This window comes from Paenibacillus auburnensis (assembly GCF_927798115.1).
GTDB lineage: Bacteria > Bacillota > Bacilli > Paenibacillales > Paenibacillaceae > Paenibacillus_AQ > Paenibacillus_AQ auburnensis.
On the sequence record NZ_CAKMMG010000008.1, the window covers coordinates 1 to 57,671 of the forward strand.

The following is a 57,671-nucleotide window of genomic DNA, read 5'->3' on the forward strand; positions in this document are numbered from 1 at the left end:
ATATTCCTTGCCGGGAAGGGCGGATGTATCTCGCCAGCGTACTTGACCTATGCACCCGGGAAATCGTAGGTTGGAGGCTGGGCGACCGTATGACCACCGATCTCGTTTTAGGTGCCCTGGACGACGCCTACAAGGCTAAATGCCCGAAGAAAGACCTCATACACCATTCGGACCGCGGATCACAGTATGCCTCTGCCGACTACCGTGAGCGCTTGGAAACATACCACATGCGGGCCAGTATGAGCCGTAAAGGCAACTGTTACGACAATGCCTGTATTGAATCTTTTCATAGCCTGTTGAAAAAAGAGTTTGTGTACTGTGCCCGATTTAAAACAAAGAAGCAAGCCTATGAAGAAATCTACCAGTACATTGAATTTTTCTATAACCGTAAACGAATCCACGGCGCCTTGGGCTACATATCTCCGGTCCAGTTCGCAGCAAGATTCAAGCGAAAAGCAGCTTAATTTTGTCTTTTGGTGTCCACTTTCTTGACGGAGGTCCATTTTTACCTCTGAATTCGGCGTTTAGCCCTTTTGGAGCGGGAATAGAGGTATTTTTACCTCTGAATCCGGCGTTTAGCCCTTTTGGAGCAGGAACAGAGGTATTTTTACCTCTGATTCCAGCGCTTAGCCCTTTTGGAGCAGGAACAGAGGTATTTTTACCTCTGAATCCGGCGTTTAGCCCTTGTGGAGCGGGAACAAAGGTATTTTTACCTCTGATTCCAGCCTCTGGGTCGTGAAGAATGGAATCAGAGAAGTTGCCTTACAGCGTATAGTGGACAATAGCCGAAGCGTTATATAGCTGGAAATCAGCTTGTTTTCCGTTTTGAAGGCAAGTGTCAGCGCAGGCCAATATCGTGGAAACGGTCGTAATTTCGGGTAGAGCAGCTTGCTGCGTGTGTTATCACAGATTGGACTTGTCCCGCACCCCCGTGTAGGAAGGGACCAGAGTACACGTCCGCGTTTTGTTTTCGGCATGTGTTGCGTTGCGGACCTCATTTCAGTTATTGTCGCCTATTAAAAGGAAATAGAAAAAGAAACCCAAGCGCAATATGGCCTGGGTTTCTTTTGGAATATGGAGAAATGTAATGCCGTGAGAGAAGAGGTTACTTACTCGACGCGGAATTTAGAGGCTGATTCTGCCAGATTTTTAGTAAGCTGGTCAATGGTTTCAACCATCTCGGCCAGTTGCTCAATGGTGGAGGATTGCTCCACCATGGTAGCTGTAACTTCCTCTACGGAAGCAGAAACCTCTTCACCGGTAGCCGAGAGGCTTTGCGCCGAATCGAGAACCTCGTCCTTGTCTTTTTGCATATGAGCAATTTCGTCGGCCATCGATTTAATTTGATCCGTGATGTCCGTGATTTTGTCCAGGATGGTTTGGAAGGCCTCCTGGGTTTGTCCAACGAGCTGATCCTGCCGGGCGGAGATGTTATTAATTACGATTACGCTATCATTATTTTCTGCGACAAAGTTAAGATTTTGTTGAATGATGTCATAGATTTCATTCGATTGCTTCGAGCTCTGCTCAGCGAGCTTCCGGATCTCGGAGGCTACTACAGCAAAACCTCTCCCGTGTTCCCCGGCTCTTGCAGCTTCGATCGATGCATTCAGCGCAAGCAGATTCGTTTGGGCAGCAATTTGATTGATCGCTCCTGTAATATTGCTGATGCTGTTGGAGCTTTCCTGAAGTTTGACTGTGATCGCCGAGATTTTCTGGACCTCTTGTTCATTCTTGTCACTGATCTGAATTAAACCGTCAACGACCTGATTGCTTGTATGGAAGACCTCAATAATTTCCTCAGCTCTTTGTCTGACGGATTGCGCATTATCGTTGATCGCAGCAAACTTCTCACTGAATCCATAGAACTTATCGACGATGTGCTCAGTATCATTGGACTGCAGTTCCATTGCCTGGGCAATACCTGTGGAGGTCACCGATGTTTCATTAATGGAGCGGGCAGTCTGTTTAGAAGTCTTCTCCAGTTCATTGGTGCTTGTGTTGAGCACGGAGATCGAATTATTCATATTGGTAATGAGCTCTTTATTTTGCCGGACCATGGTATTAAAGCTGTCAGCCAAATCCTTGAACTCACTTTTATAGCGGTCATCGGCACTTATGGTCAAGTCTCCGTTTGCCAGCGTTTTGAACAGCGAGGTCAGCTTGATAACAGGTTTGGTAATAGAGCGGGACAAAAGCATACCGAAACCAATGGCAACAAGCAGGGCGACAATCGTTACAATGAAGATTTTCATCAGCATATCCTGAATAGGACGTTTAATATCGGTGTAGGAATCGATTACGGAAATGGTAAGATCGGCCTTTGGAATTTTGTTGATTCTCAGATATTCGCTGGCTAATTCGACGGACTGCGTAACGAGCTCATCCGTTGCCCGGATCGCCAGGAAATCATTCATCCCCGGAGTGCCGGCAAGACTTTGTCCGATCCGGGTAGAGTCGGTGGAGTTATATAGGATAATTCCGCTCCGGCTCAAAATCTCTATTTTACCTTGCCCGTTAATTTTAATGTTGCCCAGTTTATCCAGGAAGAAGCTGCTGTCCACGGTCATGGCCAAGACGCCAATAACCTTGTCATCCAAATCTTTGATCGGCTGGGAGAAGGCAATTAATAATTTATCACTGCTTTTGGATTGGATGGCATCACTGATAAAGGATTGACCTTTGAAGGCTTCCGTGAAATATTCACGATCTGCCCGGGACTGCCCTATGTTGTCTGTGTTTGTTCCCGCAAGAATAGTTCCTTTAGGATCCAAAACAAGTAAGGAACCAATGCTGCTTGTGTTGTTCATGCTCTCCTGAAGAATCCCATTTGCTTTTTCATAGTAGGGATTTTGTGAAGAAAAAAACTCTTGCTCAGACAGCGTTCCTTGTGCCCTAAGATTCAATAGCTGTTTGAAGGTGTTGTGTACTGAAATTACATAAGAGGTCTGCTCCTGCAGCTGCATTGCAGTCCACAGTCCTTCACCTATACGGTCCCCGTTGGCGTTTATTTCATCTTTGCTCTTTCGCAGCAACAGATCTGAGGAGACAAAATATACTGTTACCGATGTCGCCAAGAGCACTACAGCAACTAGCAGGCTTAATAGAATAGGAAGCTTAACCCTCAACGAGATATTGCGTATTTTAATAGATATTTTATTTATTTCCCCCATAGTGTTTATTCTCCTTTAGCTTTATTTAAGAGTACCCTGCAGACAGGCACGCTACATTATCGGTTATGAATTGATAAAATTTTAATGAGAAATCTTTCCAATGTAACCTTCCGGTACTAAGCTGAGACGCTGTTTGTTCTTGCAATCTAGTTATAACAAGTATTTGTGTAAGCAATATGATATAAAAATAAATAAATCTGAAGTCTTTGAGCACTATGTAATATGTAATATAGAGATATTTTTTCCTATGCTATAATGGGCGAAAAATGATGCTGCGGAGGCTGAATGCTTTGAACAACCATAATGAAACAGGTCATGAGCAGTTGCTGGAATCTTTGAAAATATCACTGCCGCTAGTGCAGCGCTTATTTCCTATTGATGTCATGTTCGCCCTGGCGGATGTGGAGAAGTTTATCTACTATCTTCCGGGAGCAGAGCTGGATATCTGCATTCAGGAGGGGATGCCCATCCCGCCAAGCGGAGGAATCCGCAAGGCGCTGGAGACCGGCGAGACGGTTAGTGCCGATATTCCCAAAGAAATCTACGGCTGGCCTTTTAAGTCAACCTCTATGCCGATCCGGAACGGGGAGGGGGCGGTTAGCGGTGTGTTTACCATCGGCATCAGCCTTAGCAATCAGGAAACCTTAAGCGATGCCGCCAACTTACTGTCTGTCACCTCCGAAGAGATCAGCTCGACCTCAGAGGAAATTGCAGGCACGGCTTCTGATCTGGCGAACATTGTAAGTGATCTGAAAGGGCTCGGCCAGACTGTGGTTGAAGAGCTGCATAAGACCGATGAGATTCTGGATTTCATCAAAAAAGTAGCCGACAACTCCAACCTGCTTGGCCTTAACGCGGCCATTGAAGCTGCGCATGCCGCCGAGCACGGCCGGGGCTTTGGCATAGTGGCGCAGGAGATCCGAAAAATGTCCGTTTCCAGTGCCTCATCCGCCAAAGAGATTACCGGTATCCTGGATAGAATTAAGAAGAATATTCATCAGATGGATGCAACGCTGCTGGAGTGTCTGGCACAGAGTGAGCGTCAGGCTGCGGCAACAGAAGAAATTACGGCCTCGATGCAGGAGCTGGCTGCTTCCGCAGCAGAGATTGAGAAGATTGCCCGGCTGATCTAAGAAAAGCGTACCTGAAACCCAAGCCCGCGCCCATCGCGGGCTTTTTTGATCGTCCGGACGGCCGCCTGTGATTATCCTTCCTGCTTGTCATGCCCGTCTGCATAATGCAGGCAAGTCCCTCATAGACATGTACTAATCAATGCTTTTCAAAACAGGTTAAGGGGATGATGTCATGCGCCGGATAACATGGGTACTCGCGATCATTATGAGCGTGGCCCTGGTGCTCGCGGGATGCGGGAAGAAGGATGCCACGTCTGTGGTCAAGGATTTAAATGATGTGTCTGACAAGCTGGAGAGCAAACAGGGTGCCTATCAAGGTTCGGGCACGATGACCCTGTATACCGGTGAACAGCCGCAGGAGTATAAGGTGGAAGTGTGGTACAAGAATCCTTCATATTACCGGATCAGCCTCTCGAATGTGCAGAAGAACGTAACACAGATTGTGCTTCGTAATGATGAAGGGGTGTTCGTGCTCACGCCAAGCCTCGGCAAAAGCTTCCGCTTCCAGAGCGACTGGCCTGACAGTCAAGGCCAAGTTTATCTCTACCAAACGCTACTCCACGGCATCACCGCCGATAACAACCGCCAGCTGACCGAGGATGGAGACAATTATGTGTTCGAAGTAGCGGCGAATTATCAGAGCAGTGCACTGGTGCGTCAGAAGATCTGGCTGGCCAAAAAGACTTATGAGCCTAAGCAGGTGCAGGTCTCCGATTCGGAAGCCAAAGTTGTGGTGGATGTGAAATTCGACAGTTTCAAGTTCGATCCGGAGTTCACAAAGGATTCCTTTGATATGCAAAAGAATATGGCAACCGGTACGCCTTCCGAAAGCACGGTAGCCGAGGTTGACGAAAACGGCAATCCGGTAAACGCACCGGCTGAAGAGGAAGACGCGGGCCAGGTTACCGCTGAGCTTGGCGATTTCGGAGTGATTGAGCCGGATTACATACCGGCAGGCGTTAAGTACAAGGATTATCATAAAATCGAGGGCAGCAATGATCATGCGGTGCTCATCCGTTATGACGGGGATTATCAATATACCATTATGGAAGCCCGTCCGCTGGACCGTGCCGTATCGCTGGCTCCGGGAACCCTGATCGATCTGGGATTCACCGCAGGTGTACTTACGGGTGATGAACAGCAGACCCTGACCTGGATGAACGACGGTGTAGAATTCCGGATTACAAGCGCAAACCTTCCTGTGGACGAAATGATGCAAATTGCCGCTTCTATGGAGGCACAATCGGGTAAGTAATAATCAGTAGGCGGATACTGCGCATTGTGGGAGTCTTTCCTCTACAAGCCGTATCCGCTTTTTCCTTTATTTGGCGAACTCAGGCCCGCTGCGGAATCTGCAAGAAGATAATGCTGCTTACATTGACGCCGCCTTCGATTAGCATTACCATTGGCAGTAAGACCAAGTTCATTGCGGCTATCTGCAATGACGTTTTACTACAATGTAAGAAGGTGACCCTGAAGTGCAAGCAAGCTATCGACCTACAGTTGCCGAGATAAATCTGGATGATCTGCGTGCCAATTATGAGGCTTTCCGTGCGGCGCTGCCGGCGGAGACCAAATTTATGGGATGCGTCAAAGGAAATGCGTATGGCCATGGAGCAGTGGAAGTGACCCGGGAGCTTGAACGGCTGGGAGCGGATTATGTAAGTGTAGCTTTTTTGGATGAGGCATTGGAGCTGCGTCAGGCGGGAATACTACTTCCTATTCTGGTGCTGGGCTACACCTCTCCGGAAGGGATAGCCGTTGCCTGGAAGAACAATATAACCGTGACACTATTCACACCGGAGGTACTGGAGGCGGTAAGGCAGCTTCCTGTAGATCCGGAGCACCGGCTGAAGGTGCACATCAAGATTGACAGCGGGATGGGAAGGCTGGGTCTTTTGCCGGCTGACGCGCCCGGTTTCATCGCTGAAGTGCATGCTGTTGCGCAGGCGGAGCTGGAGGGTATGTTTACCCATTTTGCCAAGGCAGACGAAGAAGACAAAAGCTATACACTGTTGCAGTACCGGCGATTCATGAGCGTGGCGGAAACGCTTCGGGACAACGACATTCATATCCCGATCATACATACGGGCAATAGCGCTACGGCCATTGATACACCTCTCCTATCCATTAACATGGTGCGTGTAGGCATAAGCTTGTACGGATTTTATCCCTCAGCAGAGGTAAACCACGGGCTCGTTGCTTTACACCCGGTAATGACGCTGAAGACGCAGGCGGTATATATCAAGACCCTGCCGCCCGATTGGGGCATCAGCTACGGCACCCGGTACTTCACGGACAGCGAAGAGATCATTGCGACGCTTCCTGTGGGGTACGCAGACGGATATTCCCGCATGCTGACAGGCAAAGCGGAGGTGCTAATACGCGGACGTCGCGTTCCTGTCGTCGGAACAATCTGCATGGACCAGTGTATGGTAACGCTCAAATCTTTCGCTGAAGAAGCGGAACAAATCAAAGCTGGCGAAGAGGTTGTACTCATCGGCCGCCAGGGCGATGCGCTAATTACGGCGGATGAACTGGCGCTCCATTTAGGGACAATTCACTACGAGGTAATCTGTATGCTGGCCCACCGGGTGCCCCGCGTGTATGTACGCGAAGGTGCTGCTTCCAACCTGGTGAACCCCTTGCTGCAGCCTTAATTATGTGACCAAGTGCCTTATGCAGGAAAGTAATCCAAGGATTAAACGTGTAGGCGAGTGTGACTTATGGTCTATACGAACCGCCATTTCTAGTTTATAATGGGATGCAGCATACTTGATATACTGGCGGCATATATTCCTTGTATAAAATTCCTTGTATATTGTAACACTGGAACACAAGGGCAGAAGGTTTGTGGGGGTGGAAGAGAAGTTGGCCAATTTGCAGAACACCAAAAGAATTATGATCAGTTTGCCCGATCATCTCTTGCAGGAAGTGGATGGTATCGCTCAATTGGAGAACTCTAACCGGAGTGAATTGATCAGGCAGGCTATGAAGCTGTATTTAACGGAACGGAAGAAACGCACGATCCGGGAGTCGATGCAGCGGGGCTACATGGAAATGGCTAAGATCAATTTGACAATGGCAAGCGAGGCCTTTCTCGCTGAGGAAGATGCAGACAGTACTCTTGGCCGCTTAGTAAGCGGGGTGTAGATATTGATCGTTAAACGCGGCGACGTTTTTTTTGCCGACCTTTCGCCGGTAGTAGGTTCTGAACAAGGCGGAGTAAGGCCGGTACTGGTCATACAGAACGATATTGGCAACCGATTCAGCCCGACGGTCATTGTGGCGGCGATTACCGCCCAGATCCAGAAGGCCAAACTGCCGACGCATGTGGAAATTGATGCGGCTGCTCATGGCTTTGATCGGGATTCCGTCATTTTGCTGGAGCAGGTACGGACGATTGACAAACAACGCTTAACCGATAAGATCACCCATCTGGACGATGAAACAATGAAAAAGGTGGATGATTCGCTGCAAATCAGCCTGGGCCTGATCGATTTCTGATCGGACTAGGAATTAATAATCGTAATGGAGACGCACTGCTTAGGCAGTGCGTCTTTTTAGATATACAGTCCGCAGCTAAGAGATAGGATCAACACTTTTTGATATACGCACCAGCTTTATGCTACAATTAGACCGGATGGTCGGTTTAGAAGGGGGTTATCAGCATAAAAGGACGTTCGGATGGAGAAGAAACGAAGAAACGGATTGTGCAGCAGGCTGCGCGGCTGTTTGTGCAGAAGGGGTATGCGGCTGTTACCATGAATGAGGTCTGCACTGCAGCTAAAGTAAGCAAAGGGAGCCTGTATCACCATTTTCCCAGCAAGGATGAGCTGTTTCTGTATGTGGTTGAAGACGATACGGAGCAGTGGCTCTCGGAGTGGGAAGAGATACGAAGCAGACTCAGCGGGGTTGAAGAGCGCCTTTATGCGCTCGGTGAGCATTACGCGAATGATTTTCAGAATCCGCTGATCCGCGGACTTGAGGAATATGCAAGGTCCCGTACCCATTCAGATGAGATTTATGAGCGGCTCTCACAGTTATACGAATCCGGGGCATCAGCCTGCCGCAATCTGCTCAAGGAAGGCATGGACTCGGGCTATTTGATTCAGAAGGATCTGGATCATTATGTGGTCATTGTCAGCGGTATGCTGGAGGGGATCGGCAGAGTCAGTGAAATTACAGCACCCTCGGAGGGACCGGCGGAGATTAAAAAGTATTACCGGGATGCCATAAGCCTGCTACTGCAGGGAATCCGTGCCAAATAGGGTATTGGGAAGCGTACAGCAAGCGGTCCGTTATAACGAAAAAGTTAGATTGGTATTTTCATGTCTGTAATTAGACCGGATGGTCGGTCTTTTATTTCGGGTGAGATTTTTTTGAAGCGATAGGAATGGCATCTGGCGGATAAGCGGATATTGAACATGGGAAAATTTTTTTGCATAACTGAATGTGTTACGGAGGGAATACAATGTCACTACTGTTAAGAAACCGCGGCGCGATGCTGATGCTGATGATTAGTATATTTTTGACCTTTACCGGGATTGGACTGGTTGTTCCGATTCTGCCTACTTACATGAATGAGCTGCATATCGGGGGCAGTGTCGTCGGAATGCTGGTGGCTGCATTTTCGCTGACCCAGCTGATCGTCTCGCCGCTTGCAGGCAGACTGTCTGACCGGATGGGCCGTAAACGGATTATTGTCCTGGGACTGATTGTTTTTGCGTTCTCTGAGCTGGCGTTTGGGGTAGCCCATCAGCCGTGGATGCTGTTTGTGGCCCGGATGCTCGGGGGCATCGGAGCGGCGATGATTATGCCTGCAGTTATGGCTTATGTGGCGGATACCACTTCCATGGATGAACGGGCCAAAGGCATGGGACTGATTAACGCAGCCATAACTACAGGGTTTATTATCGGACCGGGAATCGGCGGCTATCTGGCCGAGTTCGGCATCCGGGTACCGTTCTTTGCGGCTGCTGTAGCGGCGGCTTTTGTAGCTATTTTAACGTTTATTTTACTGCCGGAGTCACGTGCTGCTGCGGTTCATGACCCTGCTTCTGCACAGCAAAAGAGTGAGAGTCTTGTAGCCCAATTGCTGCGTTCTTACCGTGAACCGTATTTTATCGGACTGATTATTGTGTTCGTCATGTCCTTCGGCCTCGCGAATTATGAAACGGTGTTTGGACTGTTCGTTGATCGTAAATTCGGCTTCACACCTAAGGATATCGCATTTGTACTGACCTTTGGCTCAATTGCGGGTGCTGTAGTTCAGCTCACTGTCTTTAGCTGGATTCTGAACCGTTTTGGTGAAAACCGGGTGATCTCTGTCTGCCTGCTGGCTTCGGGGGTGTTCATTCTGCTGACCCTGTTTGTCCATGGGTATTTTGCAATTATGGCCGTGACGTTCATCGTGTTCCTCGCCATGGACATTCTGCGCCCGGCTGTCGGCACCCAGCTGTCCAAAATGGCCGGTGAGTCGCAGCAGGGCTTTGTGATGGGCATGAACTCTGCCTATACGAGTCTCGGCAACATTGCCGGTCCGGTTGTTGCTGGAATCCTGTTCGATCTGGACATTAATTATCCGTACGGTGCAGCTGCACTTGTGCTGGTTCTGTGCTTCCTGATGTCATTAAGCACCGGTAAGCGGATGGCCCGGCGCACTATGCAGGCGAAATAACCATTTGGCCGGGTGGTGTGGTAATGCAGTATCCGGCTAACTTTGGTACAGCGGCAATCTGTGATACTATTTTATATAGAGAATTTATGATCCTAGCATGTTTACGGAAAGAGGGATACTATTGGCAGCAGAGAATACGAATGCCGGTAATCTGCAGGAGGATGCGGCTATCCGGCAGGAACAGGAACTGATACTCGCGGCTATTGCCAAGGAGCTGAGCATCAGCCTGAGACAGGTGCGGACGACGGTAGGGCTTTTGGATGAAGGGAACACGATTCCATTTATTGCCCGGTACCGCAAAGAAATGACCGGTGAGCTCGATGAAAACGCACTGCGTGATATTGAGGAACGGCTGGGCTACCTTCGTAATTTGGGTGACCGCAAGAAGGATGTTATCCGCAGCATTGAGGAGCAGGGCAAGCTGACACCGGAGCTGCATCAGCAGATTATGAAGGCGGTCAAGCTGCAGGAAGTAGAGGATCTGTATCGTCCGTTCAAGCAGAAGCGTAAGACAAGAGCAAGTGTGGCTAAGGAGAAAGGGCTGGAGCCGCTGGCGGATTGGGTAATGGAACAGCGCCGGCAGGGTTCTCCGCTCGAAGAGGCCGCTAAATATATAGATGCAGACAAAGGTGTGGAGAGTGCCGAGCTGGCACTGCAGGGCGCGATGGACATTATCGCCGAGAACATTGCCGATGATCCGGCAATCCGCGCATGGGTCCGCCAGTATACGGCTAGCCAGGGGATTCTGGTCTCCGAGGCCAAGGATGCTGCGCAGGAAAGTGTATATGAGAACTATTATAGTTACCGTGAACCGGTACATAAAATGCCGCCGCACCGTATTCTCGCGATTAACCGCGGAGAACGGGAGGGTGTGCTGAAGGTTGGCATTGAGGTCGTCCCGGACAAGATTCATGCCTTCATCACGCGCAAGCTGATCAAGGGGCCGTCCCCGGTCAAGGAGCTGCTGGAAGCTGTAACGGAGGATTCCTATAAACGGCTGATTGCCCCGTCGGTAGAGCGTGAGGTGCGCGGGGAAATGACTGAGAAGGGGGAAACGCAGGCGATTTCGATCTTCTCCGGCAATCTGCGCAGCCTGCTGCTCCAGCCGCCGGTCAGAGGCCGCAACGTGCTCGGCGTGGACCCGGCTTACCGCACCGGCTGCAAGCTGGCCGTGGTGGATGACACCGGCAAGCTGCTGGAGGTGGCGGTGACCTATCCGACGCCGCCGAACAACAAGAAGAAGGAGGCGGCGGCCAAGTTCAAGGAGCTGATTGCCAAATACGGCATCCAGCTGATCGTCATCGGCAACGGCACCGGCTCGCGGGAGACGGAGCAGTTCACCGCCGAGGTCATCGCCGAGATCGGTGATCCGGAACTGGCGTACCTGATCGTTAACGAAGCGGGTGCCAGCGTCTATTCCGCCTCCAAGCTCGCGCAGGAGGAGTTCCCGGATCTGGATGTGGCCGAGCGCAGCGCCGCATCGATTGCCCGCCGCGTGCAGGACCCGCTGGCGGAGCTGGTGAAGATCGACCCGAAGGCGATCGGGGTCGGGCAGTACCAGCATGACGTCTCCCAGAAGCATCTGGAGGAGAGTCTTAAGGCTGTCGTGGAATCAGCCGTTAACCATGTCGGCGTTGATGTGAACACGGCTTCGCCGTCTCTGCTCTCTTATGTAGCGGGAGTCAACTCGACCATCGCCAAAAATATCGTGAAGTTCCGCGAGGAGAACGGCAAGTTCACGACCCGCAAGCAGCTGCAGAAGGTGCCGCGCCTCGGCGCGAAATCCTACGAGCAGTGCATCGGCTTCCTGCGTATCCCCGAAGGGGATAACACGCTGGACCGGACGCCGATCCATCCGGAGTCTTATCCGGTGGTGGACCGGCTGTTCCGCGAGCTGGGGCTGGACGTTGCGAAGCTCGGCAGCAAGGAGGTCGCGGCACAGCTCGAAGCGCAGGATGCCGCCGAGCTGGCCGTGAAGCTGGATGTCGGCGTGCCTACGCTGCGCGACATCCTGGAGAGCCTGCAGCGTCCGGGCCGCGATCCGCGTGAGGAGCTCCCGCTGCCGATCTTCCGCACCGATGTGCTGAAGATCGAGGACCTGGTTCCCGGCATGGAAATGCAGGGAACCGTCCGCAACGTTATCGATTTCGGCGCCTTCGTCGACATCGGCATCAAGAACGACGGGCTGGTGCATATTTCCCAGCTCAGCGGCAGCTTCGTCAAGCATCCGATGGACGTTGTCTCCGTTGGAGACAATGTTACCGTCTGGGTGCTTGGCGTGGACCTCAAGAAAGGCCGGGTCAGCCTGACCATGCGCCAGCCGCGTGAGGTTGCCGGAAGCGTGAAATAGATAGAACTGCACCGGGCAAAGGTTAAGTGTGAAGAGAAATTGAACAGCCAGAAATAGGCTGATACAGAGGATGTTCCATTAGCCGGTAACGACGGCTGGGGACATCCTTTTGTTTTTTTTCGGTATGTCACGCTGTTAAATAATTGATCTTGAATGATAGCGGCTGTTGCTGGAGTTTTCAGTGAACGGCCGTTTTTTAATAGATCTTTCCGTCTGACCAGACCTCATTCTTTTCTGAATCCGGGTGACAAGTTCTGTTTCTATTTGTCGATTTCTATGCTAGACTCAGATTTTATTAAAGCCCTTACATGCTAAGAAAGAGGAAGAGGCCATGAAACGTTATTTCCTGGATAAGCCTATTCAGACCAAGCTGCTGATTACCTTTTTGCCGGTAATGATTCTGTCCGTAATTGCGACAGGTACATTCTCGTACTGGTCCGCCAGCGATCAGCTCCGCAAAAACTCACTGTACTCCTTGGCGGATACGACCTATCAGACCGCATTATTTCTTAACGACAAGTTTCTGACCGTGTTTGAACAGCTCGTTAATCTGGAGGATACTACTTCCCTTCGCAATTTGCTGTCTGTGAACGATCAGGGGGACACACCTCAGAAATTCAACGACATCATTGAGCTGCATAATCGTCTTGAAAGCGTATACCATTCTTATAATGCCATGGTTGATTCTATATATGTCGCATTCAACAACGGACGCACTTTCAACCTGCAGCAGGAGTACGTACCCCGGAGTGTCTCCATTGACCTTCCAGCCTGGCAGAAGCGTTATAACGATTCGGATAAAGGCTACTATTGGCTAAACAGCCACAAGGATCTCATATTCGATACGGTAGAAGACAGGCGGGTACTCAGTAGCTTCAAAATGATCGGTACTCCGACATCCACCTCAAGCGGAATTGTAATCATCAATTTGCGCGAAAGCTATTTTCTGGAAATTATGCAAAATGTACAGATCAGTCCGAACGGCGCGTTGGCTCTAATCAGCCCGGATGGTGAGCTGTTCTCCAAAAACCTGAAAGAAAATTATGAAGTAAAGTCGGGTACGATTGCCGAACTGCGGAAGCGCGCGGGCGGAAACGGCAGCCTCAGGGTGGACAGCGCGGCAGGCCAGAAACTGGATATAGCCTATCAGACGCTGCCGTTGAACGGATGGGTTCTGGCGGCAATCGTCCCGGAGAAGGATATTCTTGCAGGGGCAGCGCGCATCCAGTGGATTGTACTGGCTGTCACCCTAGTGATCCTGGTGCTAGTCGCGGTGGCCGCAATGGTGGCAGCACGCAATCTGAGCAACCCGATCCGCTATTTGTCCAAGCAGGTGAAACGCTTTGAACGGGGGGATTTCAGCGTCAGCTTCGAAATAGACCAGCGCAATGAGATTGGCGTACTGGCCAGCGGGCTTACCCGGCTTGCCGATTCCGTCGAACTGCTGCTGAGCGAGGTGCGTGAGGAGCAAGAGCAGAAGCGCAAGGCCGAGATGCGGGCGCTTCAGGCGCAGATTCAGCCGCATTTTCTATACAACACGCTTGGTTCGATTAAGCATTTAATTGATTTAGAGGAGCGGGAACGCGCCTCCGTTATGGTCGGGGCGCTAACCCGGTATTTCCGCATCGGCATCAGCAAAGGCCGTGAACTCATTACAGTCGCGGAAGAGATTGAGCATGTGCGCAGTTACCTGATGATTCTAAACATCCGTTACAATCAGGATTTCGATTATACCATCGATGTGGATGAGGAGCTGCTGCCGCTGCGTATCCCGAAGCTTACCCTGCAGCCTATAGTGGAGAATGCTGTCTACCACGGGATTAAGAATAAGCGGGGCAAAGGGCTGGTTACGATTACCGGATATACGGACGGGGATACCGCTGTGCTGGAGACTTACGACAACGGTCAAGGTATCACGCCTGAACGGCTTGTGCAGCTGCGTACCTTACTGCAGGCAGACAGCACGGGCGAACAGGCGCTGACCTTCGGGCTCTGGAACGCCCACCGCCGGCTTACACTGCAGTTCGGGCCAAGCTTCGGCCTTACTCTCGACAGCGGGGAAATGAAGTTTACCCGGGTAACCGTTCGGATGCCGCGGGAGCAGAAGAAGGAGGATTATCATGATTAAACTGCTTATTGTAGATGACGATATGTGGATACGGGAAGGGTTGCGGCGCAACATACGCTGGGAACAGGCCGGAATTGAGGTGGCCGGTACTGCTGCCGACGGCGAGGAAGCGCTGGAATTAATAAAAGAACTGCATCCGGATCTGGTGCTGACCGATATTCAGATGCCGTTTCTGGATGGACTGCAGCTTGCGGAACGGATCAATGAGGAATATGCCGGGACGAAGGTCGTTTTCCTGACAGGATATGATGATTTCTCGTATGCCAAGCAGGCATTGCGGCTGCAAGCATCGGACTATATTTTGAAATATGAGGACAACGAAGTAATCCTGAATGCAGCAGCAGCAGCGGCCAGTGCCCTGCTGGCGGAGAAGAGGGAAGCCGACAAGAGCCGGAAGAGCCAGACCCTGATTCAGAACAAGTTCTTTGCAGAACTGCTGGAAGGCTGCGCTAATCCGGAATGGGCGCGGCGGGAGATGAATCACCTCGGTATCGCCGCACCGGAAGCCTGTTATCAGGTTGCGGTGATTCAGCCGGAAGATAATCGCCGCTTTGCCCGTCCGGGAGCAGGGGATAATGCAGAACTGCTGCTTTTCTCCATCCACAACATATGCTCTGAGCTGCAGTCGGAGGAGTTTCCTTATCGGTATCCCGCAGTCTATAACAACAGGGTCAACCTGCTCTTTAACCTGCCTGGCTCTGAAGAAGATGACGGAGCAGGGGAACGGTTAATGGTGCACCTGGAGGAGATCCGCAGAACACTGGAGGAATGTCTGAAGCTTGAGGTCAGCATTGGTCTGGGCGGCCGCCGGATAGGGATAGAGCACATCTCAGCTTCCTACGGCGAGGCGCTGGGCGCCGCGCAATTGAAGCCGATCATCGGCAGGGCAGGTGTTTTCGTCAGTGGAGAAATCCGCCATTCTCAGAATTCGCATCACTCTCTGCTAAAGGAGATGGAGCAGTACATCCGGCAGCATTTTCATGAAGAGGAGCTTAACCTGACCGCCATCGCCGCCCATGTTCATATTTCTCCGGCATATGCAAGTACGCTCTTCAAGAAATATAAAGGCATGAATTTCAGCGAATACCTCGTTCAGCTGCGTATGGACAAAGCGGCGGAACTGCTGTCCGCCACAGATTGTAAATCCTATGAGGTGTCGGAACAGGTGGGCTACCGCAACCCCCAATACTTCAGCGTGCTGTTCAAAAAGTATTTTGGCAAATCGCCTTCCGAATACCGCAAGGACCGGCAGCAATGTTAAAGAAAAGAAACAAACTTTGAAAGATCCTTTATTCAGCACGTTTCCGCCTTGATTTAAGATAAGGGTGGAGGTGCTGTTATGGAATTATCCCAATCAACCGGCGGCAAGACGCTAACCGCCAAAACTAAAGCTTCACGCAAAAAAATGGGCGACCGCTGGTTTCCATACCTGTTGATCGCGCCGACAGTTCTGCTGATTGCGGGACTTCTCGTCTTCCCGATCTTCAGGGTCTTTGATCTCAGTGTGCAAAGCTATGATTTCACCCGGCTTCAGGAAGCGGGTTATATCGGACTCGAGAACTTCCGGAATATTTTCACACAGGATGAAATGTTCTACTCTTCTTTAGGGATCACGCTGAAATGGGTGCTGATGGAGGTAATGCTGCAGCTGGTATTCGGACTCATTGTCGCACTGCTGCTGAACCAGGCGTTCCGGATGCGCGGTCTGGTCCGCTCCCTGGTACTCGTTCCCTGGGCGGTGTCAGGGGTACTGACCACCATGCTGTGGTCTCTGATGTTCAACCAGCATATCGGGATATTCAACGATATCCTGCTGAAACTGGGGCTGATTCATGAGCCGATCGCCTGGCTGGCCAATATCCATACCGTGTTTGGTTCCGTAGTTGTTGCCGAGCTGTGGCGGGGTATTCCATTCTTCGCCATTACACTTTTGGCAGCCCTGCAGACCATTCCGCATGAGGTCTATGAATCATGTGAGGTGGACGGGGCGGGGAGCGTTAAGAAGCTCTTTTTTATTACACTTCCTTACCTGAAGGAAAGTATTGTGTTCGCTACACTGCTCCGCGCCATCTGGGAGTTCAATTCAATTGATATGATCTTCACGATGACAAACGGCGGGCCAATGGACATGACCACCACGCTGCCGATTTACATGATGAAGACTTCAATTCTTGAGGGGAACTACGGCTACGGTTCGGCGCTGGGTGTGGTCACCTTCGCATTCCTGATGATCTTTGTCATCCTGTACCTCAGACTCAACCGTTCAGGAGGGATGCAGGATGAATAGCAAAGGGCAACGCAAAGCGCTCTCGAAGCTGCTGCTGTTTTACGTTCCGCTCACTCTTACGCTTCTGTTCGTACTGGTTCCGTTCCTGTGGGCGATTTCCACCTCCCTGAAGCGGGAGGCCGATGTGTTAAGCGGCACTGTCCGGTACATACCGAGTCCGGCCACCTTTGAGAATTTTGTCCAGGTATGGAATGACAACAATTTTTCGCAATATTTCATGAACAGTCTGCTTGTATCGATTCTGTCTGTAATAGTAATTACAGTGCTGTCCGTAATGAACGGGTACGCGATGAGCAGGTTCAAGTTCAGGGGCAAGGGAGCGTTCATGCTGGTTCTTCTGGCTACCCAGATGATGCCGGTCATTCTGTTCGTCATTCCGCTCTTCCTGATCTTCAAAAATCTCGGGATGATTAACACGCCATACGCGCTCATTCTGTTCTACATCGTGCTTCAGGTCCCCTTCAATACGATTCTGATGAGGGGCTTCATCTCCTCGACTCCAAAGGAAATTGATGAGGCGGCAATGGTTGATGGAGCCGGACGGTTCCGGATTATCTTCGCAATTATTATGCCGATTGTGCTGCCGGGAATTGTGGCGACGAGCGCGTTCGCCTTCATCGGGGTGTGGAATGAGTTTCTGGTCGCCTTCTCCTTCATTACGACGCCTGACCGGTTTACCATTCCGATCGGCCTCAAGTTTATGATCGGCGAATTCAGCGTTCAGTACGCTTCGCTGGCGGCCGGCAGCATCATCGGGCTGGTTCCGCCCGTGCTGCTCTTCATGTTCATTCAGCGTTATCTGGTCGAAGGACTGGGAGGCGCGGTTAAAGGCTAGTGTCCGGTATCAAAGGGACGGGCACGGTCTGACTGGCAGCACTGCTCCCGTCCTTTGGATATACAAATGAAATTTACTTGGGAGGTTCACACAATGAAGGGGAAACACACAAGAAAACGGACGGCACTCGCTTCAGCGGCACTGCTGCTGCTGCTTGCCGGCTGCGGCGGGAATAATGGGGGAAACAGCGCAGCGGCAGGGAATAACGGCGCTGACAAAGCTTCCAGCGGGGAGAAAACAAAAATCAGTTTCTGGGCGGCAGCCGTGACTACAGAACGTAATGCCTTTTTTGAAGAGATTGTGAAGCAGTTTGAACAGGAGAATCCGGAGATTGACGTGGATTATCTGGGGGTTCCCGGTGACCTCGCGGCTTATGAGCAAAAGGTCAACGTTGCCATTTCAGCGGACCAGGCGCCGGATATTATGAATGACTTCAAATCCGATCTGCTGGCCAGGGGCGTGCTGGAGCCGCTCGACACCTATTACGAGCAATGGGCGGACAAAGGCCTGATCAACCCTGAGCTCATTGCGAGCAACCGGAAGCTGGATACCAAAGAAGGAAAATTGTATGCGTTACCATACAGCTCGCAAACCTGGAATCTGTGGGTCCGCCCGGATTGGTTCAAGGAAGCCGGACTGGCCCTGCCGGAGACATGGGATCAATTCTTCGACGCTGCCGCCAAGCTGACCGACAAATCGAAAGACCGCTACGGGCTTAGTATCCGCGGTGGCGCAGGCAGCGCCAATACGCTAGAAATGCTGATGTATGCCTATTCGGGCATTACCGATTATTTCACCGCTGACGGGAAAGCAACAATCAATGACCCGCTCAATCTTGAATTTGTGGAGAAATACTTGGGCGCTTACAACGTATATACGCCTGAAGACGATTTGAATAAAGGCTGGAGCGAGCTTGCTGCAACCTTCCAGTCAGGCAAAGCAGGAATCGTTGTGCATAATCTGGGTTCGGCCAGTTCCCATGAGAAAGCCTTCGGAGGGGATTATACTAAGTTCGAAGCTGTGCCGTTTCCGAAGAGCGTGAAAGGCTACCGCGAGCATCCGGGTTTGATGCCGCTGGGGCTGACCATGAGTAAGACTGCAAAGAATAAAGATGCGGTCTGGAAATTCATGACCTTCTACTTATCGCATGACATCAACAGCAAATACGGTAAGCTCTACGGCGAGATTCCCGCCAATACCGAAGCTGCAGGGGATGAGTGGGTGCAGAGCGTTCCTTATATGAAATCTGCCTCGGACCTGCTGAACAATAAGGAGACGAAGTTCTCTGACGTACCATATTACTTGCCGGGGTATGCCAATGTGCAGAAATCGGTTGAACCAATGATCCAGAAGGTCATGGCCAAACAACTGACTGCAAAAGAAATGCTGGATAAATGGGCGTCGTTGCTGGAACAAGAGAAAGCGGCGCAATAAACCGCCGGGCGTTAAGCCGCCCCCGGACGGAAGGAGCAAATCAATGGAGACAATGAGTACGCCGTGGATCCCTGACCTGGGAAACGGCATGTATCAGAACCCGGTGCTGTATGCGGATTATTCCGACCCTGATGTAATCAGGGTCGGGGAAGACTATTATATGACGGCATCGAGCTTCAATCACATGCCTGGGCTTCCAATTCTGCATTCCCGCGATCTGGTGAACTGGACGATTGTCAATCACGCGCTTGACCGACTGGACCTTCCGGGATACGACCAGGTTCAGCACGGCAAAGGTGTATGGGCACCCAGCCTGCGTTACCATGACGGAAAGTTCTGGATCTTCTTTGGTACGCCGGATGAAGGGATTTTCATGACCCATGCCGAGGACCCGCTTGGGAAGTGGTCTGCACCACATCTGGTCAAAGCAGCCAAAGGCTGGATCGACCCTTGCCCTTTCTGGGATGAGGACGGACGTGCATATCTGGTTCATGCTTTTGCGAAGAGCCGCAGCGGCATCAAGCATATCCTTCACCTGAATGAAATGAGTCCGGACGGAAGGGAACTTCTGGATGAAGGCCGCCTGATTATTGACGGCACGGTCAAGCATCCGACACTTGAGGGCCCCAAGATGTACAAGAAGGACGGCTGGTATTATATCCTTGCACCTGCCGGAGGCGTATCGACCGGATGGCAGGTTGCCTTCCGATCCAGAACAATCTACGGTCCCTATGAGGACCAGATTGTGATGAAGCAGGGCGCAACCGCAGTGAACGGCCCCCATCAAGGCGGCTGGGTAGAGACGCCGGAAGGAGAACACTGGTTTCTGCATTTCCAGGACAAGGGCCCTTATGGCCGCATTGTCCATCTGCAGCCAGTGGAATGGCGTGAAGGCTGGCCGGTAATGGGCCAGGCCGCACCCGGGAGCTTGACCGGAGAACCCGTAACCGAGTGGCGGAAGCCGGAGTCAGCGGGGGAATCTGCGCCTGCTGTACCCCAGACCTCGGATGACTTCGCGGAGGGGTTGCCCGGATTGCAGTGGCAGTGGCAGGCCAACCCGCAAGCCGGCTGGCTTGCTACAGGCCGCACAGGCCCGGGGCTCCGCCTACGTTGTACACAGCTGGGTGTAGCTGGCTTATACGACGCGCCCCAGCTGCTAATGCAGAAATTCTCCGCGCCTGAGTTCACTGCAGAGGTGCATGTCACACCACAGTTTCGTACCTTGTCCGATCGGGCCGGCTTGGTGGTGCTGGGACACAAAGCAGTGTACTTGAGCCTATTCCCCGGTGATACCGGCGGCTTATGCCTTGGCCGGTTCGAGAGCCTTCCGGCAGATTCAGGAGATGATGCAGAGGGCACACTAACCGACGGTTTGGTTAATCTTGCTTCGTCGGACTCTGTCTTCTTACGGCTTACAGTCTACAGAGAAGCTGACTGCCGGCTGTCATACAGTCTGAATGGAGAAGATTTCACTGAATTTGGAGCTTCTTTCCGGCTGAAGGAAGGCCAGGGTACATGGGTCGGGGCCAAGTTCGGCTTGTTCGCCGCAGCCGGCAGTTCCGGTAACCCGGTGGAGGAATCCGGGTACGCTGATTTTTCATCGTTCAAAGTCCGTTAAGTATATAGACAGCCCCCTAACAGTATCAAAAGCGGTCTGCTTTCCCGGCAACCGTTTGATTCTCCTTACAGAAGGGTAAGATTAGACAAACAACCCTAAGGAGAAAGGAAGTAAATCTTATGCTATGGGGATTAATCGGACTGGTTATTGTAGCATGGCTGTTAGGCTTTATCTTTAATGTTATGGGCGGTCTTATTCATATTCTGCTCATTGTCGCACTGGTGCTGTTCGTGGTCAACCTGTTCCGGGGACGTTCCCGGAATTAGCAGGTACCTCACAGAATATAAGTTACAGCGGGTTTAACCCGTTAAGAACTACAGTCTCTTGCAAACTAGAGGCTGTAGTTCTTTTTTTACATTAGAAAGTACAATATCATTTACTTAAAGTACAATATCATTTACTTATTGTAGTGTTTTTTATAATCAACCCATGGGGTGAGGAAATGAGAGAAAAAACCTTTGTACTGGCACCGGACTCCTTCAAAGAGAGCATGAGCGCCAAGGAAGTCTGTGTTGCAATGGAAAAAGGGCTGCGGAAGGTGTATCCCGAAGCTGAATATATCCATGTTCCGATGGCGGATGGCGGGGAAGGGACAGTGCAGTCACTTGTGGATGCATCCGGCGGGAAGATATATTCAAAGGAAGTGACGGGACCGCTAGGTCAGCCGGTTACTGCACAGTATGGTATTCTGGGTGACGGCCTGACAGCAGCCATTGAGATGGCATCGGCCAGCGGTATCCAGCTCCTAGACAAGGCGGACCGCAATCCAATGATCACCACCACCTATGGCACCGGCGAATTGATCAAGGAATGTCTCGACTGGGGCATCCGAAGCATCATTATCGGTATCGGCGGCAGCGCGACGAATGACGGAGGCACAGGGATGGCTGAGGCGCTCGGGGCAAAATTCCTTGATGCCGCGGGAGACGAGCTTCCGCGCGGAGGCGGCAGTCTGGGCCGGCTGGCCAGCATAGATATTTCGGCGCTTGATGAGCGGCTGCAGCAGGTTCAGCTGATTGTGGCCTGCGATGTGACGAATCCGCTGTGCGGGCAGCGGGGCGCATCCGTGGTGTTCGGGCCGCAAAAAGGCGCTACGCCTGAGCGGGTCCGGCAGCTTGATGCCAACCTGGCTCACTATGCGGACGTTGTAAAAGAGCAGCTGGGCAAGGACGTCCGCGACCTGCCGGGAGCGGGGGCTGCCGGGGGACTTGGCGCGGGACTTATGATCTTTACACAGGCGGTTCTCCAGCGGGGGATCGAGATTGTGATCGAGTATACCGGGCTGAAGCAAAAGCTGGTGGATGCCGATCTGGTATTCACCGGTGAGGGCGGTATTGACTTCCAGACCAAGTTTGGTAAAACACCTTACGGCGTTGCCTCCGCCGCCAAAGCCAGCGGCAAAAAGGTCATTGCCCTGGCCGGCTACATCGGCGAAGGCATTGATACACTGTATGCTGAAGGCATCGATGCGATCTTCGGCATCGTTCCCGGCGCGGCCGGGCTGGAACAGCTGCTGAAGGACGGTCCGGCCAACATCGAACGGACCTGTGAGAATATCGCCAGAGTGCTAAAGCTGAGCGAATAAGCAAGACAAGAGCACGGTAAAAACGAGGCTGTCTCCCAAGTAGTTTATCTGCGAGAGGGCGGTCTCTTTTGGACTGGGTAAAGGATTACATGTACAATGCCAGCAAACCGTAGGTGAGCTCAAACAACAACTGCAGCAAATTCCGCTTTTGCGGTTAGGCTCCCGAAGCGCTTCAGCCGCTTTGTTGTACATTTTTAGCAACCTTATCCAGATTTAACCGTCTATTAATTATAAGCCATAAAAATAAGGAGGGATTTCATGCACACTGCAAGAACATTAGGCATAGTGGCGCTGACAGCAACGATGCTGGTCCTTGCCGCCTGCAGCAATACTCCTGCAGCGGAACCGGACACTACGGCTACGCCGGTACAGACCGCGCAGCCTCAGATTGAACCTACGTCCAGCCCTGCAGAAAGCACTCCGCCGGCGAGTCAGCCCCCGGCTTCTTCGGCAACATCAGCTACGGCATCCACAGCACCGGCGGAACCTGTAGAACCAGAGGAAGGAATGCCTCCTACGGCGCTGGAATCGGCGAAGACGGTAATGAGGGCACTGAAAAGCGGCAACATGGACACTCTGTCTGACTGGGTGTCCCGTGATAAAGGGTTACGGTTCTCGCCGTATGCTTATGTAGATACCACAAAAGATCTGGTATTTACCCAGGAGGAAATAAAGGACTTGATGAAGGACCCGACCAAGCGGGTGTGGAGAGAATTTGCCGGATCCGGCGACCTCATTAAGTTGACTTTTGCGGAGTATTTCAAGCGGTTTGTGTATGATGCAGACTTTATGAATAAGGCTGAGATTGCCTTGAATAAAGGTCTGGGCCAGGGGACAACGATAAACAACCTTAATGAAGTATATCCCGCAGACCGCTATGATTTTGTTGAATACCATATCAGCGGTCTAGACCCGGCATATGAGGGAATGGACTGGCGCAGCCTGCGGCTGGTCTTTGAGAAGATCGGGCAAGATCATGCGCTTGTGGGTATTATACACGATCAATGGACACCGTAAGAATGGACCAACAGTAAATAGAAGCGGCTGCACCACCCTTTTTGGATAAGGGCGGGCAGCCGCTTTTTGCTGCAAGAGATCGCGGGGAAGGTTCACCATACAATAACGACAATAACGCCACACAGAACAGGCCGCATCTGCCCTTTAATAAGGCAGATACGGCCTGTATATATTCCAGCTTTATTTCGAGCTGTTGGAGGTCGACGAGCGGGTGGCTTCGGTCAACGATTTAGCAACTGCGGTGTAGCCTTCCGGCAGGTAGGTTGTGGCTGATGCGCTGGAAATCACCTGCGGATACATTTTACCGGGTTCAGGCTTTGTAACTTTGAAGTAGATCACAGCCGTCTTATTTTTGCCGAACTCGATCCGCTCGATGGACAGGCCGTAGCCCGGATTCGGCAGATTGCTGACGGTGACGGTAGCTTTATTAACGCCTTCGCCGGCTTTTTCAAGCTTCACGTCTGCTTCGTATTCATAGGCCGGAGCGGGAGTGCTGTTATCCGGAGTAATTACTTCTTTGGCGAATTTCGCTGCATCATAAATCCATACCGCCGCTTCACTGCGGGTGACCGGATCGGTCGGACGGAAGGTATTGTCTTTGCCTAAAGTGACAATATGCGTGTTGACCAGAATCTGCAGGCTGCCCATCTGCTCTGTAGTCAGCTTATCGCCATCAGAAATGTTGGCATACATCATCGTTACCGGGAAATTACCTTTGCTCTGCAGCGCCTGGGTCAGCAGGTGTGCGAACTGGGCGCGGGTAATAGTGCTGTTAGGGTCAACCGTCCGGTCCAGGGATAAGCCGTTCTGCTTGGCCGTTATGAAGGCGGCTGCATACCAGGACTTATCTTTCACTTTGTCAAAGTAGTCGCTTGCTTTGGCCGAGCCGCTAGTCGGGGTCAGCTTCAGGCCGCTGACGATAAACTGGATACCTTGGGCAAAAGTTACTTTTGCCTTTGGTGCAAACATATCACTTGTCACCCCGTTAACAATCCCCTCACTGTGCAATGCATTGATTTTTGCTTCGGCGGCATTGCCCTTCATATCGGAAAAGGCAAAAGCCGATGTTCCCAAAGATACACTTGCTGCCAGGATCCCGCACGCTATCGTTAGTTTTTTAGCGTTCGTCTGGAAGGATAATTTCTTCATTGTGCCTCACCTCTTATACTCATAGATGGCCCAAAGCCGCAAAAGGTTGCAGGCCGCTATAAATTAATTGCAAATTTTAACGGTCAGCCGCGCACATCCTCCAGTTCTTCGCTCCTGTACGTATTATCGCCAATTTTGGATCGGGTCCATTCATTGAACAAAAGCGGGGTTTCGCAGTACACTTAGAAAATGGCAGCGCTATTATATACTTATTAAAGCTCATGACAGGAGAACATAGATGAATCAGCAGCAACGGACAGAACGGATGAATATCGGGATTTTTGCCCATGTCGATGCCGGAAAAACGACTACGACGGAGCATATTTTATATGAGAGCGGACGTATCCGCGCCCTGGGCAGTGTGGACAGCGGAACAGCGGTGACGGATTCAATGGAGGTGGAGCGGCAGCGGGGAATCTCGGTGCGGGCGGCATTGGCCTCCTTTACCTGGCAAGGTGTAGAGGTGAACCTGGTGGATACGCCGGGGCATGTCGATTTTCTGTCTGAGGTGGAGCGGAGCCTGCGGGTAATGGACTGTGCGGTGCTGATTCTGTCGGCGGTTGAAGGGGTGCAGGCGCAGAGCGAGATGATCTGGAATGCGCTGCGCAAGCTGGGGATTCCTACGCTGATTTTCGTGAATAAAATGGACCGGACCGGCGCTGACCCGGAGGCTGTGCTGGCACAGGCGCGCACTTATCTGTCCGGGGACATTATTCCGGTGCAGCAGCCGCTCGGGAAGGAACAGGAATACTCAGGTGCGGCGGATCTATGGGACGCACATGCAGATGCCGCTGCACGGACTGAATTGCTGGAGGCGCTGGCGGAACGGGATGAGGCGCTGCTGGAACTCTACATGTCAGGCGGGGAGCCGGATCTTTCTCATTGGAAAAGAGAGATGCAAGCAGCCTCCGCCGCAGGACGGTTGTTCCCGCTCGTGTACGGTGTGGCCGCCAAAGGTCTGGGAATAACGGAGCTGCTGGACGCCATGATCGACTACTTCCCCCGGGCAGGCGGTGATGCTTCACAGCCGTTGTCCGGCCTCGTGTACAATATTCAGCGGGATAAAAGCATGGGCCGTATGGCCTTCGTCCGCCTCTACCAGGGGACGATCCGCAACCGTGATACGGTAACGAACTACTCCCAGGAGGTTCAGGCCAAAGTCACGCAGATCCGCAAAGTGGAGGGCGGCCGCACGGAGGATGTCGGGTCACTTACAGCTGGCGACATTGCGGTGGTCTACGGCCTGTCTGGCGTGCGTATCGGTGATGTGCTGGGCAGTCCGGATGCTATTCCGCAGGAGGCGAAGCTGGCTGTGCCCCTGCTGACCGTGCGTGTCTTCTGGGGAGCAGACACCGATGACCACAAGGTGATCGGTGCGATGCAGGAGCTGGCGGATGAAGATCCGCAGCTGGGTGCGGAGTGGCTGCCGGAGGAACGCGAGCTGCATATTAAGGTGATGGGGCCGATCCAGCTGGAGGTGCTGGACAGTGTGCTGGAGAGCCGCTATGGCCTGAAGGTTACCTTCGGCCCGCCGTCAGTGATCTATAAAGAAACGCCAAGCGGCAGCGGCGAAGGGTACATCGCCTACCTGATGCCGAAGCCGTGCTGGGCAATTCTGCGCTTCCATATAGAACCGGGTCCGCCGGGTAGCGGCTTGGTATATGAATCGGTTGTGCGCAGCTCCGACCTGCTGCCGCAGTACCAGAACGAGACCGCGCGCCGCGTGCCGGAAGCGCTGCAGCAGGGACTCTACGGCTGGGAGGTCACCGACCTCAAGGTGACACTGGTGGAGGGGAACCACCATGTGTGGCATACCCATCCGCTGGATTTTGCCGTTGCCACGCCGATGGGCATCATGGACGGGCTGAACAGGATCGGCACCCGGCTGCTGGAGCCCATCCTTGCCGTACGCATCGTCGTGCCGGAGGAGAACGCCGGCCGCGTGATGAACGACCTCGTGCAGATGCGCGGCAGCTTTGAGCCGCCCGTCCTGCAGGGGGAGCGGATGATCATCGAGGGCCGGCTGCCGCTGGCTACGTCGCTGGATTATCCGGTGACGCTCAGCTCCTATACGAAGGGGCGGAGCACCTTCACTTCCGTTTTTGCTGCCTACGAGCCATGCCCGCCGGATGTCCATGCCGAGCGCACCCGCCGGGGAGTGAATCCGCTCGATCAGGCGAAGTACATCCTGAGCGTGCGGAAGGCGCTGCAAGGGTAGCCCGCCCCCTGATAGAATAGTGAATAGAGCGTATGCCAATCCGGTGGTGTACGCTCTTTTTTCTGTTTTCCAGTCCCAATACTAATGGTAAAGTTGGAACGTGGCAGCCCCAGCCACCCGGTGCCCCGCCTGGGAATGTACAATGATCAGGATAACTGCTGTGCTTATTATGAGAGAGTGTGGTTACAATTAGTTGCAAATGTTTATTATCCAGTAAATAAACATTGTGATGACTGAATAGACTACATTATTTGATGATAAGGAGTTTTGCACATGGTCATCTGGGGAACTCTCATTTCAATTGTAACCGCTGTTATTTTGTCCGCCTTTATCGGCCCTTACGGGCTGCTGACGCTGCTCGCCGTAGGTTTTGGTTTCCTGTTCAGTATCCACTCCAGAATCCGGGATGTTCAGAATGATCTGCAGCAGATCAAGCAGAAGCTGGGTATAACGGACACCATAGAGTCTGCGGTGAGTAATGAAGAGATTGAAGCGGAGCTGGAGCAGGAAATGGCGTTGGAGAAATAGAAGGAGTAGGGCAAGAAAAGGTATAGGTTTAACACGGGGACGGAGGCAGCAGAGTGCGCACGATGATATATTTTATCCGCCATGCGGAATCGCTTTATGCTGAAGGGCAGGAGCGGTCAAGAGGGCTGTCTGAACGGGGAATGGAGGATGCGCTCCGGGTCCAAACCATTTTGGATAATGAATCTGTTGATGGGTTTGTCTCCAGTCCCTATAAGCGGGCGGTGCAGACGATTAAGCCGCTGGCGGATGCTATGTGCAAGGATATTATTATTGTAGAAGACCTTAGGGAAAGAACCATCGGGAATATAAGCGGACTGAGTTTTCCGGCGGCTAAGCAAAGGGTGTATCAGGACTTCCATATGGCATTTGCGGAGGGTGAATCCAGCGCTGCGGCTCAGACCAGAGGGGTGCAGGCATTGGAACGGCTGCTGGAGGAGTATGCAGGCATGACCCTGGCGCTCGGAACCCACGGCGATATCATGACGCTGATACTGAACCACTTTGATCCCCAGCAGTTTAATTATGAGTTTTGGAAGTCTACCTCTATGCCGGATATTTATAAGGCGGAGTTTGAGGGTAAGCAGCTGTTGAATGTGGTCAGAGCATGGGAAGAGCGGCTTTGATGATATAAAAGGTCTAAACACCCTTGAATGAAAATTCAGGGGTTTGTTTAGTTCTGGCCATAATTAAGCAGCCTTTCTTCACTCCGTTATATCCTCCTCCGCCTTCTTCCGCGCCCGGAACCGCCGTACTTTCATCAAATTCCCGCAGAGCTTATCATCACAATAGCGCTTCGAGCGGTTGCGGGTGTCGTCATAGTACACCCAGAGACAGTCGGGATTATCGCAAATGCGGATACGGGAAGTCTCTTTCTCTAACAATAATCCGGCAAAAGAAGCGGCGATTTCGGCCATGATCTGGCCCCAATCGCTACGCTGCGGCAGGAGGGAGAGCTCCGGCTGCTTGTCCGGTTTACGCACGATTTGCCGGATGGACGGGCCTTCGGCCATATATCTGTTCAGCTGGTCCAGCAGCGTCTGCTCTGGCTGCGCACCCTGCACGAGCTTCTGGACTTCTGCCCACAGCAAGCTGCGCAGCTCCTTGAGCTGTTGCAGTTCGACTGCCACAGGTGCCGCTGCCGCCGGCAAATCATGCTGCACCAGCCACTCTGCCAGCCAATTCTGATCCTCAAGCCGGTCCTTGTCATGGCTCCGGTCGCCTGTCCGCCAATCCCGCCAGTAGCTGTTAATATAATCCTCCCACAGCACGGTTCATTCCTCCTTTCTTACTCATTCTTTCCCTTGATTGTAACAGCTAAAACTCATCTTTACTAGTTACTTGAATCCTCTGCAGATATATGCTACAGTTCTATTGTAACGATTATGAACGAATTTAAGTGGTTACACAACAAAAACTTGCAGGAGGTACGACATGCAGAATAAGATCAGTGATGTGTTGTTGCAGAACTGGGATTATGCCATGGATATCGAGGATTGGGCGCCGCCGCTGAGCGCTGCGCTGGAGGGTGTGAACGCGGAGCAGGCCAGCTGGAAGCCGGGCGAAGCAGGTAACTCGATCTGGGAGACTGTCAAGCATCTGACCTACTACAAGGAACGGCTGCTGATCAAGCTTAAGGGACTGCCGAAGCTTCCGGATTTAGAGAGTAATGATGCTACTTTTACGGTGACCGAAAGCGGCGAAGAAGCATGGGGACAGGCGGTTGCCAAGCTGAAATCCGTCCACGCATCTTTGCGGGAAATTATTGAGGCGCTGGAAGAAGGCGCTTATGAATGGGGCGGTTCAGGGCATGCTCCAGGCGAAGAAGTGATGAGCCTGATTCTGCATGACTGCTACCATACCGGACAGATTGTGCTGGTACGGAAGCTGCAAGGCTCCTGGCCTTCGCACCGCAGCTTTAACTAAATAATCACTACTGATATCAAGCCGCACCTTTAACTGCCAGGGTCAACCCGGGCAGCCGGGGTGCGGCTATTTTGTTTCAAGACGAAAAATCCGGGGTTAATGGATGTCATAACAGCATGAATATGAAGGGAGAGATTGATGATGGAACCGAATTACAAGGACAGAAGTGTTGAAGTGGAACGCACGGAGGTACACAAGAGATCGGATTCCAGCGTTGTCGCATCTACCTTTATCAAATACGCAGCCTATATTATTATCATTTTCGGAATTCTGTTCTTCCTGGTGAGATACGTCTTCCCGATGTTCTAAACGAATCTCCGCCCAATCAAAAAGCCACGCCTACCTCTGCGGTAGACGCGGCTTTTGCTTTACATTCTTAGCCGTGGGATTCTTATACTTCCCTGTGAACGTAGTCACGGGATTCACCGGAATTACGGTAAAAGAACCAGCATTCGTTCAGCATTTTGATCTGGCGCCGGTCTTTTTTGAAATAAGCCTTCATGAGCTGATGGCAGAGCCACTGCGGCAAGTGTACCCCTCCTCTAAGCATGCTTCCTATGTACAGATAGCATATGGGGAAAGGTGCCCAAAGGTGCGCGGGGTTAGCAAACCGGCAGATTCCTGCTGTGAAAAAAAGGCTAATGCACGCCCTCTTCTTCCTCTTCGTACCACTGCTCCAGCTGTGCCTGCAGCGCGCGGATCTCCGTCAGCAGCGAGATAAGCGGGTAATGGTTCTCCTGAATGGAGGCAAAAGCGCTCTCCAGCCGGTTAATATATTCCAGTCCGGATTCCAGCCTATACCCTTCACGCAGAAGCTCCAGGGAATCACATTCGGCAACCGCCAGCGGCAGGTCCGGCACATTATCCGCGGTCAGCTTGTCGATCTCTTTATTGAGGCGAAGATTAAGCGCGCTCAATTGGTACGCATATTCCTCAGGCATTTCAACAAACTGCAGTTCCTGGTGCTGCTGCAAAATTACATACCGCATTTTCGGCATAACTCAGTCTCCCTCCGTACTTGTCTTCCTTCTTGACAGTTTAGCCTATGGGCAAGTTACAATTCAAGTAGAGATGTTATTTTAAGTAGGAGAGGACTTGTGGGAGAACGCTATGACCAGTATCAGCATGAGCAATGAAGAGCTGCAGCAATGGATTGAGCGGGTATCGCTCAGCAGCTTTGGCGTGCCGTTCCGGCACAAGGCCAGCTTTAACAGCAGACTTACGACGACGGGCGGACGGTACTTTACCAAAAGCCATAATATAGAGATTAATCCGCAGCAGCTTGCCATGTATGGACATGAAGAGACGGAGAAGATTATTAAGCATGAGCTCTGCCACTATCATCTGCATCTGGCGAAGCGGGGATATATGCACCGGGATGCCGATTTCAAAAGCCTGCTGGCCCAGGTCGGCGGAAGCCGCTATTGCCAGAGTCTGCCCGGAGCCAAGGCGCGGAAGCCCCAGCCTTACCGCTATAAGCTGGTATGCACCGCTTGTTCTACCGAATATCCGCGCAAACGCCGGGCCGATCCGAAACGCTACCGCTGCGGCAACTGTGCGGGCAAGCTGAAGCTGGTCGCCCTGGAAGAAGGCAAAGGTCCGGTTACTTGATCACTAGGCCGAGCAATCCGGCGAAGGATGCCGCCTGATCCGCAGAAATGATGCAGCCCGGCAGATCCTCTATGTCCACCAGCAGTCCGGTGAATTCACAACTGCTTAGGTCGGTATCCTTCAGCCTGACGCCGGCCATGATCGCCTGATCAATCTTGCATTCCTCGAACGAGACCTTTTGGAAGATGCTTTGATAGTAATCGCTACTCACCAGTGAACTCTGCTCGAAGGAGATCAGCTTCAGATTCCCGAACCGGAAACTGGCAAAATCGCAGATCGACCCGGTCACCCGGACGTTCTGGAACCGTGCCCTGGTAAAGTCGGTTCCGATCATTTTGCATTGTCTGAACTCTGTCCGGTGGACGAAGGCTTCGCTGAAATTTACGTTCGAAAGGTCGCAGTTCTCAAAGATCACATCCGTCAGCTCAATACCGCGGAGTGAGGAGTTGCTGATGATTACATTTTTGAAGAATACTTTATCGAAGGAGACCTTGTCCGCTTCCTGATATTCGAGCTGTACATCGCTGATGAGGCAATTGCTATATTCCTCTTTGGTCTCCAGCAGATCTATCTGCTGCGGCGCCAAAAGAGCGGGGTCAGAGATTTTGGGAAGATCGATTTTATCCTTCATATAAGCCTCCAGTTGTAGGTAACAAACTTTTATTAATGAAGATTAATCTTCGTCTGGTAATTATTATGCAGTAAACTCTCTCAGGGTTGCAAACAAACATGGAAGGATGGCAATCTCCTATTTCCTTAACGAGGCTCAATAGTTACTTAACAAGCGGCAGTCCGGGACAAGCATTCCATCGTCCATGGCTGCCTTTATTAGTTGAAGGCTTAGTGCACGTGATGTCCGTAAAAATGCACCTTTGTCATGGTAAAATCACACCTCGTTTTGCAAACGTTACCCGCCTAAGATGGAAGGGAAGTCCATATTGGATTAATGGGGGGCGCATTTATGAAACGATTCAGGTCACTGGTAGCGAGTCTGCTGGTGCTGCTGCTCATGCTTCCGAATCTGTCTGCTTACGGCGGGGGCGGGAATACCGCGGATGCAGCAGGAATCGGAGGAACAGGAGCAGGGCAAATTCCAACGGGTACCGTTCTTATCAAGAACAAGTGGAAGAGCAATTATCTGTATGAGACGAGCGAAGGGATAGTCCGTTATGGCATGACGAATCCGGCTGATACCTCGGCGCACTGGACCGTGGAGACGGCGGATGGATTGTCGCGGATTAAAAATGCCAAGACCGGCCATTACATTACACTAGCCGGGAATACAGGCAAAGAGGCTCCGCTTAAGGCAGCGGCCCTCTCCGGGGAGGGAAGTATCTCAGAGCAGTGGCTGATCGACACCTCGAACCGGACCGGATACATGGTCATCCGCAGTGCCACCGCACCGGAAGGCAAGCTGGTGATTCATGAGGAGAACCAGCTCGGGTATGCCCAGGCCAGCCCCGATATCAATGTAACGTTTGAGAGTCCGCAGTGGGCTTTTATTGATGTTAGTGCAGCGCCTGCCGTACGGCTGGAAAGCCGGATGCGTCCGGGTCAAGTGATGGTTGAAGAGGACGGCAAGGTGCTCTACGGCAAAGCTGCGCTGAGTAATGAAGCTGCACAGTGGTTTCTTGAACCGGGGGAGACCGCCGGAACCATAACGATCCGCAACCGTGCGACCGGCCATTATATCAAGCAGAATGTGGAGCACTGGTCGGGTGTTATTTCGGCAGGCATCGATCCGGCTAATGCGGGTTTAAGTCAATGGGTTCAAGAGCAGGCCCTGGGTGACGATGGAGCAGGCTTCGTAACCTTCCGTAATCAAGGACTGACCGATGAGGGGAAGGCTCTCTGGCTTAATCCCCAATACGGCGATGACAACAATGTCCGCTCCAACAATTGGCCGGGCTGGGCAGGCAATCACAGTGCGCAGTGGAGTATTGTGCCGGTTACCGGACTGCAGCCGGTGCGGATTGCCGCCTATACCGATGCGCAGACAGCCGCGGATTTCTTATATGAAGCTTCCGGCGGAGAATTGAAGCATGGAATGATTGTGCCGGACGCCGTGAACGAGAACAGCTACCTGTGGTATGTCGAAGATTACGACGGCCATAAACGGATCCGTAACGCAGCAAGCAGTCATTACCTGACGTATGCGGAGGGGACAGCGAAGGCGCTTCAGCTCAGCGGCAGCCAGCCTTCCGACCAGTGGGTGTTTAAGGAATCCGATGATTTTGACGACTATCAGACGGTTGAGAATGTGGGGACTTCAGGCATCTATCTGGCGCTGCTGGGAAGCGGAAATGCGGGAGCAGGGAATGACGCGAGTTCGCTGTCGGCACAGTGGCAGCTGCTGGATCCGAGCACACCGACTGATGATTCTGAGCACTATTACAGGATTCAGAACGGCTGGCAGTCTTTTTACTGGTATGAGAGCAAGGAGGGACTGCTGAAATACGGCAACATGCAGGAAGATGGTTCCGACCAGTGGCTGGTGGAAAAGTATAATGGCCGTAAGCTGTTCAAGAACCGCAAAACCGGCCATTACATTAATGTGGCACAGATGCCGGAGGGGCATATCCAAGTAAGCCCGCTGGCCGACCAGGCAAGTGTGGCTCCAAGCTTTATCTGGACCGGAAAAAACACAGGCGACAACACCTATGTGATTACCAGCGTGCTCGATAAGGAGCCGGGGAAACGTCCGGAAAAATATATTTCCTTGCAGAACCTGACCAAATACGCTGAATATGGTGTCATCAATCCCGATTGGGGCAGCCCGAAATGGAGATTTGTGGCGGTCACCGAGAAGAAGCAGGATCTGTTCCGGTTTAGAATGAACGGGGTGAACGGTGAAGCGCAATATTTGAAAGACGGCCCTGTTCCGGGTACACAGACACTTACTGTGAAGCTGCCGGAGAGTGACGGTAGGGTTACAGCGGACGTGTACATTGAGCAGTCGCAACAGGGGGCACAAGCAGCAGTCTCTGAGGAAAAGCCTGCTCGATCCGCAGCTGCCGCCGACATGACAGTTGGTCAGGCGACCTACGGTACGCTGGATCTGAAGGATGACTCATTTGTGTGGCAGCTGCAGGAGATCTCCGGTGCAAACGGTGTAGTGAAGATCAGGAACAGAGGCACAGGAAGATATCTTTCACTGCAGAATTTCGGTTCGGCCATTGAAGAGGAAGCACCTGAACTGGCTGTTCCGACGGAGCAGACCGTTTATGACGTCTGGGCCAGTATCCGTTGGGCCGTTGATATGCAGCCATCGGGTATAACCACCTTTAAAAGCGCCTGGGGCGGCCATTATCTGTACGGGACTGCCGATGATAACGGCGATCCTGTAATCAGGATCAGTAAAGCGGCGGGTGCCGGAGGCATGGACAGCGCACAGTTTACCGCTGAGGCGGTAACCGAAGCGGCACCGCCGGTTCCGGGTTATCCCGTACGTTTCAAGAATGCGGATACCGGAGACTATCTCTACGAGAATGATCATGGGGTTGTTCTTTACGGCCAGCCTGCGGCGGATAATGGTTACTCCCACTGGATCATTTCAGAGGCTGCGGGTAAACAGTATATTAGGAACCGGGCTACCGGCCATTATCTGACCTTAAATGAGGATTATTCGTTCTTGGAGAGCAGCAGCGGGGCTCCGGCGGATAGCGGTGCCTCAGCCTGGAAGGTAAGTCTGGCTTCAGATTACAAGAATTATATGATCCGCAGCCTCTACGGCGGATATGATGATGAATGGATTAACGTTAAGAATCGGACGGGATATGCAGAACGAGCCTTGCTGCTGGACAGCGAAGCCTCAGCACAGTGGACGCTGGAAGCGGCGCAGCAGGAATTTAACAGACCGGCTGGAGAAGCCCGGAATCGTGATACCTCCACACCGGTGCAGAATGATACCAATATAGTGACCATCGTGCCGCAGGCGCCGGTTGGCAAAGTGCTGGCGGAGCAGAACGGGCAGGCCGTCTATGCGGATGCCACAGGCAATACGACACAGGCGGAGTGGCTCGTGCAGGACTATAACGGACGCAAACGGATAATGAATGTGCAGACTGGTCATTATCTTTCACTGGATGAAGCTGGTACTGCCATCATGTCTGCCTCCGGCGATACAGAACGTTCGCAGTGGAATCTGGAGGAGAAGCTTGGGCGCACGCTGGTGTACAGTGCAGACCGCAGCGGCTTGTTCGCAGTGGATGACAATGTGCTGTGGAGCTTTGTTCCGGTGCCTAAGGATGTGGTGTACCCGGGAACAGAAGCTTTCCATGGCGAAGGTCTGCTGCGGTTTGCCGTAAATGCCGCCCGGCCAGCAGAATACAACGCAGTGATCCGCTACAAATACGAAGATGCGGCAAAAGTCTCATTAACTATTGATGTTAACGGACTTCGAGCGGGCAAAGCTGGTCTGAGCGGAACTACAGGATGGCAGACGGCCGCGGTCAAGCTCAAGCTGCGGGCCGGGATCAACACTGTTACGTTAAGCAGCGGCGATTCCTCATGGAGCGAAATCTCTATTGACAGTCTTACGGTAAAAGAAAGCATCAATAAAGCTTACCGCGGAGCCACACTCCCGTACATCAGCTATGAGGCAGAGGATGCCGATACCAATGCAAAGCTTATCGGTCCTTCCCGTAAATACCGCAGTATGGCCTCGGAAGCTTCAGGGCGGCAGGCGGTTGTCCTTGAGCAAACCGGCGATTATGTAGAGTTCACCTTGGCTGCACCAGCGAATTCTATCGTACTCCGCTACTCTATCCCGGACAGCCCGGATGGAACAGGGGCTCAGGAGACGCTGACACTGTATGTGAACGGCGAACGGAAAGAGCTGAGCCTGACCTCCAAATATGCCTGGGAATACGGCAGCTATCCATGGTCCAATGATCCGCGGCAGGGCAGCGGGCACCGCTTCTATGACGAAATCCATGCTTTGATCGGCGATGCTCCGGCCGGTGCAGTGATACGGCTGGAGAAAAGCGCGGAAGATCATGCGGCCTCCTATGTCATCGATCTGGCGGATATGGAGCAGGTTGCTCCTGCGCTGGCGAAGCCGGAAGGCTATCTGTCTGTGACAGATTACGGGGCAGTTGCAGGCGATCAAGGCGATGATACCGCGGCGTTCAAGGCAGCGCTTGCCGCGGCGAAGACCGCCGGAACCGGCGTATGGTTCCCGGCAGGAAGCTTCAACGTCGGTGACGGTCTGCTTGATTTGGACCGTGCAGAGGTCCGCGGAGCAGGCATGTGGTACACGACGCTGAACGGGGTCAAGTTCTACGGCCACGGCGGCAAGATCGGTGTCTATGATCTGCAGATTGAGGGCGGCATTAACGTGCGTGACGATGAGGCGCTCACGAATGCTTTTCATGGTGCCTTTGGTCAGGGATCTGTTATTCAGAATGTCTGGATCGAGCATACCAAAGCAGGCTTATGGCTGACACAGCCGTCAGGTGAGAAATCCCGGACGAATGGTCTTTATATGGCAGGGCTGCGCATCCGCAATCTGATGGCGGATGGCATTAACTTCGCCGTAGGTACAGGCAACAGCATGATGGAGCAGAGTGACATCCGCTATCCGGGGGATGACGGCATTGCGATGTGGTCCTTCACCGATGCCAAGCTCAGTGATGTGAACGGCAGTGAGCGGACGCCAAGCTTCAATAATACGGTGCGTTTCAATACGGTGTCCTTGCCGTGGCTGGCCGATAATATCGTTGTCTTTGGCGGGAAGGATAACAAAATCCAGGATAATATCGTCAAAGACACGGTTACGAACGGCGCCGGCATTGCCGTATCTACCCGCTTTACAGCAGAGCCCTTTCAGGGCACAACCGTGGTGGAACGCAATACCCTGCTGCGCACCGGCAGCTACGATTCCGGCTATGGCGTGAATCTCGGGGCATTGTGGCTGTACGCAGGCGAAAGTGATCTAACGGCCAATGTGCAGATCCGGGAGAATACGGTAATGGACAGCACGTTTTCCGGTCTGATTGCACACGGCAGCATGAAGCTGGATGGTGTCGTGCTTACGGATAACGTGATTGACGGTGCAGGCACAAGCGGCTTGGAGGTTACGCCGGACCTCACCGGCAGCCTGTTCGCAGACAATCTGATCATCCGCGGAGAACGGATGAATCTGGTAGCGAATCTGGCAGTCGGGTTCACCATCCGTGAGCAAAATCAAGGCATCGCCACTGCCATCAAGCCGTTCTCGATCAAGCTGGCAGACGGACAGAAGGGACCTTTTGTCCTGAAGCAGGGTGCGGTTACCGGGCTGCAGGTGCTGGATCAGGCCGGAGCGGAGATTACCGCTCAGGCGGTGCTCAGCTTCGGAGCGGATGGTATTGCCGGCTTTCAGGACGGCAAGCTGCGGGCTATTGCCGCAGGGAATACCCTGCTGACTGTAACCGTAAACGGCAGCTCCAGAGTATATGACCTTGCGGTGCTGAAGCCGGACGATTCCGCTGCAGGCGGCAATGGAGGTTCAGGCGGTAGTGTAGCCGTAACCGGAGCTGCGGCTGACGGTGATGCCCGGCTTAAGGCGGCCGTATCCGCCGGGCAGAGCTTGATCGTGATCGCTGCCGATGCCAGCGGCACGGCACGCTTCAGCGCAGCCGCCCTGCGGAGCGCGCTGGCGGCTAGACCGGACGCCGTGCTCGTCGTACAGAGCAGCGGCGCGTCCTACCGCTTTCCGTTGTCCCGCACGGAAAGCGTACTGAAAGCGGCCGGCCTGGGCGACGGCACGCTGGAATTCGCGCTGGCTCCGCTGGGCGGCGCAGCGCTGGAACAGCTGCTTGCCGGTGCGGGCAAGCAGGGCTTCCAGGTGAAGGGTATGCCGGCAGGCTTTACCCTGAACGTGATAGGCGGCAGCGGCACGGCCGCCGTGCCGGCCAGCGGCTTCGGCACCGCGTATGTGGAGCGGACGCTTACAGTAGACGAAGATGTCTACGCGGACAGCGCAGTGGCGCTGCTCTATGATGCCAAGGCCGGTACGTTCCGGTATGTCCCCGCTCTGTTCGAGACTGGCGGCGGTGTGACCAAGGTGACCGTCAAAAGCAGCCTGGCCAGCGGAATTATCGCTGTAGCGCTAAACCCGGTCCGCTTCAGTGATGTTTCATCCCACTGGGCCAAGGCGGAGATTGAGCTGCTGGCTAGCAGGCTCATCGTGAACGGCCGTGCCTCCGGCAGCTTCGCGCCGCAGCAGACCGTCAGCAGGGCCGAGTTCGCGGCCATGCTGGTCCGCTCGCTCGGCCTGCAGCCGGAAGCTCCGGCTGGCGCCGTTTTCAGCGACGTGGCAGCCGGAGCGTGGTATGCAGCCGATGCTGCGGCTGCCTCAGGGCTGGGCCTGGTGCAGGGCTATGCGGACGGTACATTTCGTCCGGATGCGCCAATCACCAGGCAGCAGATGGCGGTGATGGCCGCCAGAGCGCTGAAGCTGCTGCAGACAGCTTCACCCGGGGATGCCGCGCCATCCGCCGCAAGTACCCCAGGCAGCTTCAGTGACGCTGCCGGTATCGCTTCCTGGGCACAGGAAGCGGTGAACACCCTGACCGCCGGCGGAATCATGCGGGGGCTCCCTTCCGGCAGCTTCGCTCCGGAAGCTGACACGAGCCGCGCGGAAGCGGCGGTCATTCTTACCCGGCTGCTGCGGGCCGGCAAGCTGCTGAACGGTTAATCTCCGTTCATAGCACATAGCACCGCAACAGCAACAAGCCGCCGCCTCAGGAAGCTCCCTTCCTTTGGCGGCGGCTTTTAGTTATGAAGCGGAGCCGCACAGCCTCATTTAAGCTGCCCCATCCCCAGATTAACCCGGTAATTACCAAACTCCAGCAGCTCATCCAAAAAAGCATTCAGCGCCACCTGATCCGTAAGGCGGACGCGCATCCAGTAGCAGCCTTCCCCGCTGACCCGGTGCAGCTCAGCCACACTGTCATGGTTCTTTGCAAATTGTTGAAAAGGGGGATGGGCGGCGTTCGAGCTCAAAAACACCGTGATAAAAGCAAGTAGGCTCTGTCCGATTTTGCTAGGATTCCAGCGGACGGTGTAGCCTTCGATAATCTCCAGCTCGCGCATTCTGCGGATTCGTGCGCCCACAGCCTGCCCGGTCATATGTACCTTTTCACCAATTTCCTTATGGCTGAGTGTCGAGTCCTCGATAAGATATTGCAGAATACGGTAATCCGTATCGTCGATCAGGTAGGAAGTCATTTTTAGTTAATCCTTTCCGGATGAAAGTAGAAGAGGCCGATCTCTTTCGCGCCGCAATGTATAATGCAGGGGAGACATTCTATAATGAATTGTAGCAGAAGACAGCCTGATGGAAGAGGTGCTTATGATGAAAATTCAACTAATCCGCAATGCGGCCCTATGGCTCGAATACGGCGGTGTTACGTTTCTGATCGATCCGATGCTCAGCGAACAGGGGGTTAATCCGCCGATCGTAAACACAGAGAATGACCGCAGAAATCCGCTGGTGCCCCTGCCTGGTCCGGTACAGCAATGGCTGGCCCCGGATGCCCTGCTCGTGACCCACCTGCACCAGGATCACTGGGATGCGGCTGCAGTTTCGCTTTTACCGCATGATCTGCCTTTGCTCTGCCAGGAGGGGAATCAGGAACAGATTGCTGAGCAAGGGTTTAGCAATATTACAGTAGTGTCTGATCATGAACCGCTTACCTTTCAAGGGGTAACCTTAACGCGTATTGGCGGACAGCACGGCACCGGATCCATCGGAGCGCTGATGGGCAAGGTGTCCGGCTTTATTTTCCGGGCTGAAGGCGAACCTGTGCTGTATTTGGCCGGAGACACGATCTGGTGTGAGGAGGTCAAGCAGGCGCTGGACGGGCATAGTCCTGAAATAATCATCGTAAACGCCGGCGGAGCGCGCTTTGTAACAGGCGGACATATCACAATGGATGATCAGGATGTAGTGGATATATGCCGCTATGCACCAGCCGCATTCGTGATCGCCGTGCATATGGACGCAATCAACCACTGCCTGGTTACCCGTGAATTACTCAAAGCCCGTCTGGAGCGAGAAAATTTGCTGGAGCGTGTAGCTCTTCCGCGGGACGGAGAATGGGTTAATCATAATTATTGAGGGTATAGCTTCATATATAATAGTAGAAGCATGGAGAACAGCCGGAGGATTCGCTTCCAAATGTAACCGTTTCAGAAAATTCGCCCATCCGCTTGACGGGACCACAAAATCATGATAAATTATTTCTTGTTCATGTTAATGTTCCCTGATAGCTCAGTTGGTAGAGCACTCGACTGTTAATCGAGTTGTCACAGGTTCGAGTCCTGTTCGGGGAGCCATTTACTTGGAGAGATACCCAAGTGGCTATAAGGGGACCCTCTGCTAAGGGGTTAGACTGCGTAAGCGGTGCGAGGGTTCGAATCCCTCTCTCTCCGTTCGAAATTTACTCACTGTATGAAGAGCTCCTGATCGGGAGCTTTTTTTATTTTGTTTACCTATGAAATTTCTAAATCTCCCCTTCAGGGAGATTTTTTTGTTGAAGATATAAGTCTCTTGTCAACTACTCTAACGCAAAAACTATAGTATACTACAGAATACTATTTTATTCTACCGATGCACCTCGGTGACCCTTTAATAAATTGAAGGATTGAAGCTGTAAAGAGACAAATGTTATATTATTTACGCAAAAATAAAGTATTGTATTAGAAAAGGAAAGAAATCCAAAAAAGACCGATCTCTTAAATCCTCTGTATTCCTCCGTTTTCCTCGTAATTTTGCAATCCTTTTGAAATACATCACTCATACATGACAATTAACGTTAAGTTATATAACTCCGAATTTCGAATTTTATATTAAAAACACACTTTTTTAGTGACGGGCAAATAACCCTGTGTTAATATAAATAACATCTTAGAGGGAAAAACAGAATGCAAGGCAGAGAAAGGGGAATTTTAACTATTATGAGAAAAGGGGATGGCGATGGAGTACTTCATTCAGCAACTAATTAACGGAATTTCCGTGGGCAGCATTTATGCTCTGATCGCCCTTGGCTACACAATGGTTTACGGGATTATCAAGCTGATCAATTTTGCTCACGGCGATGTATTTATGGTCGGATCATTTATCGGGCTATATAGCGCCAAATATCTGGCGAATGCCGGTTTTCCTCCGGTAGTGGTGCTGCTCTTATCGCTGATTATCTCGATGACCATGAGTGCTCTGCTGGGGATCACGATTGAACGTCTGGCTTATAAGCCGCTTCGTAAGTCTACAAGGATCGCGGCGCTGATTACTGCAATTGGCGTATCGTTCTTACTGGAATATGTCGGAGTCCTTATTCTTGGACCGCAGGCACAAGGGTTTCCGGATATCATGGTTAAGAAGCAATATGAGTTATTCGGTAGTTCGATCCAGGTTGATTCCAATCAGGTCATGATTCTGATTACAACGATCGTCTTAATGCTTATTCTGCAATATATCGTACGTTACACCAAGACAGGAAAAGCAATGCGGGCAGTTTCGTTCGATATGGAGGCGGCTCGGTTGATGGGGATCAACGTAGACCGCACGATATCGGCAACCTTCGCGATCGGTTCGGCGCTTGCTGCAGCTGCCGGCGTAATCTTCGGGATGACTTACAACTCCGTGGATCCGCTCATGGGTGTTATGCCGGGACTCAAAGCCTTCGTGGCCGCAGTGCTTGGGGGAATCGGTAGTATTCCTGGAGCTCTTGTAGGTGGATTGCTGCTGGGAACGGTTGAGACTGAAATTTCATCGCTTGGTTATTCCTCCTGGCGTGATGGTGTGGCTTTTGCCGTGCTGATTCTGATCCTAATCTTTAAACCATCCGGGCTGTTTGGCAAGAATGTCCGGGAGAAAGTGTAGGTGGAGAACAGCATGAAAAATATGAATAAAAAATTCTGGATGGGCATTATTCTTGCCTTAGCGTTCTATGGGATCGTTCAAGTTCTTCTAACAACGGGAATCTTTAATGATGTTACCAGATCCATGTTGCTCCTGATCGGCGTCAATGTGATGCTGGCCGTCTCGCTCAACCTGATTAACGGGATTACGGGACAGTTCTCCATTGGACACGCCGGATTTATGTCTGTAGGTGCGTATACCTCGGCTATTCTGACGCTTGACTATGATGTGCCGTTCATCCTGGCGATCATTATTGGCGGCATCGTCGCAGCTATCTTTGGTGTACTGATCGGGATGCCGACGCTTCGTCTTAACGGCGACTATTTGGCGATTGCCACACTTGGCTTCGGGGAAATCATCCGGATTGTCCTGCTGAATACAGAGTATGTAGGCGGCGCTTCCGGCCTTAGCGGCATCCCGGCGAAATCGACCTGGACGATTATCTTCTTCTTTACCTTATTTACTGTTGTACTGATCAACAACTTTATCCGCTCAACCCACGGCCGGGCTTGTCTGGCGATCCGTGAGAATGAAATTGCTGCAGAAGCAATGGGGATCAACACGACAATGTATAAGGTTATTGCCTTTACCATCGGCGCGTTGTTTGCCGGTATGGCTGGCGGCTTGTCTGCTCATACCTTCTATGTCATCACTCCGGGCAGCTTTAACTTCCTGAAATCATTCGAGATTCTCGTAATGGTCGTTCTGGGAGGACTAGGCAGTACGGCAGGCTCAATCGTAGGTGCAGTCTTCGTTACCCTGCTCTACACCTATCTCCGTGAATTCCCGGAATGGCGGATGATTATTTATTCAATCGTTCTGATTATGATGATGATTTTCCGTCCGAGCGGTCTGCTCGGCAAAACCAAAATCAATTTCGGCAAGCTCGGTAAAAAGGAGGCCAAAGCCAATGGCAGCATCGACAGCAGTACTCCTTGACGTAAAAGGGGCAAGCCGTTCCTTTGGAGGCCTCAAGGCGCTTAGTGAAGTTTCCCTTCATATTAACAAAGGGGAATTGATCGGTCTGATCGGACCGAACGGTGCCGGGAAGACAACCTTATTCAATCTGTTAACCGGGGTGTATCCGCCATCGACCGGCAAGATCATGCTTAATAATGAGTCCGTTGGCGGAATGAAGCCATTTAAGATCAATCATAAGGGAGCAGCGCGTACCTTCCAGAACATCCGGTTGTTTACGGCGATGACTGTGCTGGAAAATGTAAAGATTGCTTTTCATCAGCATGCCAGACATTCATTGTTCAGCTCTATGCTCCGCTTGCCGAAGCATTTCAAGGGAGAACAGGAGATCACCCAAAAAGCGATGGATATTCTGAAGATATTCAATCTCGCAGATCAAAGTGAAGAAACCGCCGGTAATCTCAGCTACGGTAATCAGCGGCGCCTTGAAATTGCCCGTGCGCTTGCAGCCGGTCCTAAGCTGCTGCTGCTCGATGAGCCGGCGGCTGGTATGAATCCGAATGAGACGCGGGATCTGATGAATCTGATTGCCTGGATCCGCGAAGAATTTGATCTGACCATTCTCCTGATTGAACATGATATGTCGCTTGTAATGGGTGTCTGCAACCGGATCTATGTTCTGGACCGCGGAATACTTATTGCCGACGGAACTCCGGTAGAGATCCGGAATAATCCGAAGGTTATTGAAGCGTATTTGGGACAGGAGGCGTAAAAGCGATGCTTACAGTACAGGGAATCAATGTTTACTATGGGGCCATTCACGCCCTGAAGGATCTCAGTATCAAGGTAAACCAGGGGGAGATAGTGACGCTGATCGGCGCCAACGGAGCCGGTAAGTCGACACTCCTTAAGACTCTTTCCGGGCTGCTTAAGCCGAAGAGCGGGAGCGTTGAGTTCCTGGATAAATCGATTGCGAACCAGAGCGTGCAGGCGATTGTGAAGCAGGGGCTGATTCATTGTCCTGAAGGCCGGCGTGTGTTCGCCAATATGTCAGTTGAGGAGAACCTTGAACTTGGCGCTTATTTGCAGGATGGAAAAACGCTTGCCGCCGATTTCGAGAGAGTATATAACACGTTTCCGAGACTTCGTGAACGCAAGAAACAGCAAGCCGGAACCTTATCCGGAGGGGAACAGCAGATGCTGGCCATGGGCCGCGCTATCATGGGACATCCTAAGCTGCTTTTGCTGGATGAACCTTCTATGGGGCTAGCTCCGCTGCTGGTGCAGGATATTTTCAAAATCATTCAGGAAGTCAATGCGGCGGGAACGACTGTACTGCTGGTGGAGCAGAACGCTCATCAGGCACTCAAAATTGCCCACCGCGCCTATGTGCTGGAAACAGGAAGAGTGGTTCTCGAGGGAGACGCCAAGGAACTGGCGGATTCGGAAGAAATCAAAATGGCTTATCTTGGCCACTAGGCAGACTTCCCTAATACGGCATCAAAGATCCAACATATAAAAAAATTATATTATCAGGAGGCTGGGAGAAACTATGAAGAAAATTGGGGCCATTATTTTGTCAACCGTACTGACTGCGGTGTTAGCATCAGGCTGCGGCAACAACAACACAGAGAACAGCAGTAGCTCTGCAAACGGCGGAAATGCTGCCGGAGGCACAATCAAAATCGGTGCTGACCTTGAACTCACAGGCGGCCAGGCTTCTTTCGGCGACTCCGCATCTAAAGGGGCTAAGCTGGCTGTTCAGCAGATTAACGAAGCCGGCGGCATTCTGGGCAAGCAACTGGAATTGGTTGTAGCCGACAATGCCTCGAAATCCGAGGAAGCTACGCAGGCTGCACAAAAACTGATTACCAATGATAAAGTTGTTACTATTATCGGTGCTTCCACATCGACCAACACACTGGGTATCGTTCCCGTGGCCACTGAGAAAAAAATTCCTCTCGTAGCTGTTGGAGCCACCAACCCTAAAGTAACTGTTGATGAACGCAGTGGTGATGTGAATGAATGGGTATTCCGAGCAGCATTCATCGATCCTTTCCAAGGCCAGGTGATGGCTAACTTTGCGACCAACAACCTGAGCGCCAAAACTGCTGTAATCTACACAGACACATCAAGTGACTATTCGAAGGGTCTGCAAAAATTCTTTGAAGAAACCTTCAAAGCCAATGGCGGAGAAGTGTTGAGCCAAGAGTCCTACCAGCAAAAAGACTCTGACTTCAAAGCAGTACTGACGCGTATCAAAGAAGCTAATCCGGATGTTATCTATCTGCCAGGCTACTATGAAGAGGTAGGTAAAATCGTAAAACAGGCTCGTGAAATGGGTATTACTGTACCATTCCTGGGTGGCGATGGCTGGGATTCCCCACAATTGGCGGAAATCGCTGGTGCAGCAGCTCTTGAGAACACTTATATGTCCAATCACTATTCACCGGAAGATACTGCTACTGAAGTTACCTCGTTCGTTGAAGCTTACAAAGCTGCGAATGGCGGCGCGGTACCGGATGGTATGGCTGCTCTTGGGTACGATGCACTTAAATTGGTTGCAGATGCGATTACCCGTGCGGGAGAAGCTGATCCTGCCAAGATCAAAGAGGCTCTGGCAGCGACAAAGGATCTGCAGTTGGCTACTGGTAAAATCACGTTGAATGAAACCCATGACCCGGTTAAAGCTGCGGTCGTCCTGAAATTCGTTAACGGCGTACAAACTTTTGAAGCAAAAGTTAATCCATAAGCGATTCTTCCGCATATTATATGGGGAATGAACATTAAGGACTACGATTAATTGTGGTGAGAAGCAGGGAGCCTGGTGCTCCCTGGATCACCTCGGCTGTGATGAGAAAGGCTCAACTTTGAGCCTTTTTTTCGATGAACATGAAGCACATCTCCATCAAACTTTGAGGAGGAACAGGCATGATTGTCGGTGTACCGAAAGAGATCAAAAATAACGAGAACCGTGTAGCGATCACCCCGGCGGGAGTGGAAGCCCTCCGCAAAGCAGGTCATGAGGTACTGGTCGAGCAATCGGCCGGTATTGGCAGTGGCTTCACTGACAATGAGTATCTGGACAAGGGTGCCCGTATTCAATCCTCAGCGGCAGAAGTGTGGAATCAGGCGAACATGGTTATTAAGGTGAAGGAGCCATTGCCTGAAGAGTACGGCTATTTCCGCAAAGGGCTCATTTTGTTCACATACCTGCATTTGGCTCCCGAAGCGGTTCTTACGCAGGCACTTGTTGATAGCGGAGTGACGGCAGTGGGCTACGAAACCATTCAACTGGAAGACGGCTCTTTGCCTCTGCTGATTCCGATGAGCGAGGTGGCCGGACGGATGGCGGTACAGATTGGAGCTCAGCTGCTGGAGAAGCCGCATGGCGGCAAGGGAGTTCTGTTGGGCGGTGTTCCAGGTGTGCAGCCCGGTGAGGTGGTTATCGTGGGCGGCGGTATCGTAGGCACCAACGCGGCCAAGATGGCGCTGGGACTCGGTGCACGGGTAACTGTGCTGGATAACAATGCTGCGCGGCTCCGTTATCTGGATGATACTTTTGGCGGACGTCTGGTTACGATCATGTCGGATTCCTATCATCTGGAACAAGCAGTACGCAAAGCAGATCTGCTGATTGGGGCCGTCCTTATCCCCGGTGCCCGTGCACCGAAGCTAGTGAAAGAGTATATGGTGCAGCAGATGGGAGAAGGCTCGGTTATTGTGGATGTGGCGATTGACCAGGGCGGGTCCATTGAGACCATCGACCGGATTACCACCCATGAGAATCCTACCTATGTGAAGCATGGGGTGGTGCATTATGCTGTGGCTAATATGCCGGGAGCGGTTGCCCGCACCTCCACGCTTGCACTCACCAATGTAACGGTACCTTATGCACTGCAAATTGCTAATTCGGGTATCCATAGAGCGGTGCTGGAGAATCCGGCGCTTGCCCGCGGGCTTAATGTCGTCGCCGGACATGTGACGAATGCAGCGGTTGCACAAAGTCTCGGATATGAGGCGGTGGACGGTGTGGCATCTCTGGCTGTGTATGGCGTATAACGGATACAAAAAGTCAAAATTCTTGAACGGTCAGAAAGCATATTGAGCGGGGAGAGCGATGTCAGATCCGGCCGTTACTTCCCGTAAATTTTCATTCAAAAAAAGCTTGTCAAATCCTCATGGGTTTGATATACTCATTTTTGTTGTGGTAATAACATAACTTGCTAAGCATGGCTCGTTGGTCAAGGGGTTAAGACACCTCCCTTTCACGGAGGTAACATGGGTTCGAATCCCATACGAGTCACCATATGCGGTAGTGGTGGAATGGCAGACACGCTATCTTGAGGGGGTAGTGGGTGTATACCCGTGGAGGTTCGAGTCCTCTCTACCGCATAATAATTTGGTTAGCCGAAAGCCCTTGAGGAATCAAGGGCTTTTGTAATTGTAAGCTCACTTAAACCGACTAAAGACAGTCGGTTTATTTTTTTTACCAATGGATGATCACTGCTAACGCTATTTCATAAAGAGTCTGGCTGGAAAGGAGTATGTTGAGACCATGAACAATATGTTTTCAATCGGCGAAATATCAAAGCTCTTTCAAATCGATATCCGGACGTTGCGTTATTATGATGAAATTAAGCTGTTAATACCAGCGTTTGTTGATGAAATGACAGGGTACCGGTATTACTCCATTGACCAATTCGAGCGTTTGAACACAATTCTATACCTAAAAGCGTTAAATATTCCGCTTAAGGAAATCAAGGAGTTTCTGGATGATAGGGATATCGATCATATTTTGGTTTTATTAAAAGAGCAGCAGCGCAGAACGGAAGAGAAGATTCGTGAATTCAAACAGATTCAACGAAAAATTAACGACCGGATTCAGCAGATTGAAGAAGCGGCTAATGTGGAGGAGCTCTTTCAAATTCGGGAACAGCAGCTTCCGGATCGGATGATCGTTATGCTGAAACAAAAGATTCATAAAAATGATAATCTGGAGATGCCAATTCGTATTTTGGAGAATCAGAGCAAGATGAAATCCAGCATTTTTCTCGGACAGGTCGGACTAACTATATCGGTTAACAGTCTGCAGCAAAGTAAATTCGATGAGTATAATTCCCTATTTATGTTCATAGACCCGAATATACCTTTGGAAAAGGATATCAAGCCGCTCCCTCAGCATAAATATCTGACGATCCGGTTTGTAGGCACGCATGCAGATTCATCATTTTATTACCAAAAATTACTCACCTACGCAAATGATAAGGGATACGCTTTGGCAGATGATGCACTCGAAATTACATATATCGATTATGGACTAACACAGGATGCCTCCAGATTCGTTACCGAAATCCAACTGTCGGTAAATTAGGCATTGACCCTCTAGCTGCTGGAGGGTTTATGCTTTCGTTAAAAGAATCGTAGGAGAGATATAATGATTGGAACAATTGTTAATGTCGCTACAATTATTGCAGGCAGCGTAGCCGGAAGTGCTTTTAAGAAAAGTCTGAATGAATCCTATCAAAATATTCTTATGCAGGCAATGGGGCTGGCAGCGGCAGCGCTTGGCCTCCACTCAGCAGTCACGTACATGTCGGATAGCCGGTATCCCGTTTTGTTTATTATGAGCTTGGCCTTAGGCGGTGTTATCGGCCAGACGTTTGATGTGGAGCTGCGGTTTAAACAATTAGTTGCCAAAATTTCAAAGGGGGATTTGTCCGAAGGATTATCGACAGCCATATTGCTGTTTTGTTTTGGAACAATGTCTATCCTTGGACCCATAGAGAGTGCACTGCACGGAAATCATACCTATTTATTCACCAATGCGATCCTCGATGGGGTGACTTCGATGGTCCTGGCATCTACGTTCGGGATTGGAATAATTTTATCTGCCGCGGTGCTTTTTTGTTGGCAAGGATCTCTATATTTACTGGCAAATGTTTTATCAGGTTTCATTACGCCTGAACTGCTGACTGAAACATCGATTGTTGGCGGGGTGCTGATATTCTGCTCAGGCTTAAACATTCTTGGCATCGGAAAGTTTAAGACAATGAATCTGATTCCTGCGTTACTTATTCCTGTTATTTTTATTATCTTTACACAGGCAATAGAGATGTAACGATTATCGGTTCAGGGCTCCCGCGTATTTGGGATACAGCTGACGGATACAATCCGGGCAGATGTCATGTGTGAATTGCAGGGATAGCTGGAACTGAAGATAACGTTCGACCGATACCCATTCCTCATTGCTGCCCCTGACGGATTTGCAGGAAGCGCAGATCGGAACAAGGCTGCTGGAGATATGCCGGGGACGCAAGGGATGGCAGACGCGGACAGGATCAGATGGACGGATCTCGCCAGGGCCGTTGTCATGCATGGAAAGAGCGAGTGTCTGGAACCCTGCAGACTGCCCGGTCAGAAGCGGAAAGGCGTCCAGGCGGAATACTCTGCCCACCTTATCAGGGGTGTGGAGGATGAATTCTGAGCTAGAGACCAGGCGTCCGCCCTTAAGGATATGCTGTATGGACTCGTTAAGAGCTGTGAGCTGGACAGGGATGGCGATCCACTCTTCAAAAAGCTCTAGGTAATGAGCTCCAATCCGTTCATTTTCTGGAGAGAATCCATAGGAATGGCGGAATTCCTTCCAGCGATCATTGATAAATAAGATAAAACCATAGCTGTCGATAACAAGGAGGTTATGGGGGAGAGCATTAAGTGAAGAGGTAAGGGAAGAAGATAAGCTCAATGGCAAGGTTATCGCTCCTTGAATTCTTGCAGGATGGGAAGTTAAGATGGAGGCAGGTCCAGAAGCTGCGAAATCTGACGGCGGTAGCGCTCAGCCTTCCGTGTGCCATGGATTAGATTGGACAAGCGATAAGGCGGAATTCCGTACAACTCACAGAATTTCCTCTGGTCCAGCTGCATTTCTGTCAGACGCTGCTTAATAGCCCAGCCATAGGGGGTCACGGGACGTTTGCTGTTCAACAGGCTTCACCTCTTATCGACCATCCAGCACTATGGTATAATAGCGTACAATAATATTAACTAATTATATACTTTTTTGCGTCATTTTACAAGATTAATTACGTTATTACGTGAATTTGATGTAGTGGAAGGCGGTTGGCCGATGTCATCGATATACGAACGGATAGAATTCCTAATTAAGCAAAAAGGGCTTACGAAGAAGTCCTTCTGTGAGCAATTGAATATCAGCACAGGCAATATGGGGGACTGGAAACGGGGGAAGTCGACACCGGGAACCCATAAGCTGATCGAGATCGGCGCTTTTTTTCATGTGAGTCTGGATTGGCTGATTCTGGGGAAAACTGCAGCTGAAACGGTACGCGAAGGCGGCGGGGAGTATTCGTCTGCCCAAATGCGGCAACACAGTTGCCAAACTGAAGAGCTGCTGCCTAAGGAGCAGGAGTTCATCAAGGAATATATTGAATTTACCCAGTATCGTAGGCAGAAACAGGATGAGGGGAATTCTTAAAGGGTATCTTTACATTTTGTGAAATCCGTTTTATAATATTGAATGTTGGCCTCAGACACAGCTTTAACATTGTACACACCGCGCGGTAGTGGTGGAATGGCAGACACGCTATCTTGAGGGGGTAGTGGGTGTATACCCGTGGAGGTTCGAGTCCTCTCTACCGCATACTATGAAGAAACCTGAAATTCCTTGATTGCTAAGGGATTTCAGGTTTTTTCGTTCCTCTACATCCAGGCTTTACCGGCCCTGGTCGCTATCCTTTTTGTGCTCATGCAATGGTAAAGCTTTATTAGTTATAAAGAGACGCTTCGCACATGGCAAATGCCGTATGTGAAGCGTCTTTTTTGGGTTAGGATAAAATATATCTAGTCCAGCAGTTTGGCGATATCCGCTTCAATCTGATCCGGTGTGGTCTGCGGCGCAAACCGCTTCAGTACACGGCCCTCCTGATCGACCAGGAATTTGGTGAAGTTCCATTTGACACTCTTTGAGCCAAGCACGCCTGGAGCTTCTTTGGACAAGTATTTGAACAGCGGATGCGCATCGTCACCCTTCACATCAACCTTTTCATACATCGGGAAGGTTACACCGTAATTGATTTCGCAGAATTCAGCGATGTCCTCGCTTTCCCCCGGCTCCTGTCCGGCAAATTGGTTGCTTGGAAAGCCGAGCACTTCAAAACCGCGGTCTTTGAATTTATCGTATACCTCTTGAAGCCCCTTGTACTGTGGGGTAAATCCGCATTTACTGGCTGTGTTCACGACGAGCAGCACTTTACCTTTGTACTTTGACAGTGATTCTTCTTGTCCGCGCAAGGTGTTGGCTTCAAAATCATAAATGCTCATGAATCTGGCCTCCCGAATATAAATTTATCACAATTTAATTTTACACCATTTATCGCAGGATGCAAGCCGCTGAGGTGTGACAACATTGTATTATCGTTTCAAATAATGACCATTGTTTAAGGTTTAAGTATGCGCGATTAACAAAATCGGTTCAAAAGGAGAAGATTAAAAATGACAACATTGAAAATGAAGGCCTTGTATACAGCGACAGCTACAGTCCGCGGCGGACGTGAAGGTTCTGTGGAATCCTCGGACGGCGCTTTGAAGCATGATTTGAAAATGCCCAAGGAGCTTGGCGGACCGGGAGGCAATGGCACCAACCCAGAGCAGCTGTTTGCGGCAGGGTATGGAGCCTGTTATGAGAGTGCACTTGCCAATATTGCCCGTAAAGAGGGCGTAAAGCTTCAGGATGTTGTGGTTACTTCCAACGTGCTGATCGGCAAGGACGAAAGCGATGGAGGGTTCAAGCTGGCGGTGAAGCTGGATATCAGCCTGCCGGGCATTGAACGTGCGAAGGCGGAGGAGCTTGCTGCAAAAGCACATGAATTCTGTCCATACTCCAAAGCGACCCGCGGGAACATTGAGGTTGAATTAAATGTAATCTAAGAGCGGTATAAACTCATATTCCTGGGAATAATGGCTAAATAGAGACGGATAACACATATGAGTAATAAATAGCGGGCGGCAGCGCGTACTTTGGTTGACATCACCCCCAAAATTCTTTAATATGTCTAAGTATCTGTTAAAGTTGCGTGCGCTACTAAATACCAAAAATTTAAATAATGGGTGATGAAGATGTCTTACAGACCGAAAATTACGAATGTGACCAAAGCCAGCAGCAATGATAAAGAAGGCTTGTACGAATTTATTATTAAGACTGCTGACGGAACACAGTGCCGCGCGTTCTACAGTCGGTTTCCGGAATGGAAAATGACGAACATCAGCCGCCTGCTTAAAACCCCATGCCCGGTTTGCCGTAAAGATTTCATCTGCAAATGCATGGAAGCATTCACAGCTGATTTTGAAGGACAAATGATCGGGGACGAATGGATCGACAAGGCGATTGCCGAATAATTAAACGGACGGACGAATGAGAGCGCGGGAGCTATCCCGCGTTTTTGTTTTTTCTTTGGATTAGGTTAGATCAAGTAGGATATGCTGAGCAAACAAGGGGGTGTGGAATATGGAGCAAAGGTATGGAGGAGGAGAAGGGCAAGCGGTTGTACTGATCGACGGTGTATGTCATCTTTGCCAGGGCCTGGTCCGCTTCATTATTCCGCGTGATCCCGGGGGGCGTATCAGGTTTGCAGCTCTGCAGAGCGATGTTGGGCGTGAACTGCTGATTACTGCAGGCCTTGAGACAGACCAGCTAAACACAGTTGTACTGTTTGAGAAGGGAAGGTTTTATACAGAGTCGTCTGCTGTGCTGCGCATCGCCCGCATGCTGCGTTTTCCGTGGCCAGCCGCCTATATCTTCATTCTTGTGCCCCGTCCGCTGCGCAGCGCCGTATATCGGCTTGTAGCAAGAAACCGTTACCGTTGGTTCGGGCGTGATGAGCATTGCCTGCTCCCTACGCCGGATATCCGGAAGAGATTTCTCTGAAGGGTTAGGCAGCAGTTGATATGAAAAGCAGCAGCGGGAGAGCCCCCGCTGCTGCTTTTTTGTAAATATAAGATTTATTTAGTGATTGCTTCTGCTGATAGCGGGTAGCTTTGGACAAGCTTCCATTTTCCATCCGCCGACTTTTTCAGCGTAGTGACCATGGTGGTGCGGTTGTCCTGGAATTGTGGTCCTTTAAGCTTCTTGGTCGTCTGTACTGAATATATGGCGGCTTCATTACCTGTATAGTCGATAATCTTCGAGGATTCAATCACGGTTTGAAGATCGTAAGCCTGGAAAACCTGGCCGGCCATTACTTTGTTCTGCTCGTACGCGGGGGAGGACTCGTCAATGGTAGACTGCACACCCTCAAGATCCTCTTTGTTGGTGAAGTCAATATTTGCGGCAAATACAGCTTTGATCGCTGCCTCATCCGTCTGCGGCACAGTAACGGCGGCATTCAGAACCCCTTCCGGAAGGCTATATTTCATAGCCTGAACCTGCACATTGCTGATTTTCCAGGCGGAATCCTTGGAACTGCGGGTTAAGGAATAGACATTCTCCGATTGACTGTTTGGCATGAACGGACCGCTGACTTTTTCGGAGGACTCAATGGTATGTACAGTCACCTCATTGGTCTTTACATCGATAATGTTCATCTGATCTACCGTATTTTTGAGATCGTAGGTAGCGTATTGTTCCTTGAGCTGCGGGCCAATCTGAGTCAGAGGGGATTTGGAATCAATGAGGCTCATGAATCCGTCATAGTTCTCTTCATTAGAATAGGATACATACTTTTTGAAGAAATCAGCAATCTCAGCAGTATCTACAGAGCTCTGGAGGCTGGTGATCTCAACGGTTCTGGTAGTAGCATTCCAGACCACGTTGTTGCCTGTGGCTTCACTTACAAACCGGACCGGTACATAAGTGACGTTATTAACCATTTTGGGAGCAGTCTGCAGCGGTTTGATGATTCCGTTAATGCTCGCATTTTTGCTGCCGATCTGCAGCTTGATGGTCAGACCTTCCTTGGTGGCGGTTATCGTGCTTGTCTTGGCGTCAAATACCAGTTTCAAGCCCAGCTTCTCAAAAATAGGACGCATGGGAACGAGGATGGAGTGTCCGTCATTCAGGGGGGCATTGGTTGTTGTCAGGTTAAGCTTTTGCTGGTCAATCTGGACTGAGATTGGTTTCTCTGCTGCGGATGCGGACAAGCTGATAGCGCTGGATAAGGTGAGTACAGCAATAAATCCGGGTAGTATTTTCATTTGCGGAAAATCTCCTTTTTAAATAGTAGTGTGGTTGGATAATGTCTGCCATCTGATATTATAACCGAGAAATACATCTTGGGTATATATCCCATTTTGGATATGGCCTGCCAGAAAATCAGGAGCTAGCCGCCATACGATAAAAAAATTATTGCTGCTCTACTGCATATATGCTACTATAGCTGTAAATTAAAGGATTACAGCGGAAGCACCGTTCAATGACCGTATCTCACGGTTATTGGCGGTGCTTTTTTTGTTGTCTCAATTACAGAAAGGAGAGTGGCTTCATGGCGGCGAGAATTGTACTGGCCGTGCGCGAGAGTCAATACATTGAACCGTTGCTGCATTATATCCATCACAGTGATTACGGTGAGCTGTTGCGGGTATCAGCGTTCAGCAGGCCGGAAACCTTTATGGAATTTATGAAAAGCGAAGAGACGGTGGATGCGGTCGTCGGAGATCCCTTCTTCATTGAAGCCTGGCTGGTGGAAGGGAAGAACACGGTGCCGTGGGCGGTCCTTAGTGAGGATGGCCGGACATTAGGCAAGAGTGCTAATCTGGCTGGCGGATTGGTCATTGCGAAATACCAGTCACTTCCCGCACTTCTCGAATCCATACTCCAGCTGTGTGATGTGGTTCGATCCAGGCCATCCTCCGCGGATAGAGAACAGACCCTCATGTTCGGAGTGGTCTCGGCGACGGGCAGCAGCGGCAAAACAACGCTTGCGCTCAATATGTCCAAACAGCTTACGGATCTAGGGCTGTCTGTCTTCTATTTGAATCTCGAAAGTGTGGACAGCAGCGGATTGTTTGTGCCGGCGCCGACCGGGAACACACCCGGACTGGAACGGTTGCTTTATGACCTCAAAGCAAGCCGGGGGGATGGGGGCAAGAATAACACAGGGAGTATTGAGCTGGGAAGATATGTAGCCAGGTATGACCGCCTGCGCTGTGATGCATTCAGACCTGTAGAGAACTTCAAAGAAATGCTCCAGATGACCCGGCAGGATACGCTGGATTTATTGGATCTGCTGGATGCAGCCGGAAGCTATGACATCGTGATCGTTGATGCCGGCAGTATTGAAGAGGAACGGACTCTGGCTGTATTGCAGCGGTGCGGGATCCTGCTATGGATGCTCAGAAACGATGAGGCAAGCATGTACAAAACCCTAAGGTGGCTGGAGCATGGCAGCTATCCGCATTCCGGCTGGCCGCCGGATATTCAGGAGAGGAGCCGGTTTGTACTAAACTTTGCCGCGGATTTAGTGGCGGGCACACCGGTTCCTGAAGGAATCAAGCTGGATGGGCTGCTTCCTTATATTCCGTCCTGGGCCTTACGGCATCATGTTGAGCTCTGCCTCAGTTCTCCGCAGTTTATGGCAGGCGTTCAGCAGCTCTGCGAAGGAATCATAGAGCCGGCATTACCCCGTGTGTTTACAGGTAATCTGCATGAATGAAGAGCTGTTCAGGAAGCTGAGGCGTGACATCCGCGCAGGGCTCGATGTTACAGCGGCTGTAGGCAACCATGAGCTCAGCGCATATATAGAACGAATCATTCTGGAAATGCAGAGCCTGCGGTATTTAACCGCCCAGGAGAAGCATGAGCTGGTGAAGAAGCTGTTCGATTCCTTCCGGGGGCTCGATGTGCTGCAGCCGCTGGTTGATAATCCGGCAATCACTGAGATTATGATCAACAGCCATGATGAGATTTTTGTGGAGGAGGAGGGTCAGATCCGGCGCCTGCCGCTGGCCTTTGAGTCCCGGAGCAGACTGGAGGATATCATCCAGTCTGTGGTATCCGGGGTGAACCGGGTAGTCAATGATTCCTCGCCGATTGTGGATGCACGGCTGCGGGATGGCTCACGCGTCAATGTTGTGCTGCCGCCGGTGGCACTGAAAGGGCCGGCCATGACCATCCGCAAATTTCCCGAATCGCCGATGACAATGGGCGAACTGGTACGGCGCGGTGCGCTAAGCGGAGAGGCGGCGGAGTTTCTGCAAATTCTTGTTGCCGCCGGATACAACATTTTTATCAGCGGCGGCACTGGCTCCGGCAAGACTACATTTTTAAACGCCTTGTCCCAGTTCATTCCGCCGCAGGAACGGGTCATTACGATTGAGGACTCTGCCGAGCTGCAGATTGTCACTGTACCTAACCTTGTCTCCCTGGAGACGAGGAACGCCAATACGGAGGGACGCGGGGAGATTACCATCCGTGACCTGATCCGTTCGTCCCTGCGGATGCGGCCGAACCGAATCGTGGTCGGCGAGGTCCGGGGAGCCGAATGCCTGGATATGCTGCAGGCGATGAACACCGGCCATGCGGGAAGCTTGTCCACAGGGCATTCGAACAGCGCACGGGATATGGTCAGCCGCCTGGAGACAATGGTGCTCAGCGCAGCCGATCTTCCGGTAGCCGTAGTTCGGCAGCAGATCGGCTCGGCGATTGACATCTTCGTGCATCTCTCCAGGCTGCGGGACCGTTCACGAAGAGTGCTGGAAATTTGCGAGGTCATTGGAATACAGGATGGGGAGGTGGTGCTGAACCCCTTGTATGAGTTCCGGGAGACAGGGGAAAGTGACGGCAGGGTAGACGGCGCCCTTGTTGCCTGCGGGAATCCTCTGCAGCACTCCGGCAAACTGAAGATGGCCGGAGTGAGTAACTATCCGCTGGCGCAATTTGAGTCTGGGATTTTAAAAGGGGTGCTGATATGAAGCAGTCGCACAGGATACCTGTCCGCGTACCGGTGCGGCGAAGAAGAATAGGTGTTGTAAGAGAGAAGGAAGTGAATGAAAAGGAGATGCAAAGGAGGCCTCAACTGCCGGAGTATACGGTGTACATATTGTCCCCCGGATTAAAAACGCTGGCGGTGCTGGCAGGGGGGTTGCTGCTTTTTGGCCTAGGCTATCTGTTCTATCACCAGGTGCTGCTCTCCTTGCTACTGGTTCCGGGAGGAGCCTATGCGCCCCGGATTCTGCGTGATTATCTCAGAGACCGGCGGCGCTCGGCGCTCAACCTGCAGTTTAAGCAGACCTTGTTTTCACTCTCTTCTTCGCTTTCCGCCGGACGTTCGGTAGAGAATGCTTTTCGTGAGGCAGTTGCGGATCTGCAAATGCTCGACCCGGAGGGAAGCAGCGATATGCTCTCAGAGCTGACAATTATCTGTGCCCGGATGGAATATAACCAGCCGGTGGAGGAGGCGCTGCATGACTTCAGCCTGCGGGCCGGGATGGAGGATGTTGAGCGGTTTGCCGATGTGTTCTCCGTCTGCAAGCGCACTGGCGGCGACCTTGTCGAAGTGGTGCGCAGAACGTCCACGATTATTGGAGAGAAGCTTGATATTCAGCAGGATATTGCCGTCAGTATTGCCCAGAAGAAATTCGAGGCCAAAGCGCTGCTGGCCGCTCCGTTAATGATGGTTTTGTTTATGAGCCTGACTGCAAGTGACTATATGCAGCCAATGTATACCGGTGCAGGAATGGCTATTTCTACGTTGGCGCTGGCCGGTCTGTTTCTCTGTTATCTCTGGACTTCCAAGATCATGAATATACCGCTGTAAGGGGGTGAGGTGATGCGGTGGATATGCGGCGGGGCCGCGATAGCTTTAGGACTGGGCTGGATGCTTCTGCGGCTGAAATGCAGCCGCCGGTATGCCGTGCTGCGCAGCCTGCCGATGGAGGGACTGCGGCTGCGTGGAATTGGAGAACCGTTTCTGCTGCTGATCGAGAGATGGAGAATTGGCAGTCATCTGCCTTCGGTCATGTTCAGAATCCAACGGTCGCTGCAGCAGAGTTATGGCATGCGACACAGCGCAGAGCGGACATTGATCTTTATGGCTGAAATGTTCAGCTACAGCTGGCTGTTTATGCTTGGGGGCAGCCTGCTGACTGCCTTCAGCGGTGAGCAGGCCGGAATTATAATCGGCGCGGTCCTGGCGCTGATATTACCGGTTGCGCTGGTCAGTGA

General features: G+C 51.6%; 53 protein-coding genes and 5 tRNA genes (1 of these 58 running past the window's edge). 47 read left to right on the forward strand and 11 right to left on the reverse strand.

Features of this window, described 5'->3' with window-relative positions; all coding sequences use genetic code 11:
* Nucleotides 1-464 (forward strand): IS3 family transposase (locus tag L6H70_RS21495; protein ID WP_236336183.1); only part of this gene is annotated, 464 nt, incomplete at its 5' end.
* A gap of 645 nt (nt 465-1,109) precedes the next feature.
* On the opposite strand, the gene L6H70_RS21500 is transcribed toward L6H70_RS21495, so the two are convergent.
* Nucleotides 1,110-3,173, reverse strand: a complete 2,064-nt coding sequence (locus L6H70_RS21500) for a methyl-accepting chemotaxis protein (RefSeq protein WP_236336185.1) — start codon at nt 3,171-3,173, stop codon at nt 1,110-1,112.
* A 290-nt stretch (nt 3,174-3,463) separates the two neighbouring features.
* On the opposite strand from L6H70_RS21500, the gene L6H70_RS28750 reads away from it, so the two are divergent.
* The 17 genes from L6H70_RS28750 (at nt 3,464) to L6H70_RS21585 (ending at nt 23,240) form a co-directional block, all read left to right on the forward strand.
* Nucleotides 3,464-4,306, forward strand: a complete 843-nt coding sequence (locus tag L6H70_RS28750) for a methyl-accepting chemotaxis protein (protein WP_279306784.1) — start codon at nt 3,464-3,466, stop codon at nt 4,304-4,306.
* Between the two features lie 172 nt (nt 4,307-4,478).
* A complete protein-coding gene (locus tag L6H70_RS21510; protein ID WP_236336187.1) occupies nt 4,479-5,561 on the forward strand; it encodes an outer membrane lipoprotein-sorting protein in 1,083 nt (360 codons plus the stop codon).
* Nucleotides 5,562-5,784: 223 nt separating this feature from the next.
* The gene (gene alr / locus L6H70_RS21515; protein ID WP_236336189.1) at nt 5,785-6,966 is read left to right on the forward strand and encodes an alanine racemase; all 1,182 of its coding nucleotides are present in this window, start codon (nt 5,785-5,787) and stop codon (nt 6,964-6,966) included.
* A 211-nt stretch (nt 6,967-7,177) separates the two neighbouring features.
* The gene (locus tag L6H70_RS21520; RefSeq protein ID WP_054941953.1) at nt 7,178-7,459 is read left to right on the forward strand and encodes a CopG family ribbon-helix-helix protein; all 282 of its coding nucleotides are present in this window, start codon (nt 7,178-7,180) and stop codon (nt 7,457-7,459) included.
* Between the two features lie 3 nt (nt 7,460-7,462).
* The gene (locus tag L6H70_RS21525) at nt 7,463-7,813 is read left to right on the forward strand and encodes a type II toxin-antitoxin system PemK/MazF family toxin (RefSeq protein WP_042124727.1); all 351 of its coding nucleotides are present in this window, start codon (nt 7,463-7,465) and stop codon (nt 7,811-7,813) included.
* 206 nt (nt 7,814-8,019) lie between these two features.
* Entirely contained in the window at nt 8,020-8,577 is a 558-nt protein-coding gene (locus tag L6H70_RS21530) for a TetR/AcrR family transcriptional regulator (RefSeq protein WP_236336190.1), read from the forward strand.
* Nucleotides 8,578-8,780: 203 nt separating this feature from the next.
* Nucleotides 8,781-9,986 (forward strand): MFS transporter, encoded by a 1,206-nt coding sequence (locus L6H70_RS21535; protein WP_236336191.1) that lies wholly within the window; start codon nt 8,781-8,783, stop codon nt 9,984-9,986.
* A gap of 97 nt (nt 9,987-10,083) precedes the next feature.
* Nucleotides 10,084-12,336: a Tex family protein gene (locus L6H70_RS21540; RefSeq protein WP_423802869.1), complete on the forward strand. Its 2,253-nt coding sequence runs from the start codon at nt 10,084-10,086 to the stop codon at nt 12,334-12,336.
* Between the two features lie 331 nt (nt 12,337-12,667).
* On the forward strand, nt 12,668-14,464 hold the full coding sequence (locus tag L6H70_RS21545) for a sensor histidine kinase (RefSeq protein ID WP_236336192.1): 1,797 nt from the start codon (nt 12,668-12,670) through the stop codon (nt 14,462-14,464).
* Complete coding sequence (locus tag L6H70_RS21550) at nt 14,457-15,725, forward strand: response regulator (protein WP_236336193.1); 1,269 nt, start codon at nt 14,457-14,459, stop codon at nt 15,723-15,725. The genes L6H70_RS21545 and L6H70_RS21550 overlap by 8 nt, the downstream gene beginning before the upstream one ends.
* A gap of 78 nt (nt 15,726-15,803) precedes the next feature.
* A complete protein-coding gene (locus L6H70_RS21555; protein WP_236336194.1) occupies nt 15,804-16,751 on the forward strand; it encodes a carbohydrate ABC transporter permease in 948 nt (315 codons plus the stop codon).
* A complete protein-coding gene (locus tag L6H70_RS21560; protein WP_236336195.1) occupies nt 16,744-17,586 on the forward strand; it encodes a carbohydrate ABC transporter permease in 843 nt (280 codons plus the stop codon). The genes L6H70_RS21555 and L6H70_RS21560 overlap by 8 nt, the downstream gene beginning before the upstream one ends.
* A 93-nt stretch (nt 17,587-17,679) precedes the next feature.
* Nucleotides 17,680-19,020 carry an ABC transporter substrate-binding protein gene (locus L6H70_RS21565; protein WP_236336196.1) on the forward strand — a complete coding sequence of 447 codons (1,341 nt, stop codon included), beginning with the start codon at nt 17,680-17,682 and terminating at the stop codon, nt 19,018-19,020.
* Between the two features lie 43 nt (nt 19,021-19,063).
* The gene (locus L6H70_RS21570; protein ID WP_236336198.1) at nt 19,064-20,638 is read left to right on the forward strand and encodes a glycoside hydrolase family 43 protein; all 1,575 of its coding nucleotides are present in this window, start codon (nt 19,064-19,066) and stop codon (nt 20,636-20,638) included.
* Between the two features lie 119 nt (nt 20,639-20,757).
* The gene (locus L6H70_RS21575) at nt 20,758-20,904 is read left to right on the forward strand and encodes a lmo0937 family membrane protein (RefSeq protein ID WP_206103480.1); all 147 of its coding nucleotides are present in this window, start codon (nt 20,758-20,760) and stop codon (nt 20,902-20,904) included.
* A gap of 176 nt (nt 20,905-21,080) precedes the next feature.
* A complete protein-coding gene (locus L6H70_RS21580) occupies nt 21,081-22,223 on the forward strand; it encodes a glycerate kinase family protein (protein WP_236336201.1) in 1,143 nt (380 codons plus the stop codon).
* A gap of 258 nt (nt 22,224-22,481) precedes the next feature.
* Nucleotides 22,482-23,240 (forward strand): hypothetical protein, encoded by a 759-nt coding sequence (locus L6H70_RS21585; protein ID WP_236336203.1) that lies wholly within the window; start codon nt 22,482-22,484, stop codon nt 23,238-23,240.
* A 180-nt stretch (nt 23,241-23,420) separates the two neighbouring features.
* Here L6H70_RS21585 and L6H70_RS21590 read toward each other — a convergent pair whose 3' ends face one another.
* Entirely contained in the window at nt 23,421-24,389 is a 969-nt protein-coding gene (locus L6H70_RS21590) for an S-layer homology domain-containing protein (protein ID WP_236336205.1), read from the reverse strand.
* 238 nt (nt 24,390-24,627) lie between these two features.
* Here L6H70_RS21590 and L6H70_RS21595 point away from each other — a divergent pair, with 238 nt between their 5' ends.
* From L6H70_RS21595 to L6H70_RS21605, 3 genes are all read left to right on the forward strand, one after another.
* Nucleotides 24,628-26,607: a GTP-binding protein gene (locus L6H70_RS21595; RefSeq protein ID WP_236336207.1), complete on the forward strand. Its 1,980-nt coding sequence runs from the start codon at nt 24,628-24,630 to the stop codon at nt 26,605-26,607.
* 273 nt (nt 26,608-26,880) lie between these two features.
* Nucleotides 26,881-27,135, forward strand: a complete 255-nt coding sequence (locus tag L6H70_RS21600; protein ID WP_236336208.1) for a hypothetical protein — start codon at nt 26,881-26,883, stop codon at nt 27,133-27,135.
* 62 nt (nt 27,136-27,197) lie between these two features.
* Complete coding sequence (locus L6H70_RS21605; RefSeq protein WP_341482757.1) at nt 27,198-27,758, forward strand: histidine phosphatase family protein; 561 nt, start codon at nt 27,198-27,200, stop codon at nt 27,756-27,758.
* Nucleotides 27,759-27,836: 78 nt separating this feature from the next.
* On the opposite strand, the gene L6H70_RS21610 is transcribed toward L6H70_RS21605, so the two are convergent.
* On the reverse strand, nt 27,837-28,403 hold the full coding sequence (locus L6H70_RS21610; protein ID WP_236336210.1) for a CGNR zinc finger domain-containing protein: 567 nt from the start codon (nt 28,401-28,403) through the stop codon (nt 27,837-27,839).
* Between the two features lie 163 nt (nt 28,404-28,566).
* Between L6H70_RS21610 and L6H70_RS21615 the strand changes: the two genes are divergently transcribed.
* Both L6H70_RS21615 and L6H70_RS21620 read left to right on the forward strand, forming a co-directional pair.
* Nucleotides 28,567-29,058: a DinB family protein gene (locus tag L6H70_RS21615; protein WP_236336211.1), complete on the forward strand. Its 492-nt coding sequence runs from the start codon at nt 28,567-28,569 to the stop codon at nt 29,056-29,058.
* A 141-nt stretch (nt 29,059-29,199) separates the two neighbouring features.
* Nucleotides 29,200-29,367, forward strand: a complete 168-nt coding sequence (locus L6H70_RS21620; RefSeq protein ID WP_209444214.1) for a hypothetical protein — start codon at nt 29,200-29,202, stop codon at nt 29,365-29,367.
* An 82-nt stretch (nt 29,368-29,449) separates the two neighbouring features.
* Here the strand turns inward: L6H70_RS21620 and cmpA are convergent, their stop codons facing one another.
* Both cmpA and L6H70_RS21630 read right to left on the reverse strand, forming a co-directional pair.
* A complete protein-coding gene (gene cmpA, locus L6H70_RS21625; RefSeq protein WP_108721961.1) occupies nt 29,450-29,587 on the reverse strand; it encodes a cortex morphogenetic protein CmpA in 138 nt (45 codons plus the stop codon).
* A gap of 109 nt (nt 29,588-29,696) precedes the next feature.
* On the reverse strand, nt 29,697-30,056 hold the full coding sequence (locus tag L6H70_RS21630) for a hydrolase/acyltransferase (RefSeq protein ID WP_236336212.1): 360 nt from the start codon (nt 30,054-30,056) through the stop codon (nt 29,697-29,699).
* A 112-nt stretch (nt 30,057-30,168) separates the two neighbouring features.
* Between L6H70_RS21630 and L6H70_RS21635 the strand changes: the two genes are divergently transcribed.
* Complete coding sequence (locus L6H70_RS21635) at nt 30,169-30,669, forward strand: SprT family protein (RefSeq protein ID WP_236336213.1); 501 nt, start codon at nt 30,169-30,171, stop codon at nt 30,667-30,669.
* Here L6H70_RS21635 and L6H70_RS21640 read toward each other — a convergent pair.
* Nucleotides 30,662-31,300 (reverse strand): pentapeptide repeat-containing protein, encoded by a 639-nt coding sequence (locus L6H70_RS21640; RefSeq protein ID WP_236336214.1) that lies wholly within the window; start codon nt 31,298-31,300, stop codon nt 30,662-30,664. The genes L6H70_RS21635 and L6H70_RS21640 overlap by 8 nt on opposite strands.
* 330 nt (nt 31,301-31,630) lie before the next feature.
* Here L6H70_RS21640 and L6H70_RS21645 point away from each other — a divergent pair, with 330 nt between their 5' ends.
* The gene (locus tag L6H70_RS21645) at nt 31,631-38,350 is read left to right on the forward strand and encodes an S-layer homology domain-containing protein (RefSeq protein WP_236336215.1); all 6,720 of its coding nucleotides are present in this window, start codon (nt 31,631-31,633) and stop codon (nt 38,348-38,350) included.
* A gap of 104 nt (nt 38,351-38,454) precedes the next feature.
* On the opposite strand, the gene L6H70_RS21650 is transcribed toward L6H70_RS21645, so the two are convergent.
* Entirely contained in the window at nt 38,455-38,883 is a 429-nt protein-coding gene (locus L6H70_RS21650; protein ID WP_236336217.1) for an Lrp/AsnC family transcriptional regulator, read from the reverse strand.
* 127 nt (nt 38,884-39,010) lie between these two features.
* Between L6H70_RS21650 and L6H70_RS21655 the strand changes: the two genes are divergently transcribed.
* The 13 genes from L6H70_RS21655 (at nt 39,011) to L6H70_RS21715 (ending at nt 48,617) form a co-directional block, all read left to right on the forward strand.
* A complete protein-coding gene (locus L6H70_RS21655) occupies nt 39,011-39,775 on the forward strand; it encodes an MBL fold metallo-hydrolase (RefSeq protein ID WP_236336218.1) in 765 nt (254 codons plus the stop codon).
* Nucleotides 39,776-39,917: 142 nt separating this feature from the next.
* Nucleotides 39,918-39,993: transfer RNA gene (locus L6H70_RS21660), tRNA-Asn, on the forward strand.
* A gap of 7 nt (nt 39,994-40,000) precedes the next feature.
* A tRNA-Ser gene (locus L6H70_RS21665) sits at nt 40,001-40,089 on the forward strand.
* Between the two features lie 544 nt (nt 40,090-40,633).
* The gene (locus tag L6H70_RS21670) at nt 40,634-41,539 is read left to right on the forward strand and encodes a branched-chain amino acid ABC transporter permease (protein WP_054939198.1); all 906 of its coding nucleotides are present in this window, start codon (nt 40,634-40,636) and stop codon (nt 41,537-41,539) included.
* 12 nt (nt 41,540-41,551) lie between these two features.
* The gene (locus L6H70_RS21675) at nt 41,552-42,517 is read left to right on the forward strand and encodes a branched-chain amino acid ABC transporter permease (protein WP_236336219.1); all 966 of its coding nucleotides are present in this window, start codon (nt 41,552-41,554) and stop codon (nt 42,515-42,517) included.
* Nucleotides 42,489-43,268, forward strand: a complete 780-nt coding sequence (locus L6H70_RS21680; protein WP_236336220.1) for an ABC transporter ATP-binding protein — start codon at nt 42,489-42,491, stop codon at nt 43,266-43,268. Before L6H70_RS21675 ends, L6H70_RS21680 begins: the two co-directional genes overlap by 29 nt.
* 5 nt (nt 43,269-43,273) lie before the next feature.
* Nucleotides 43,274-43,975: an ABC transporter ATP-binding protein gene (locus tag L6H70_RS21685; RefSeq protein ID WP_054939200.1), complete on the forward strand. Its 702-nt coding sequence runs from the start codon at nt 43,274-43,276 to the stop codon at nt 43,973-43,975.
* A 73-nt stretch (nt 43,976-44,048) separates the two neighbouring features.
* Nucleotides 44,049-45,248, forward strand: coding sequence for an ABC transporter substrate-binding protein (locus L6H70_RS21690; RefSeq protein ID WP_236336221.1), 1,200 nt, complete (start codon nt 44,049-44,051; stop codon nt 45,246-45,248).
* 179 nt (nt 45,249-45,427) lie between these two features.
* On the forward strand, nt 45,428-46,558 hold the full coding sequence (gene ald, locus L6H70_RS21695; RefSeq protein ID WP_236336222.1) for an alanine dehydrogenase: 1,131 nt from the start codon (nt 45,428-45,430) through the stop codon (nt 46,556-46,558).
* A gap of 172 nt (nt 46,559-46,730) precedes the next feature.
* Nucleotides 46,731-46,805 (forward strand) — tRNA-Glu (locus L6H70_RS21700).
* Between the two features lie 3 nt (nt 46,806-46,808).
* Nucleotides 46,809-46,891, forward strand: a tRNA-Leu gene (locus tag L6H70_RS21705).
* Nucleotides 46,892-47,054: 163 nt separating this feature from the next.
* Nucleotides 47,055-47,870: a MerR family transcriptional regulator gene (locus L6H70_RS21710; RefSeq protein WP_236336223.1), complete on the forward strand. Its 816-nt coding sequence runs from the start codon at nt 47,055-47,057 to the stop codon at nt 47,868-47,870.
* A 63-nt stretch (nt 47,871-47,933) separates the two neighbouring features.
* On the forward strand, nt 47,934-48,617 hold the full coding sequence (locus tag L6H70_RS21715) for a DUF554 domain-containing protein (RefSeq protein WP_236336224.1): 684 nt from the start codon (nt 47,934-47,936) through the stop codon (nt 48,615-48,617).
* A gap of 3 nt (nt 48,618-48,620) precedes the next feature.
* On the opposite strand, the gene L6H70_RS21720 is transcribed toward L6H70_RS21715, so the two are convergent.
* Together L6H70_RS21720 and L6H70_RS21725 are read right to left on the reverse strand one after the other, a co-directional pair.
* On the reverse strand, nt 48,621-49,250 hold the full coding sequence (locus tag L6H70_RS21720; protein ID WP_236336225.1) for a PAS domain-containing protein: 630 nt from the start codon (nt 49,248-49,250) through the stop codon (nt 48,621-48,623).
* Between the two features lie 35 nt (nt 49,251-49,285).
* Nucleotides 49,286-49,483, reverse strand: coding sequence for an XRE family transcriptional regulator (locus L6H70_RS21725; protein WP_236336226.1), 198 nt, complete (start codon nt 49,481-49,483; stop codon nt 49,286-49,288).
* Between the two features lie 142 nt (nt 49,484-49,625).
* Between L6H70_RS21725 and L6H70_RS21730 the strand changes: the two genes are divergently transcribed.
* Together L6H70_RS21730 and L6H70_RS21735 are read left to right on the forward strand one after the other, a co-directional pair.
* On the forward strand, nt 49,626-49,991 hold the full coding sequence (locus L6H70_RS21730; protein WP_236336227.1) for a helix-turn-helix domain-containing protein: 366 nt from the start codon (nt 49,626-49,628) through the stop codon (nt 49,989-49,991).
* 82 nt (nt 49,992-50,073) lie between these two features.
* Nucleotides 50,074-50,156, forward strand: a tRNA-Leu gene (locus L6H70_RS21735).
* Between the two features lie 200 nt (nt 50,157-50,356).
* Here L6H70_RS21735 and L6H70_RS21740 read toward each other — a convergent pair.
* Nucleotides 50,357-50,836 (reverse strand): glutathione peroxidase, encoded by a 480-nt coding sequence (locus L6H70_RS21740; RefSeq protein ID WP_236336228.1) that lies wholly within the window; start codon nt 50,834-50,836, stop codon nt 50,357-50,359.
* A 186-nt stretch (nt 50,837-51,022) separates the two neighbouring features.
* Here L6H70_RS21740 and L6H70_RS21745 point away from each other — a divergent pair, with 186 nt between their 5' ends.
* From L6H70_RS21745 to L6H70_RS21755, 3 genes are all read left to right on the forward strand, one after another.
* On the forward strand, nt 51,023-51,442 hold the full coding sequence (locus L6H70_RS21745) for an Ohr family peroxiredoxin (RefSeq protein WP_269751884.1): 420 nt from the start codon (nt 51,023-51,025) through the stop codon (nt 51,440-51,442).
* Nucleotides 51,443-51,631: 189 nt separating this feature from the next.
* Nucleotides 51,632-51,910, forward strand: coding sequence for a hypothetical protein (locus L6H70_RS21750; RefSeq protein WP_054939250.1), 279 nt, complete (start codon nt 51,632-51,634; stop codon nt 51,908-51,910).
* 109 nt (nt 51,911-52,019) lie between these two features.
* Nucleotides 52,020-52,439, forward strand: coding sequence for a thiol-disulfide oxidoreductase DCC family protein (locus L6H70_RS21755; protein ID WP_236336230.1), 420 nt, complete (start codon nt 52,020-52,022; stop codon nt 52,437-52,439).
* A 74-nt stretch (nt 52,440-52,513) separates the two neighbouring features.
* Here L6H70_RS21755 and L6H70_RS21760 read toward each other — a convergent pair whose 3' ends face one another.
* Nucleotides 52,514-53,704: a copper amine oxidase N-terminal domain-containing protein gene (locus L6H70_RS21760; RefSeq protein ID WP_236336231.1), complete on the reverse strand. Its 1,191-nt coding sequence runs from the start codon at nt 53,702-53,704 to the stop codon at nt 52,514-52,516.
* Between the two features lie 287 nt (nt 53,705-53,991).
* Here L6H70_RS21760 and L6H70_RS21765 point away from each other — a divergent pair, with 287 nt between their 5' ends.
* From L6H70_RS21765 to L6H70_RS21780, 4 genes are all read left to right on the forward strand, one after another.
* Nucleotides 53,992-55,161, forward strand: coding sequence for a P-loop NTPase family protein (locus tag L6H70_RS21765; protein ID WP_236336232.1), 1,170 nt, complete (start codon nt 53,992-53,994; stop codon nt 55,159-55,161).
* Entirely contained in the window at nt 55,154-56,419 is a 1,266-nt protein-coding gene (locus tag L6H70_RS21770; protein ID WP_236336233.1) for a TadA family conjugal transfer-associated ATPase, read from the forward strand. Before L6H70_RS21765 ends, L6H70_RS21770 begins: the two co-directional genes overlap by 8 nt.
* Before the next feature lie 86 nt (nt 56,420-56,505).
* A complete protein-coding gene (locus L6H70_RS21775) occupies nt 56,506-57,264 on the forward strand; it encodes a type II secretion system F family protein (RefSeq protein ID WP_236336437.1) in 759 nt (252 codons plus the stop codon).
* 12 nt (nt 57,265-57,276) lie between these two features.
* Nucleotides 57,277-57,671, forward strand: the 5' end (the start) of a protein-coding gene (locus L6H70_RS21780) for a type II secretion system F family protein (protein WP_236336234.1). Its footprint extends 478 nt past the window's final position; only the first 395 of its 873 coding nucleotides appear in the window; it begins with the start codon at nt 57,277-57,279; its stop codon lies off the right edge, out of view.

Bases quoted from the DNA above. Each gene is read 5' to 3' on its own strand.
- L6H70_RS21500 (WP_236336185.1), bottom strand. From the start codon at position 3,173: ATGGGGGAAATAAATAAAATATCTATTAAAATACGCAATATCTCGTTG.
- L6H70_RS21510 (WP_236336187.1), top strand. From the start codon at position 4,479: ATGCGCCGGATAACATGGGTACTCGCGATCATTATGAGCGTGGCCCTG.
- L6H70_RS21535 (WP_236336191.1), top strand. From the start codon at position 8,781: ATGTCACTACTGTTAAGAAACCGCGGCGCGATGCTGATGCTGATGATT.
- L6H70_RS21540 (WP_423802869.1), top strand. From the start codon at position 10,084: ATGTTTACGGAAAGAGGGATACTATTGGCAGCAGAGAATACGAATGCC.
- L6H70_RS21545 (WP_236336192.1), top strand. From the start codon at position 12,668: ATGAAACGTTATTTCCTGGATAAGCCTATTCAGACCAAGCTGCTGATT.
- L6H70_RS21550 (WP_236336193.1), top strand. From the start codon at position 14,457: ATGATTAAACTGCTTATTGTAGATGACGATATGTGGATACGGGAAGGG.
- L6H70_RS21555 (WP_236336194.1), top strand. From the start codon at position 15,804: ATGGAATTATCCCAATCAACCGGCGGCAAGACGCTAACCGCCAAAACT.
- L6H70_RS21560 (WP_236336195.1), top strand. From the start codon at position 16,744: ATGAATAGCAAAGGGCAACGCAAAGCGCTCTCGAAGCTGCTGCTGTTT.
- L6H70_RS21565 (WP_236336196.1), top strand. From the start codon at position 17,680: ATGAAGGGGAAACACACAAGAAAACGGACGGCACTCGCTTCAGCGGCA.
- L6H70_RS21570 (WP_236336198.1), top strand. From the start codon at position 19,064: ATGGAGACAATGAGTACGCCGTGGATCCCTGACCTGGGAAACGGCATG.
- L6H70_RS21575 (WP_206103480.1), top strand. From the start codon at position 20,758: ATGCTATGGGGATTAATCGGACTGGTTATTGTAGCATGGCTGTTAGGC.
- L6H70_RS21580 (WP_236336201.1), top strand. From the start codon at position 21,081: ATGAGAGAAAAAACCTTTGTACTGGCACCGGACTCCTTCAAAGAGAGC.
- L6H70_RS21585 (WP_236336203.1), top strand. From the start codon at position 22,482: ATGCACACTGCAAGAACATTAGGCATAGTGGCGCTGACAGCAACGATG.
- L6H70_RS21590 (WP_236336205.1), bottom strand. From the start codon at position 24,389: ATGAAGAAATTATCCTTCCAGACGAACGCTAAAAAACTAACGATAGCG.
- L6H70_RS21595 (WP_236336207.1), top strand. From the start codon at position 24,628: ATGAATCAGCAGCAACGGACAGAACGGATGAATATCGGGATTTTTGCC.
- L6H70_RS21600 (WP_236336208.1), top strand. From the start codon at position 26,881: ATGGTCATCTGGGGAACTCTCATTTCAATTGTAACCGCTGTTATTTTG.
- L6H70_RS21605 (WP_341482757.1), top strand. From the start codon at position 27,198: ATGATATATTTTATCCGCCATGCGGAATCGCTTTATGCTGAAGGGCAG.
- L6H70_RS21615 (WP_236336211.1), top strand. From the start codon at position 28,567: ATGCAGAATAAGATCAGTGATGTGTTGTTGCAGAACTGGGATTATGCC.
- L6H70_RS21620 (WP_209444214.1), top strand. From the start codon at position 29,200: ATGGAACCGAATTACAAGGACAGAAGTGTTGAAGTGGAACGCACGGAG.
- L6H70_RS21630 (WP_236336212.1), bottom strand. From the start codon at position 30,056: ATGCCGAAAATGCGGTATGTAATTTTGCAGCAGCACCAGGAACTGCAG.
- L6H70_RS21635 (WP_236336213.1), top strand. From the start codon at position 30,169: ATGACCAGTATCAGCATGAGCAATGAAGAGCTGCAGCAATGGATTGAG.
- L6H70_RS21640 (WP_236336214.1), bottom strand. From the start codon at position 31,300: ATGAAGGATAAAATCGATCTTCCCAAAATCTCTGACCCCGCTCTTTTG.
- L6H70_RS21645 (WP_236336215.1), top strand. From the start codon at position 31,631: ATGAAACGATTCAGGTCACTGGTAGCGAGTCTGCTGGTGCTGCTGCTC.
- L6H70_RS21650 (WP_236336217.1), bottom strand. From the start codon at position 38,883: ATGACTTCCTACCTGATCGACGATACGGATTACCGTATTCTGCAATAT.
- L6H70_RS21655 (WP_236336218.1), top strand. From the start codon at position 39,011: ATGAAAATTCAACTAATCCGCAATGCGGCCCTATGGCTCGAATACGGC.
- L6H70_RS21670 (WP_054939198.1), top strand. From the start codon at position 40,634: ATGGAGTACTTCATTCAGCAACTAATTAACGGAATTTCCGTGGGCAGC.
- L6H70_RS21675 (WP_236336219.1), top strand. From the start codon at position 41,552: ATGAAAAATATGAATAAAAAATTCTGGATGGGCATTATTCTTGCCTTA.
- L6H70_RS21680 (WP_236336220.1), top strand. From the start codon at position 42,489: ATGGCAGCATCGACAGCAGTACTCCTTGACGTAAAAGGGGCAAGCCGT.
- L6H70_RS21685 (WP_054939200.1), top strand. From the start codon at position 43,274: ATGCTTACAGTACAGGGAATCAATGTTTACTATGGGGCCATTCACGCC.
- L6H70_RS21690 (WP_236336221.1), top strand. From the start codon at position 44,049: ATGAAGAAAATTGGGGCCATTATTTTGTCAACCGTACTGACTGCGGTG.
- ald (WP_236336222.1), top strand. From the start codon at position 45,428: ATGATTGTCGGTGTACCGAAAGAGATCAAAAATAACGAGAACCGTGTA.
- L6H70_RS21710 (WP_236336223.1), top strand. From the start codon at position 47,055: ATGAACAATATGTTTTCAATCGGCGAAATATCAAAGCTCTTTCAAATC.
- L6H70_RS21715 (WP_236336224.1), top strand. From the start codon at position 47,934: ATGATTGGAACAATTGTTAATGTCGCTACAATTATTGCAGGCAGCGTA.
- L6H70_RS21730 (WP_236336227.1), top strand. From the start codon at position 49,626: ATGTCATCGATATACGAACGGATAGAATTCCTAATTAAGCAAAAAGGG.
- L6H70_RS21740 (WP_236336228.1), bottom strand. From the start codon at position 50,836: ATGAGCATTTATGATTTTGAAGCCAACACCTTGCGCGGACAAGAAGAA.
- L6H70_RS21745 (WP_269751884.1), top strand. From the start codon at position 51,023: ATGAAGGCCTTGTATACAGCGACAGCTACAGTCCGCGGCGGACGTGAA.
- L6H70_RS21750 (WP_054939250.1), top strand. From the start codon at position 51,632: ATGTCTTACAGACCGAAAATTACGAATGTGACCAAAGCCAGCAGCAAT.
- L6H70_RS21755 (WP_236336230.1), top strand. From the start codon at position 52,020: ATGGAGCAAAGGTATGGAGGAGGAGAAGGGCAAGCGGTTGTACTGATC.
- L6H70_RS21760 (WP_236336231.1), bottom strand. From the start codon at position 53,704: ATGAAAATACTACCCGGATTTATTGCTGTACTCACCTTATCCAGCGCT.
- L6H70_RS21765 (WP_236336232.1), top strand. From the start codon at position 53,992: ATGGCGGCGAGAATTGTACTGGCCGTGCGCGAGAGTCAATACATTGAA.
- L6H70_RS21770 (WP_236336233.1), top strand. From the start codon at position 55,154: ATGAATGAAGAGCTGTTCAGGAAGCTGAGGCGTGACATCCGCGCAGGG.
- L6H70_RS21775 (WP_236336437.1), top strand. From the start codon at position 56,506: ATGCAAAGGAGGCCTCAACTGCCGGAGTATACGGTGTACATATTGTCC.